Annotated in this window: 67 protein-coding genes and 1 pseudogene (1 of these 68 only partly in view); 57 read left to right on the top strand and 11 right to left on the bottom strand. The window is 70.2% G+C overall.

Annotation, left to right across the window (positions count from 1 at the left end; genetic code table 11):
• Together ABT127_RS33170 and ABT127_RS33165 are read right to left on the bottom strand one after the other, a co-directional pair.
• Positions 1-1,620, bottom strand: partial view of a PIG-L family deacetylase gene (locus tag ABT127_RS33170; protein WP_351458245.1) — the 5' portion only. It extends 351 nt beyond the left edge of the window; only the first 1,620 of its 1,971 coding nucleotides appear in the window; it begins with the start codon at positions 1,618-1,620; its stop codon lies off the left edge, out of view.
• Between the two features lie 265 nt (positions 1,621-1,885).
• Positions 1,886-3,385, bottom strand: a complete 1,500-nt coding sequence (locus ABT127_RS33165; protein WP_351458242.1) for an MFS transporter — start codon at positions 3,383-3,385, stop codon at positions 1,886-1,888.
• Between the two features lie 141 nt (positions 3,386-3,526).
• Between ABT127_RS33165 and ABT127_RS33160 the strand changes: the two genes are divergently transcribed.
• The 36 genes and pseudogenes from ABT127_RS33160 to ABT127_RS32985 all read left to right on the top strand — a co-directional run bounded on the left by ABT127_RS33160 (position 3,527) and on the right by ABT127_RS32985 (position 26,443).
• Positions 3,527-3,979, top strand: a complete 453-nt coding sequence (locus ABT127_RS33160; RefSeq protein WP_351458239.1) for a MarR family winged helix-turn-helix transcriptional regulator — start codon at positions 3,527-3,529, stop codon at positions 3,977-3,979.
• 440 nt (positions 3,980-4,419) lie between these two features.
• The gene (gene rpsJ / locus ABT127_RS33155; RefSeq protein ID WP_003948644.1) at positions 4,420-4,728 is read left to right on the top strand and encodes a 30S ribosomal protein S10; all 309 of its coding nucleotides are present in this window, start codon (positions 4,420-4,422) and stop codon (positions 4,726-4,728) included.
• 16 nt (positions 4,729-4,744) lie between these two features.
• The gene (gene rplC / locus ABT127_RS33150; protein WP_111663844.1) at positions 4,745-5,389 is read left to right on the top strand and encodes a 50S ribosomal protein L3; all 645 of its coding nucleotides are present in this window, start codon (positions 4,745-4,747) and stop codon (positions 5,387-5,389) included.
• Between the two features lie 8 nt (positions 5,390-5,397).
• Positions 5,398-6,051, top strand: a complete 654-nt coding sequence (gene rplD / locus ABT127_RS33145; RefSeq protein WP_351458236.1) for a 50S ribosomal protein L4 — start codon at positions 5,398-5,400, stop codon at positions 6,049-6,051.
• On the top strand, positions 6,051-6,470 hold the full coding sequence (gene rplW / locus ABT127_RS33140; protein WP_351458233.1) for a 50S ribosomal protein L23: 420 nt from the start codon (positions 6,051-6,053) through the stop codon (positions 6,468-6,470). Before rplD ends, rplW begins: the two co-directional genes overlap by 1 nt.
• Before the next feature lie 38 nt (positions 6,471-6,508).
• The gene (gene rplB / locus ABT127_RS33135) at positions 6,509-7,345 is read left to right on the top strand and encodes a 50S ribosomal protein L2 (RefSeq protein ID WP_111663847.1); all 837 of its coding nucleotides are present in this window, start codon (positions 6,509-6,511) and stop codon (positions 7,343-7,345) included.
• Between the two features lie 12 nt (positions 7,346-7,357).
• A complete protein-coding gene (gene rpsS / locus ABT127_RS33130; RefSeq protein ID WP_111663848.1) occupies positions 7,358-7,639 on the top strand; it encodes a 30S ribosomal protein S19 in 282 nt (93 codons plus the stop codon).
• 42 nt (positions 7,640-7,681) lie between these two features.
• Positions 7,682-8,029, top strand: coding sequence for a 50S ribosomal protein L22 (gene rplV, locus ABT127_RS33125; protein WP_111663849.1), 348 nt, complete (start codon positions 7,682-7,684; stop codon positions 8,027-8,029).
• Complete coding sequence (gene rpsC / locus ABT127_RS33120) at positions 8,029-8,871, top strand: 30S ribosomal protein S3 (RefSeq protein ID WP_351458228.1); 843 nt, start codon at positions 8,029-8,031, stop codon at positions 8,869-8,871. Before rplV ends, rpsC begins: the two co-directional genes overlap by 1 nt.
• 5 nt (positions 8,872-8,876) lie before the next feature.
• Complete coding sequence (gene rplP, locus ABT127_RS33115) at positions 8,877-9,296, top strand: 50S ribosomal protein L16 (protein ID WP_059424836.1); 420 nt, start codon at positions 8,877-8,879, stop codon at positions 9,294-9,296.
• Positions 9,296-9,520: a 50S ribosomal protein L29 gene (gene rpmC / locus ABT127_RS33110; RefSeq protein WP_010036720.1), complete on the top strand. Its 225-nt coding sequence runs from the start codon at positions 9,296-9,298 to the stop codon at positions 9,518-9,520. Before rplP ends, rpmC begins: the two co-directional genes overlap by 1 nt.
• Complete coding sequence (gene rpsQ / locus ABT127_RS33105; RefSeq protein WP_111663851.1) at positions 9,520-9,804, top strand: 30S ribosomal protein S17; 285 nt, start codon at positions 9,520-9,522, stop codon at positions 9,802-9,804. The genes rpmC and rpsQ overlap by 1 nt, the downstream gene beginning before the upstream one ends.
• Positions 9,805-9,901: 97 nt before the next feature.
• Complete coding sequence (gene rplN, locus ABT127_RS33100; RefSeq protein ID WP_003974257.1) at positions 9,902-10,270, top strand: 50S ribosomal protein L14; 369 nt, start codon at positions 9,902-9,904, stop codon at positions 10,268-10,270.
• 2 nt (positions 10,271-10,272) lie between these two features.
• The gene (gene rplX, locus ABT127_RS33095) at positions 10,273-10,596 is read left to right on the top strand and encodes a 50S ribosomal protein L24 (RefSeq protein WP_016645174.1); all 324 of its coding nucleotides are present in this window, start codon (positions 10,273-10,275) and stop codon (positions 10,594-10,596) included.
• Positions 10,596-11,153, top strand: a complete 558-nt coding sequence (gene rplE / locus ABT127_RS33090) for a 50S ribosomal protein L5 (protein WP_018528359.1) — start codon at positions 10,596-10,598, stop codon at positions 11,151-11,153. The genes rplX and rplE overlap by 1 nt, the downstream gene beginning before the upstream one ends.
• A 5-nt stretch (positions 11,154-11,158) precedes the next feature.
• Positions 11,159-11,344: a type Z 30S ribosomal protein S14 gene (locus tag ABT127_RS33085; RefSeq protein WP_003948630.1), complete on the top strand. Its 186-nt coding sequence runs from the start codon at positions 11,159-11,161 to the stop codon at positions 11,342-11,344.
• 213 nt (positions 11,345-11,557) lie between these two features.
• On the top strand, positions 11,558-11,956 hold the full coding sequence (gene rpsH, locus ABT127_RS33080) for a 30S ribosomal protein S8 (RefSeq protein WP_018528360.1): 399 nt from the start codon (positions 11,558-11,560) through the stop codon (positions 11,954-11,956).
• 25 nt (positions 11,957-11,981) lie between these two features.
• Positions 11,982-12,521, top strand: a complete 540-nt coding sequence (gene rplF, locus ABT127_RS33075; RefSeq protein ID WP_351458220.1) for a 50S ribosomal protein L6 — start codon at positions 11,982-11,984, stop codon at positions 12,519-12,521.
• A 3-nt stretch (positions 12,522-12,524) separates the two neighbouring features.
• Positions 12,525-12,908, top strand: a complete 384-nt coding sequence (gene rplR / locus ABT127_RS33070) for a 50S ribosomal protein L18 (protein WP_018528362.1) — start codon at positions 12,525-12,527, stop codon at positions 12,906-12,908.
• Between the two features lie 41 nt (positions 12,909-12,949).
• Complete coding sequence (rpsE, locus tag ABT127_RS33065) at positions 12,950-13,555, top strand: 30S ribosomal protein S5 (RefSeq protein ID WP_111663853.1); 606 nt, start codon at positions 12,950-12,952, stop codon at positions 13,553-13,555.
• The gene (gene rpmD / locus ABT127_RS33060; RefSeq protein ID WP_052580766.1) at positions 13,555-13,734 is read left to right on the top strand and encodes a 50S ribosomal protein L30; all 180 of its coding nucleotides are present in this window, start codon (positions 13,555-13,557) and stop codon (positions 13,732-13,734) included. Before rpsE ends, rpmD begins: the two co-directional genes overlap by 1 nt.
• A gap of 2 nt (positions 13,735-13,736) precedes the next feature.
• Complete coding sequence (gene rplO, locus ABT127_RS33055; protein WP_111663854.1) at positions 13,737-14,192, top strand: 50S ribosomal protein L15; 456 nt, start codon at positions 13,737-13,739, stop codon at positions 14,190-14,192.
• Between the two features lie 237 nt (positions 14,193-14,429).
• Positions 14,430-15,743 carry a preprotein translocase subunit SecY gene (gene secY / locus ABT127_RS33050; RefSeq protein ID WP_351458214.1) on the top strand — a complete coding sequence of 438 codons (1,314 nt, stop codon included), beginning with the start codon at positions 14,430-14,432 and terminating at the stop codon, positions 15,741-15,743.
• Positions 15,743-16,390, top strand: a complete 648-nt coding sequence (locus ABT127_RS33045) for an adenylate kinase (RefSeq protein WP_111663856.1) — start codon at positions 15,743-15,745, stop codon at positions 16,388-16,390. Before secY ends, ABT127_RS33045 begins: the two co-directional genes overlap by 1 nt.
• Positions 16,391-16,502: 112 nt before the next feature.
• Positions 16,503-17,339: a type I methionyl aminopeptidase gene (map, locus tag ABT127_RS33040; protein ID WP_111663857.1), complete on the top strand. Its 837-nt coding sequence runs from the start codon at positions 16,503-16,505 to the stop codon at positions 17,337-17,339.
• A gap of 100 nt (positions 17,340-17,439) precedes the next feature.
• Positions 17,440-17,604: pseudogene (locus tag ABT127_RS33035) on the top strand (type I methionyl aminopeptidase); the annotation flags it as partial.
• Positions 17,605-17,799: 195 nt separating this feature from the next.
• Entirely contained in the window at positions 17,800-18,021 is a 222-nt protein-coding gene (infA, locus tag ABT127_RS33030) for a translation initiation factor IF-1 (RefSeq protein WP_003948620.1), read from the top strand.
• A gap of 59 nt (positions 18,022-18,080) precedes the next feature.
• Entirely contained in the window at positions 18,081-18,194 is a 114-nt protein-coding gene (gene rpmJ, locus ABT127_RS33025; protein ID WP_003974245.1) for a 50S ribosomal protein L36, read from the top strand.
• Positions 18,195-18,407: 213 nt separating this feature from the next.
• Positions 18,408-18,788: a 30S ribosomal protein S13 gene (gene rpsM, locus ABT127_RS33020; protein WP_111663858.1), complete on the top strand. Its 381-nt coding sequence runs from the start codon at positions 18,408-18,410 to the stop codon at positions 18,786-18,788.
• Between the two features lie 64 nt (positions 18,789-18,852).
• A complete protein-coding gene (gene rpsK, locus ABT127_RS33015) occupies positions 18,853-19,257 on the top strand; it encodes a 30S ribosomal protein S11 (protein WP_003948617.1) in 405 nt (134 codons plus the stop codon).
• Positions 19,258-19,404: 147 nt separating this feature from the next.
• Positions 19,405-20,427, top strand: coding sequence for a DNA-directed RNA polymerase subunit alpha (locus ABT127_RS33010; protein ID WP_003966937.1), 1,023 nt, complete (start codon positions 19,405-19,407; stop codon positions 20,425-20,427).
• Positions 20,428-20,606: 179 nt separating this feature from the next.
• On the top strand, positions 20,607-21,113 hold the full coding sequence (gene rplQ / locus ABT127_RS33005; RefSeq protein ID WP_111663859.1) for a 50S ribosomal protein L17: 507 nt from the start codon (positions 20,607-20,609) through the stop codon (positions 21,111-21,113).
• 80 nt (positions 21,114-21,193) lie between these two features.
• Entirely contained in the window at positions 21,194-22,048 is an 855-nt protein-coding gene (gene truA / locus ABT127_RS33000) for a tRNA pseudouridine(38-40) synthase TruA (protein ID WP_351458208.1), read from the top strand.
• Between the two features lie 116 nt (positions 22,049-22,164).
• Positions 22,165-23,751 carry a glycosyltransferase family 2 protein gene (locus ABT127_RS32995; protein ID WP_502971821.1) on the top strand — a complete coding sequence of 529 codons (1,587 nt, stop codon included), beginning with the start codon at positions 22,165-22,167 and terminating at the stop codon, positions 23,749-23,751.
• Positions 23,751-24,779, top strand: coding sequence for a glycoside hydrolase family 26 protein (locus tag ABT127_RS32990; RefSeq protein WP_351458205.1), 1,029 nt, complete (start codon positions 23,751-23,753; stop codon positions 24,777-24,779). The genes ABT127_RS32995 and ABT127_RS32990 overlap by 1 nt, the downstream gene beginning before the upstream one ends.
• Positions 24,776-26,443 (top strand): glycosyltransferase family 39 protein, encoded by a 1,668-nt coding sequence (locus tag ABT127_RS32985; protein WP_351458202.1) that lies wholly within the window; start codon positions 24,776-24,778, stop codon positions 26,441-26,443. Before ABT127_RS32990 ends, ABT127_RS32985 begins: the two co-directional genes overlap by 4 nt.
• A gap of 13 nt (positions 26,444-26,456) precedes the next feature.
• Here the strand turns inward: ABT127_RS32985 and ABT127_RS32980 are convergent, their stop codons facing one another.
• Positions 26,457-27,302, bottom strand: coding sequence for a hypothetical protein (locus ABT127_RS32980; protein ID WP_351458199.1), 846 nt, complete (start codon positions 27,300-27,302; stop codon positions 26,457-26,459).
• Between the two features lie 260 nt (positions 27,303-27,562).
• Here ABT127_RS32980 and rplM point away from each other — a divergent pair, with 260 nt between their 5' ends.
• From rplM to glmM, 3 genes are all read left to right on the top strand, one after another.
• On the top strand, positions 27,563-28,006 hold the full coding sequence (rplM, locus tag ABT127_RS32975; protein WP_351458196.1) for a 50S ribosomal protein L13: 444 nt from the start codon (positions 27,563-27,565) through the stop codon (positions 28,004-28,006).
• A gap of 44 nt (positions 28,007-28,050) precedes the next feature.
• Entirely contained in the window at positions 28,051-28,566 is a 516-nt protein-coding gene (gene rpsI, locus ABT127_RS32970; protein ID WP_351458193.1) for a 30S ribosomal protein S9, read from the top strand.
• Between the two features lie 104 nt (positions 28,567-28,670).
• A complete protein-coding gene (gene glmM / locus ABT127_RS32965; RefSeq protein WP_351458190.1) occupies positions 28,671-30,029 on the top strand; it encodes a phosphoglucosamine mutase in 1,359 nt (452 codons plus the stop codon).
• A 57-nt stretch (positions 30,030-30,086) separates the two neighbouring features.
• Here the strand turns inward: glmM and ABT127_RS32960 are convergent, their stop codons facing one another.
• Together ABT127_RS32960 and coaA are read right to left on the bottom strand one after the other, a co-directional pair.
• Positions 30,087-31,019 (bottom strand): DUF389 domain-containing protein, encoded by a 933-nt coding sequence (locus tag ABT127_RS32960; protein ID WP_351458187.1) that lies wholly within the window; start codon positions 31,017-31,019, stop codon positions 30,087-30,089.
• A 34-nt stretch (positions 31,020-31,053) separates the two neighbouring features.
• Positions 31,054-32,052 (bottom strand): type I pantothenate kinase, encoded by a 999-nt coding sequence (gene coaA, locus ABT127_RS32955; protein ID WP_351458184.1) that lies wholly within the window; start codon positions 32,050-32,052, stop codon positions 31,054-31,056.
• Positions 32,053-32,229: 177 nt separating this feature from the next.
• On the opposite strand from coaA, the gene ABT127_RS32950 reads away from it, so the two are divergent.
• From ABT127_RS32950 to ABT127_RS32935, 4 genes are read left to right on the top strand one after another with little or no spacing between them, the layout of a single operon-like run.
• On the top strand, positions 32,230-32,478 hold the full coding sequence (locus ABT127_RS32950; protein WP_351458351.1) for a hypothetical protein: 249 nt from the start codon (positions 32,230-32,232) through the stop codon (positions 32,476-32,478).
• A gap of 31 nt (positions 32,479-32,509) precedes the next feature.
• A complete protein-coding gene (glmS, locus tag ABT127_RS32945; RefSeq protein WP_351458181.1) occupies positions 32,510-34,351 on the top strand; it encodes a glutamine--fructose-6-phosphate transaminase (isomerizing) in 1,842 nt (613 codons plus the stop codon).
• Positions 34,352-34,375: 24 nt separating this feature from the next.
• A complete protein-coding gene (locus tag ABT127_RS32940; protein WP_351458178.1) occupies positions 34,376-34,747 on the top strand; it encodes a holo-ACP synthase in 372 nt (123 codons plus the stop codon).
• A 59-nt stretch (positions 34,748-34,806) separates the two neighbouring features.
• Positions 34,807-35,379, top strand: a complete 573-nt coding sequence (locus ABT127_RS32935) for a DUF4240 domain-containing protein (protein ID WP_351458175.1) — start codon at positions 34,807-34,809, stop codon at positions 35,377-35,379.
• A gap of 91 nt (positions 35,380-35,470) precedes the next feature.
• Here ABT127_RS32935 and ABT127_RS32930 read toward each other — a convergent pair whose 3' ends face one another.
• Genes ABT127_RS32930 through ABT127_RS32920 form a run of 3 tightly spaced genes read right to left on the bottom strand, consistent with a single transcriptional unit; the run spans position 35,471 to position 38,323 of the window.
• The gene (locus ABT127_RS32930) at positions 35,471-36,907 is read right to left on the bottom strand and encodes an NAD(P)H-hydrate dehydratase (RefSeq protein WP_351458172.1); all 1,437 of its coding nucleotides are present in this window, start codon (positions 36,905-36,907) and stop codon (positions 35,471-35,473) included.
• A 1-nt stretch (position 36,908) separates the two neighbouring features.
• Positions 36,909-37,742 (bottom strand): alpha/beta fold hydrolase, encoded by an 834-nt coding sequence (locus ABT127_RS32925; RefSeq protein WP_351458169.1) that lies wholly within the window; start codon positions 37,740-37,742, stop codon positions 36,909-36,911.
• A gap of 2 nt (positions 37,743-37,744) precedes the next feature.
• Entirely contained in the window at positions 37,745-38,323 is a 579-nt protein-coding gene (locus ABT127_RS32920) for a TetR/AcrR family transcriptional regulator (RefSeq protein WP_351458348.1), read from the bottom strand.
• A 149-nt stretch (positions 38,324-38,472) separates the two neighbouring features.
• Here ABT127_RS32920 and ABT127_RS32915 point away from each other — a divergent pair, with 149 nt between their 5' ends.
• The 5 genes from ABT127_RS32915 (at position 38,473) to ABT127_RS32895 (ending at position 42,834) form a co-directional block, all read left to right on the top strand.
• The gene (locus tag ABT127_RS32915; RefSeq protein ID WP_351458166.1) at positions 38,473-39,429 is read left to right on the top strand and encodes a L,D-transpeptidase family protein; all 957 of its coding nucleotides are present in this window, start codon (positions 38,473-38,475) and stop codon (positions 39,427-39,429) included.
• Positions 39,430-39,485: 56 nt separating this feature from the next.
• Positions 39,486-40,679, top strand: a complete 1,194-nt coding sequence (alr, locus tag ABT127_RS32910) for an alanine racemase (RefSeq protein WP_351458163.1) — start codon at positions 39,486-39,488, stop codon at positions 40,677-40,679.
• Positions 40,680-40,752: 73 nt separating this feature from the next.
• On the top strand, positions 40,753-41,991 hold the full coding sequence (locus ABT127_RS32905) for an alpha/beta fold hydrolase (protein ID WP_351458160.1): 1,239 nt from the start codon (positions 40,753-40,755) through the stop codon (positions 41,989-41,991).
• Positions 41,954-42,517, top strand: coding sequence for a tRNA (adenosine(37)-N6)-threonylcarbamoyltransferase complex ATPase subunit type 1 TsaE (gene tsaE, locus ABT127_RS32900; protein ID WP_351458157.1), 564 nt, complete (start codon positions 41,954-41,956; stop codon positions 42,515-42,517). Before ABT127_RS32905 ends, tsaE begins: the two co-directional genes overlap by 38 nt.
• A 134-nt stretch (positions 42,518-42,651) precedes the next feature.
• A complete protein-coding gene (locus ABT127_RS32895; protein WP_351458154.1) occupies positions 42,652-42,834 on the top strand; it encodes a hypothetical protein in 183 nt (60 codons plus the stop codon).
• On the opposite strand, the gene ABT127_RS32890 is transcribed toward ABT127_RS32895, so the two are convergent.
• Complete coding sequence (locus ABT127_RS32890) at positions 42,831-43,382, bottom strand: hypothetical protein (RefSeq protein WP_351458151.1); 552 nt, start codon at positions 43,380-43,382, stop codon at positions 42,831-42,833. The two genes, ABT127_RS32895 and ABT127_RS32890, sit on opposite strands and share 4 nt — an antisense overlap.
• A gap of 119 nt (positions 43,383-43,501) precedes the next feature.
• Here ABT127_RS32890 and tsaB point away from each other — a divergent pair, with 119 nt between their 5' ends.
• The 5 genes from tsaB to ABT127_RS32865 all read left to right on the top strand — a co-directional run bounded on the left by tsaB (position 43,502) and on the right by ABT127_RS32865 (position 47,163).
• A complete protein-coding gene (gene tsaB, locus ABT127_RS32885; protein WP_351458148.1) occupies positions 43,502-44,155 on the top strand; it encodes a tRNA (adenosine(37)-N6)-threonylcarbamoyltransferase complex dimerization subunit type 1 TsaB in 654 nt (217 codons plus the stop codon).
• 26 nt (positions 44,156-44,181) lie between these two features.
• Positions 44,182-44,649, top strand: coding sequence for a ribosomal protein S18-alanine N-acetyltransferase (rimI, locus tag ABT127_RS32880; protein WP_351458345.1), 468 nt, complete (start codon positions 44,182-44,184; stop codon positions 44,647-44,649).
• Entirely contained in the window at positions 44,642-45,751 is a 1,110-nt protein-coding gene (gene tsaD / locus ABT127_RS32875) for a tRNA (adenosine(37)-N6)-threonylcarbamoyltransferase complex transferase subunit TsaD (protein ID WP_351458145.1), read from the top strand. The genes rimI and tsaD overlap by 8 nt, the downstream gene beginning before the upstream one ends.
• On the top strand, positions 45,748-45,996 hold the full coding sequence (locus ABT127_RS32870; RefSeq protein WP_351458138.1) for a hypothetical protein: 249 nt from the start codon (positions 45,748-45,750) through the stop codon (positions 45,994-45,996). The genes tsaD and ABT127_RS32870 overlap by 4 nt, the downstream gene beginning before the upstream one ends.
• 129 nt (positions 45,997-46,125) lie before the next feature.
• Positions 46,126-47,163 carry an LCP family protein gene (locus tag ABT127_RS32865; protein ID WP_351458135.1) on the top strand — a complete coding sequence of 346 codons (1,038 nt, stop codon included), beginning with the start codon at positions 46,126-46,128 and terminating at the stop codon, positions 47,161-47,163.
• 101 nt (positions 47,164-47,264) lie between these two features.
• Here the strand turns inward: ABT127_RS32865 and ABT127_RS32860 are convergent, their stop codons facing one another.
• The gene (locus tag ABT127_RS32860; protein ID WP_351458132.1) at positions 47,265-48,452 is read right to left on the bottom strand and encodes a class I SAM-dependent methyltransferase; all 1,188 of its coding nucleotides are present in this window, start codon (positions 48,450-48,452) and stop codon (positions 47,265-47,267) included.
• A gap of 83 nt (positions 48,453-48,535) precedes the next feature.
• Between ABT127_RS32860 and ABT127_RS32855 the strand changes: the two genes are divergently transcribed.
• Together ABT127_RS32855 and ABT127_RS32850 are read left to right on the top strand one after the other, a co-directional pair.
• Positions 48,536-49,468, top strand: coding sequence for a polysaccharide deacetylase family protein (locus ABT127_RS32855; RefSeq protein WP_351458129.1), 933 nt, complete (start codon positions 48,536-48,538; stop codon positions 49,466-49,468).
• Complete coding sequence (locus tag ABT127_RS32850) at positions 49,465-50,334, top strand: polysaccharide deacetylase family protein (protein WP_502971820.1); 870 nt, start codon at positions 49,465-49,467, stop codon at positions 50,332-50,334. The genes ABT127_RS32855 and ABT127_RS32850 overlap by 4 nt, the downstream gene beginning before the upstream one ends.
• On the opposite strand, the gene ABT127_RS32845 is transcribed toward ABT127_RS32850, so the two are convergent.
• Positions 50,325-50,633 (bottom strand): hypothetical protein, encoded by a 309-nt coding sequence (locus ABT127_RS32845; protein WP_351458126.1) that lies wholly within the window; start codon positions 50,631-50,633, stop codon positions 50,325-50,327. The two genes, ABT127_RS32850 and ABT127_RS32845, sit on opposite strands and share 10 nt — an antisense overlap.
• Before the next feature lie 367 nt (positions 50,634-51,000).
• On the opposite strand from ABT127_RS32845, the gene groES reads away from it, so the two are divergent.
• Both groES and groL read left to right on the top strand, forming a co-directional pair.
• Positions 51,001-51,309, top strand: coding sequence for a co-chaperone GroES (gene groES, locus ABT127_RS32840; protein WP_017239619.1), 309 nt, complete (start codon positions 51,001-51,003; stop codon positions 51,307-51,309).
• A gap of 155 nt (positions 51,310-51,464) precedes the next feature.
• A complete protein-coding gene (groL, locus tag ABT127_RS32835) occupies positions 51,465-53,093 on the top strand; it encodes a chaperonin GroEL (protein WP_351458123.1) in 1,629 nt (542 codons plus the stop codon).
• Positions 53,094-53,232: the final 139 nt, after the last annotated feature.

The raw sequence follows: 53,232 nt of genomic DNA, 5'->3' as shown, positions 1-53,232 counted from the left end.
CGGCGTCCAGTGGTGGACGGTGTCCCGGCCGGGCGCGTACACGTGCACCTGCCGGTCGGCGCCGACGACCGCCGTGAGGCCGTCCTGGACCTGGCCGCCGCCGAGGTCCCGCCACGGCGACCAGGCGCCGTCCGTGTCCCGTACGCGGGTGCTCACGCCCTGTGCGGCATTGCGGACGAAGAGATGGACGCGGCCGTCGGGCGCGGCGACCGCGACCGGGACGCCGATGCGGCGGCCGCGGTCGGCGTCGGCGCCCTCGGGGTTGCCGAGGCTCGTCCAGGAGCCGTACCGGCCGGACCCGCGCTGTTCCAGGGCCACGATCTCGCGGGCGTCGGTCGCGCCCAGGCCGCCGATCGCCGCGAGCCGCAGCCCCAGGACCAGATGGCGGCCGTCGGGCAGGGCGGCGCCGCCGAGGACCGGGGCGAGCGGGCCGCCGCCGAGGTCGACGGGAGCGCGGAACTCCCCGTCTCTCTCTTCGTACCGCACCGCCCGCAGCCCCAGGACGCCGTACGCCGTGAGGGTTCCGTCGCCCTTCGGGAAGAGGGCGAGGCGCGGCCCGGGATAGCGGTGGTGGGTGGCGCGGACCCAGCCCTTGCGGTTGGTCAGGGGGCGGTCGCCGCCCACGTTGTAGTCGCCGCAGCCCGACGGGTTGCCGCAGCTCCAGTCGGGGCCCGCGCCGTAGGGGACGAGATGGGCGGCCTTGGGGCCGAGCACCTGCGGCGGGAGGTTCTTGGGCCAGTGGTGGTTGTAGTAGCCGCGGAAGGCGGAGACGGCGACGGCCGGCGGCCCGGACCGGGCCTCCTGCGTCCAGCGGATCAGCGCGGCCCAGGTGAAGCAGGCCACGGCGGTGTGGTCGGCGTGGTCGGAGTAGCCGGGCTGCTCGCTGTCGCGGATCTGGGTGGCCCGGTCGCTCGCCTGCATGTCCGGATCCGGGTCGAGGGTGTGCACCAGGGTGGGCCGGTACCGCTCGAAGAGCGCCACGAGGACGCCGATCAGCGCGTCGTGGTCGTACGTCTGGACCGTGCGCAGCGGGGAGCCGTCCGGGACGAGCGTGTGCAGCAGAAGGCCGGGTTCGCGCCACAGCGCGGGCACGCCCATGTGGCCGGCCGGGGTGTGCATCGCGAGGTCGAGATGGACCAACTCGACGCGGCGGCCCCGGTGTTCGAGAGCGTTCACCTCCACCTGGAACCCGGTGCGCAGGCGCAGGGCGGTCACGTCCCAGGGGGTGAAGACGGGCAGTCCGAGCTGGGCCGCGTAGGACTGGCGCAGGCCCTGGTGACGGGCGGCGGAGTAGGCGGCCTTGTTCGGGGCGGGCCGGCGGTCGTCGGGCGTCTTGTTGCGTCCGTCGGCCTCGCCCGCGGTGACGTAGACGCAGACCAGCGGGGTGCCGGTGCCGAAGGCGTGCTGGGCGTCCGGGTTCATGAAGTACAGGTCGTCATCGGGGTGGGCGAGGACCTGGAGGAGGAGGGCGCGCTCGGCCTGGGCGGCGGGCAGGCCGGAGGCGGGGGAGGGGGCGGTGAGGTGCGGCGGGGGAGCGGAGGGCGTGCGCGAACAGGCGGTGAGCGAACCGGCGGCGGCGAGGGCGGCGGCGCCGCCGAGGACCACGGCCCGTCGGGACATTCCTCGCTGAAGCCGCTTTTCGGGCCTCGATATCGCAGGTCGATTCCGCATGAGGGCGTGCTCCGTCCGCTGTGGAGGCACAGCGGTCGGTGGTGCGCTCGCCTCTGTTCAGGTGTTCCGGTGGTTCACCTGGAGAGAGGGTCACCGAAGGGTGGAGGTTCCATGCATGTACATGTTCCGTTCACCCGGACGGGACGGGAAACGGGCGGTGCCCCTGTCCTCGGCGGGCGAGGACAGGGGCACCGTCGGCGGGCGTGACAGGTCGTCAGTGACGCGCCGCCTGGGGCTTGGCGTTGACCAGGACGGCCGCGCAGACGCCGGCCAGCAGCATCGCGCCGACGGCGTACCAGATCGCGTGGGTGTAGCCGTGGACGATGCCCGCGGCGACGACCTGGTCCTTCTTCGAGGGGTCGGTCATGTGGGTCGCGATGTACGAGCCGGTGGCCGAGGTCGCGATGGTGTTCAGCAGGGCCGTGCCGAGCGAACCGCCCACCTGCTGCGAGGTGTTGACCATCGCGGAGGTGACACCGGCGTCCTGCGGGCGGATGCCGCTCGTCGCCGTGGAGAAGACCGGCATGAACGTCAGGCCCATGCCGAGGCCGAGGATCAGCTCGGCGGGCAGCACGTGGCTGACGTACGAGGAGTCGACGCCGAGCTGGGTGAGGATCAGCAGGCCGCCGGCGGCCAGGACCATGCCCGGGACCATCAGGGCGCGGGCGGGGACCTTCGGCAGCAGGCGGGCCGAGATCTGCGTCGAGCCGATGATGATCGCGACCGACATCGGCAGGAAGGCCAGGCCGGTGCGGACCGGCGAGTAGCCGAGGATGCCCTGGAGGTAGTAGGTCATGAACAGGAACAGGCCGAACATGCCGATCGTGGCCAGGCCCATCGTCAGGAAGCAGCCGGCCCGGTTGCGGTCCTTGAGGATGCGCAGCGGCAGCAGCGGCGACTTCGCGCGGGTCTGCCAGAAGACGAACGCGAGGAGCAGCACCGCGCCGCCGGCCAGCAGCGAGACGACCATCGAGTCGCCCCAGCCGCGCGGCTCGGCCTCCGAGAAGCCGTAGACGATGGCGACGAGGCCGCCGCAGCCCAGGATCACGCCGGGCACGTCCAGCTTGATGTCCTTGTGGCCCGCGCGGTCGTGCAGCAGGATCACGGCGCCGATCACGGCGACGATCGCGATCGGGATGTTGACGTACAGGCACCAGCGCCAGTTCAGGTACGAGGTGAGGACGCCGCCGAGCAGCAGGCCGACGGCACCGCCCGCGCCCGCGAGCGCGCCGTAGATGCCGAACGCCTTGCCGCGCTCGCGCGGGTCGGTGAACGTCGTGGTCATCAGCGACAGCGCGGACGGGGCCAGCAGCGCGCCGAAGACGCCCTGCAGCGCACGCGCGCCGAACAGCATGCCGGAGCTCTGCGCGGCGCCGCCGAGCGCGGAGGCGAGCGCGAAGCCGATCAGGCCGATGATGAAGGTGCGCTTGCGGCCGACGAGGTCGGCGACGCGGCCGCCGAGCAGCAGCAGGCCGCCGAAGGCCAGCGTGTAGGACGTGATGACCCACTGCCGGTTCGCGTCGGACATGCCGAGGGCGGTCTGGGCGGACGGCAGCGCGATGTTCACGATGGTCGCGTCGAGGACCACCATCAGCTGGGCCAGGGCGATGACGACCAGGCCCCACCAGCGGCGGGGGTCGGGCGCATCGGCCGCCGGTGCGGCGGGGGAGGCCGGCGCCGTCCGGTTGGCGCCGACGGATATGGAGTCGCTCATGGGCGAGGTGTCGCTTCCTGTGGGTCGCGTGAGGGTGAGGTGGGACGCGCCGCGCGACGAGGGGCGGGGCGGTCGGAGGGCTCTGCAAGGAGCCTGATCATCAGTATCGCTGACTATCAGAATCAGGATACGCTACGTGGCATGACGGACGATCCCTTTTTCGCGGGACCTCTGACACACCGCCTCGGGTACCTCGTCAAGCACGCTTTTCACCAATTGTCCGGGATGCTCGCCGAGGCGCTGGAGCCGTACGGCGTGAATCCGCGTGAGGTGGGCGTGCTGTCGGTCATCGCGGCGGACGGCGAGGAGCGCTCGCAGCACGAACTGGCCCAGCTGGTCGGCGTGGACCGCACGACGATGGTCGCTCTCATCGACGCCCTGGAGGGCAAGGGCCTGGTGGAGCGCCGGCGCAGCGCGGTGGACCGTCGGCGCAATGTGGTGGCGCTCACACCCGCGGGCGCGGCCTGCCAGCGCGATGCCGACCGGGCGCGGATCGAGGCCGAGCGGGCCTACCTGGCGCCGCTGGACGAGGAGTCGGCGGCGGCGCTGACCGAGACGCTGCGCACCCTGTACCGGGCGCACGCGACCCGCTAGCGGCGCCTCGCCCGGGCGCCGTCGCCCCGGGTTTGACCTTCGTCACTCTCGGGGTACTCTCTACGGCCCGATTGGCCCCGGACATGCCCCGTATGGCAGACTAGCGGGGTTGCTCGGTTGAGTGCCGATGCTGCGCGCCTCCCGCCGGGAGGACCGGAAGCGAGTCCCACAGTACTCGTCGCCCCATCTGCCGCCTGCGGCAGCGCTGGGACGGACGTACGGGAATCTTCCGGGAAGTTCAGCGCGGAGCTCCACCAGGCGCCTGGTGGGTTTCTTCCCCCAGCCTTGCGGCCTCGGGCCGCGGTTCCTGTAGCAGGGAAATCCGTACGGATATTTCTGTCAGCGAGGCCGCGACACGCCCGACCGCGTGGGTCGGAGGAAGTGTGAAACAGGGCCCTCAGGAGCCAGAGCGTTATGAGAGACAGGACTACTAAGTAGCCATGGCGGGACAGAAGATCCGCATCCGGCTCAAGGCCTACGACCACGAGGTCATCGACTCCTCGGCGAAGAAGATCGTCGAGACGGTGACCCGCACTGGTGCGTCGGTCGCGGGCCCGGTGCCGCTGCCTACCGAGAAGAACGTGTACTGCGTCATCAAGTCGCCGCACAAGTACAAGGACTCGCGCGAGCACTTCGAGATGCGCACGCACAAGCGCCTGATCGACATTCTCGACCCCACGCCCAAGACCGTTGACTCTCTGATGCGACTCGACCTCCCGGCCGGTGTCGACATCGAGATCAAGCTCTAAGGGCTGGTGATCGATAATGGCTAAGCAGATCAAGGGCATCCTGGGCGAGAAGCTCGGCATGACGCAGGTGTGGGACGAGAACAACCGTGTTGTTCCGGTCACCGTCGTCAAGGCCGGCCCCAATGTCGTGACCCAGGTCCGCACGAACGACGTGGACGGCTACGAGTCCGTCCAGATCGCGTTCGGCGAGATCGACCCGCGCAAGGTGAACAAGCCCCTCAAGGGCCACTTCGCCAAGGCCGACGTCACCCCCCGTCGTCACCTCGTCGAGATCCGTACCTCGGACGCTTCCGAGTACACCCTCGGCCAGGAGATCACCGCTGAGACCTTCGAGTCCGGCATCAAGGTGGACGTGACCGGCAAGAGCAAGGGCAAGGGCTTCGCCGGTGTCATGAAGCGTCACAACTTCGCCGGTGGCAAGGCATCGCACGGTGCCCACCGCGTGCACCGCAAGCCGGGCTCGATCGGTGGCTGCGCCACCCCCGGCCGTGTGTTCAAGGGCCTCCGCATGGCGGGCCGTATGGGCAACGAGCGGGTCACCACCCAGAACCTGACCGTCCACGCCGTTGACGCGGAGAAGGGTCTGCTGCTCATCAAGGGCGCGGTTCCCGGTCCGAACGGCGGCCTCGTCCTGGTCCGCACTGCGGCCAAGGGGGCCTGAGGTAACCGATGAGCACTGTTGACATCCTTTCGCCGGCAGGCGACAAGACCGGGACGGTCGAGCTCCCCGCGGAGATCTTCGCCGTCGAGAAGATCAGCGTTCCGCTGCTTCACCAGGTCGTCGTCGCGCAGCTGGCCGCTGCCCGCCAGGGCACGCACAAGACCAAGACCCGTGGCGAAGTCCGTGGTGGTGGCAAGAAGCCTTACCGCCAGAAGGGCACCGGCCGCGCCCGTCAGGGCTCGACCCGCGCGCCGCAGTTCGCCGGTGGTGGCGTCGTGCACGGTCCCGTGCCGCGTGACTACTCGCAGCGGACCCCGAAGAAGATGAAGGCTGCCGCGCTGCGTCACGCCCTCACCGACCGGGCCCGCAACGCTCGCATCCACGTCGTCTCCGGCGTGGTCGAGGGCGAGGTCTCCACCAAGGCCGCCAAGACGCTGTTCGGCAAGATCTCGGAGCGCAAGAACCTGCTCCTGGTCGCCGACCGCGCCGACGAGGCCGCGTGGCTCTCCGCCCGCAACCTGCCCCAGGTCCACATCCTGGAGCCGGGCCAGCTGAACACGTACGACGTTCTCGTCTCGGACGACGTGGTCTTCACCCAGGCCGCTTTCGAGTCCTTCGTGTCTGGCCCCAAGGCCGCTGACACCGAAGGGAGCGAGGCCTGATGGCTACGCGTCACCCGAGCATCGCCTCGAAGGCCGCCAAGGCCGCCAAGGCCGCGCGCGTCGCCAAGGCGAAGCGCATCGCGACCGAGGGCAAGATCGCTGTCGAGCCCACGCCGCTGAGCAAGTCCTTCACGGACCCGCGCGACGTCCTCGTCAAGCCGGTCGTCTCCGAGAAGTCGTACGCGCTTCTCGACGAGGGCAAGTACACGTTCATCGTGGCCCCCGGCGCCAACAAGACCCAGATCAAGCAGGCCGTCGAGGCGGTCTTCTCGGTCAAGGTCACCGGCGTCAACACGATCAACCGTCAGGGCAAGCGCAAGCGCACGCGCACCGGTTTCGGCAAGCGTGCCGACACCAAGCGCGCGATCGTGACCCTTGCTGAGGGCGACCGTATCGACATCTTCGGCCAGGCCTCCTAACGGAGCGCCCGGTCCGAATATCGGACGAGGACTGAGAAATGGGAATCCGCAAGTACAAGCCGACGACGCCGGGCCGCCGTGGCTCCTCCGTCGCCGACTTCGTCGAGGTCACGCGGTCCACGCCGGAGAAGTCGCTGGTCCGCCCCCTGCACAGCAAGGGCGGTCGTAACAACTCCGGTCGCGTGACCGTTCGCCACCAGGGTGGCGGACACAAGCGCGCCTACCGCGTGATCGACTTCCGTCGGCACGACAAGGACGGCGTTCCGGCCAAGGTCGCTCACATCGAGTACGACCCCAACCGCACCGCCCGCATCGCCCTCCTGCACTACGCGGACGGCGAGAAGCGCTACATCCTGGCCCCGCGCGGTCTCGCGCAGGGTGCCGTGGTGGAGAACGGCCCGGCGGCCGACATCAAGCCCGGTAACAACCTGGCGCTCCGCAACATCCCGGTCGGTACCACGATCCACGCGATCGAGCTCCGTCCCGGTGGTGGCGCCAAGTTCGCCCGCTCCGCGGGTGCCTCCGTGCAGCTGCTGGCCAAGGAGGGCGCCATGGCGCACCTCCGTATGCCGTCCGGTGAGATCCGCCTGGTCGACGTGCGCTGCCGCGCCACCGTCGGCGAGGTCGGCAACGCCGAGCAGAGCAACATCAACTGGGGCAAGGCCGGCCGCATGCGCTGGAAGGGCGTCCGCCCGACCGTGCGTGGTGTCGTGATGAACCCGGTTGACCACCCGCACGGTGGTGGTGAAGGCAAGACCTCCGGTGGTCGTCACCCGGTCTCGCCGTGGGGCAAGAAGGAGGGTCGTACTCGTGATCGCAACAAGGCGAGCAACAAGTACATCGTCCGCCGCCGCAAGTCGAACAAGAAGCGCTAGGAGCGGGTTTAGATGCCGCGCAGTCTCAAGAAGGGACCCTTCGTCGACGGCCACCTCGTAAAGAAGGTGGACGTACAGAACGAAGCCGGTACCAAGAACGTCATCAAGACCTGGTCCCGTCGCTCGATGATCATCCCCAGCATGCTGGGCCACACGATCGCGGTGCACAACGGCAAGACCCACATCCCGGTGTTCGTCACCGAGTCGATGGTCGGCCACAAGCTCGGCGAGTTCTCGCCGACGCGCACCTTCCGGGGTCACGTCAAGGACGACCGGAAGTCGAAGCGCCGCTAAGGCGGGGTGGAATCGACTATGACTAACACCGAAGGGACAACCATGGAAGCCAGGGCCCAGGCGCGGTACATCCGCGTCACGCCCATGAAGGCCCGCCGCGTGGTGGACCTCATCCGTGGCATGGATGCCACGGAGGCTCAGGCGGTCCTGCGTTTCGCCCCGCAGGCCGCGAGCGTGCCGGTCGGCAAGGTGCTGGACAGCGCCATTGCCAACGCCGCGCACAACTACGACCACCCGGACGCTTCGTCGCTGTTCATCAGCGAGGCGTTCGTCGATGAGGGCCCGACCCTGAAGCGGTTCCGTCCGCGTGCCCAGGGCCGTGCCTACCGGATCCGCAAGCGGACCTCCCACATCACCGTGGTCGTCAGCAGCAAGGAAGGAACCCGGTAATGGGCCAGAAGGTAAACCCGCACGGGTTCCGGCTCGGTGTCACGACCGACTTCAAGTCGCGTTGGTACGCCGACAAGCTGTACAAGGACTACGTCAAGGAAGACGTCGCCATCCGTCGGATGATGACGTCCGGCATGGAGCGCGCCGGCATCTCGAAGGTTGAGATCGAGCGCACCCGTGACCGCGTGCGTGTGGACATCCACACCGCTCGTCCCGGCATCGTCATCGGCCGCCGTGGCGCCGAGGCCGACCGCATCCGCGGTGACCTCGAGAAGCTCACGGGCAAGCAGGTCCAGCTGAACATCCTCGAGGTCAAGAACCCCGAGACGGACGCTCAGCTCGTGGCCCAGGCCGTCGCGGAGCAGCTGTCCTCCCGCGTCTCCTTCCGTCGCGCCATGCGTAAGAGCATGCAGTCGGCGATGAAGGCGGGCGCCAAGGGCATCAAGATCCAGTGTGGCGGTCGTCTCGGCGGTGCCGAGATGTCCCGTTCGGAGTTCTACCGCGAGGGCCGTGTGCCCCTGCACACGCTCCGCGCCAACGTGGACTACGGCTTCTTCGAGGCCAAGACGACCTTCGGCCGCATCGGCGTGAAGGTCTGGATCTACAAGGGCGATGTCAAGAACATCGCCGAGGTCCGCGCCGAGAACGCCGCTGCCCGCGCCGGCAACCGCCCGGCCCGTGGCGGCAACGACCGCCCGGCCGGCCGTGGTGGCCGCGGTGGCGAGCGTGGCGGTCGCGGTCGCAAGCCGCAGCAGCAGTCCGCGCCGGCTGCCGAGGCCCCCAAGGCCGACGCTCCCGCCGCTGCCGCTCCGGCTGCTGAGAGCACCGGAACGGAGGCCTGACCGAAATGCTGATCCCCCGTAGGGTCAAGCACCGCAAGCAGCACCACCCGAAGCGCAGCGGTATGTCCAAGGGTGGCACGCAGGTTGCGTTCGGCGAGTACGGCATCCAGGCGCTGACCCCGGCGTACGTGACGAACCGTCAGATCGAGGCCGCTCGTATCGCCATGACGCGTCACATCAAGCGTGGCGGCAAGGTCTGGATCAACATCTACCCGGACCGCCCCCTCACCAAGAAGCCCGCCGAGACCCGCATGGGTTCCGGTAAGGGTTCTCCGGAGTGGTGGGTCGCCAACGTCAAGCCCGGACGCGTGATGTTCGAGCTGTCCTACCCGAACGAGAAGATCGCGCGTGAAGCTCTGACTCGTGCCGCTCACAAGCTGCCGATGAAGTGCAAGATCGTTAAGCGCGAAGCAGGTGAGGCGTGATGTCGGCCGGAACCAAGGCGTCCGAGCTGCGCGAGCTGGGCAACGAGGAGCTCCTCAACAAGCTCCGCGAGGCCAAGGAAGAGCTGTTCAACCTCCGCTTCCAGGCGGCGACCGGTCAGCTCGAGAACCACGGCCGGCTCAAGGCCGTCCGCAAGGACATCGCGCGGATCTACACCCTCATGCGTGAGCGCGAGCTGGGCATCGAGACGGTGGAGAGCGCCTGATGAGCGAGAAGACTGTGACTGAAGAGACTGCCGCCCGCGGCTTCCGCAAGACCCGTGAGGGTCTGGTCGTCAGCGACAAGATGGACAAGACCGTCGTCGTCGCTGTCGAGGACCGCGTCAAGCACGCGCTGTACGGCAAGGTCATCCGCCGTACGAACAAGCTCAAGGCGCACGACGAGCAGAACGCCGCCGGCGTCGGCGACCGCGTCCTCCTCATGGAGACCCGGCCGCTGTCGGCGACGAAGCGCTGGCGCGTCGTCGAGATCCTCGAGAAGGCCAAGTAATTCTCTGAGGGGTTTCCCTCAGGGTTCGTTCCGCCAGGCTCCCGGGGCAGTTCGCTGAACTGCCCCGGGGGAACCGGCAGACAAACAGGAGATAGACGTGATCCAGCAGGAGTCGCGACTTCGCGTCGCCGACAACACGGGTGCGAAGGAAATCCTCACCATCCGTGTTCTCGGTGGCTCGGGTCGCCGCTACGCGGGCATCGGTGACGTCATCGTCGCCACCGTCAAGGACGCGATCCCCGGTGGCAACGTGAAGAAGGGTGACGTCGTCAAGGCGGTCATCGTTCGCACCGTCAAGGAGCGCCGCCGTCCGGACGGCTCGTACATCCGCTTCGACGAGAACGCCGCCGTCATTCTGAAGAACGACGGCGACCCTCGCGGCACCCGTATCTTCGGCCCGGTGGGCCGTGAGCTGCGCGAGAAGAAGTTCATGAAGATCATCTCGCTCGCGCCGGAGGTGCTGTAAGCATGAAGATCAAGAAGGGCGACCTGGTCCAGGTCATCACCGGTAAGGACAAGGGCAAGCAGGGCAAGGTCATTGCCGCTTACCCGCGCGACGAGCGCGTCCTGGTCGAGGGTGTCAACCGGGTCAAGAAGCACACCAAGGCCGGCCCCACCGCCTCCGGCTCGCAGGCCGGCGGCATCGTCACCACCGAGGCCCCCGTCCACGTCTCCAACGTCCAGCTGGTCGTGGAGAAGGACGGCAACAAGGTCGTGACGCGCGTCGGTTACCGCTTCGACGACGAAGGCAACAAGATCCGCGTTGCCAAGCGGACGGGTGAGGACATCTGATGACGACCACCACTTCCCCGCGTCTGAAGCAGAAGTACCGCGACGAGATCAAGGGCAAGCTGCAGGACGAGTTCTCGTACGAGAACGTCATGCAGATCCCCGGCCTGGTCAAGATCGTGGTCAACATGGGTGTCGGTGACGCCGCGCGCGACTCGAAGCTCATGGACGGTGCTGTCCGCGACCTGACCACCATCACGGGTCAGAAGCCGGCCATCACCAAGGCCCGCAAGTCCATCGCGCAGTTCAAGCTGCGTGAGGGCCAGCCGATCGGTGCCCACGTCACGCTTCGTGGCGACCGCATGTGGGAGTTCCTGGACCGCACCCTGTCGCTCGCGCTGCCGCGCATCCGCGACTTCCGTGGTCTGTCCCCCAAGCAGTTCGACGGCCGTGGCAACTACACCTTCGGTCTCACCGAGCAGGTCATGTTCCACGAGATCGACCAGGACAAGATCGACCGCGTCCGGGGTATGGACATCACCGTGGTCACCACGGCGACCAACGACGCTGAGGGCCGCGCGCTCCTTCGTCACCTCGGCTTCCCGTTCAAGGAGGCGTAAGCGAGATGGCGAAGAAGGCTCTCATTGCCAAGGCTGCTCGTAAGCCCAAGTTCGGTGTCCGCGGCTACACGCGCTGCCAGCGCTGCGGCCGCCCGCACTCCGTCTACCGCAAGTTCGGCCTCTGCCGCGTGTGCCTTCGTGAGATGGCTCACCGTGGCGAGCTGCCGGGCGTGACCAAGAGCTCCTGGTAGTCCCCACTTTTAGGGACTGCCTGGATCTCTCGGTAAGTAAAGGGTCGGCAGTGGCCCCCGCTCTCATGGCTTAGGCTAGGAGGGTTGGGCGCTTCTGCCGCCCTGACCGACTTACTACGCCGTAGGTCCCCGCGCCGCACCCGTCCCGCCCCTGTGTGGGGAGAGGGATGGCGCATACAGGAAACCCCGGCGAGAGAGGCCGAAGGCCAATTCATGACCATGACTGATCCGATCGCAGACATGCTTACGCGTCTGCGGAACGCGAACTCGGCGTACCACGACACCGTGGCTATGCCGCACAGCAAGATCAAGTCGCACATCGCCGAGATCCTCCAGCAGGAGGGTTTCATCACCGGCTGGAAGGTCGAGGACGCCGAGGTCGGCAAGAACCTCGTCCTGGAGCTGAAGTTCGGCCCGAACCGTGAGCGTTCGATCGCCGGCATCAAGCGCATCTCCAAGCCGGGTCTGCGCGTTTACGCGAAGTCCACCAACCTGCCGAAGGTCCTCGGTGGCCTGGGCGTGGCGATCATCTCCACGTCGCACGGTCTCCTGACCGGCCAGCAGGCAGGCAAGAAGGGCGTGGGTGGGGAAGTCCTCGCCTACGTCTGGTAGCGGAAGGGAACAGGAGGAAACAGCTATGTCGCGTATTGGCAAGCTCCCCATCACGGTTCCCGCCGGCGTGGACGTCACCATCGACGGCCAGACGGTCACGGTCAAGGGCTCTAAGGGCACCCTGACCCACACCGTCGTGGCGCCGATCGAGATCGCCAAGGGCGAGGACGGCGTCCTGAACGTCACCCGCCCCAACGACGAGCGTCAGAACAAGGCCCTGCACGGCCTGTCCCGCACGCTGGTGGCGAACATGATCACCGGCGTGACCACGGGTTACGTGAAGAAGCTCGAGATCAGCGGTGTCGGTTACCGCGTCCTGGCGAAGGGCTCCAACCTGGAGTTCTCGCTCGGCTACAGCCACTCGATCACGGTCGAGGCGCCCGAGGGCATCTCGTTCAAGGTCGAGTCGCCGACCAAGTTCTCGGTCGAGGGCATCGACAAGCAGAAGGTCGGCGAGGTTGCGGCCAACATCCGCAAGCTGCGCAAGCCCGACCCGTACAAGGCCAAGGGCGTCAAGTACGAAGGCGAAGTCATCCGCCGCAAGGTCGGAAAGGCGGGTAAGTAAGCCATGGCATACGGTCAGAAGATCGCTAAGGGCGACGCTTACAAGCGTGCGGCTATCAAGCGCCGCCACATCCGTATCCGTAAGCACATCTCGGGTACGGCCGAGCGTCCGCGCCTGGTCGTGACGCGCTCGAACCGCAACATCGTGGCCCAGGTCATCGACGACGTTAAGGGTCACACCCTCGCGTCGGCGTCGACCCTGGACACCTCGATCCGCGGTGGCGAGGGCGACAAGTCCGCGCAGGCCAAGTCGGTCGGCGCCCTGGTCGCCGAGCGCGCCAAGGCCGCCGGTGTCGAGGCTGTCGTGTTCGACCGTGGTGGTAACCAGTACGCCGGGCGCATTGCTGCCCTGGCGGACGCCGCCCGCGAAGCCGGCCTGAAGTTCTGAGCCGGTTCCGTAGCTAGCGGAAACAGAGAGAGGTAATTCCAATGGCTGGACCCCAGCGCCGCGGTGGCGGTGCCGGTGGCGGCGAGCGGCGGGACCGGAAGGGTCGCGACGGTGGCGCTGCTGCCGCCGAGAAGACCGCGTACGTTGAGCGCGTTGTCGCGATCAACCGCGTCGCCAAGGTTGTGAAGGGTGGTCGTCGCTTCAGCTTCACCGCGCTGGTCGTGGTGGGCGATGGTGACGGCACCGTCGGTGTCGGTTACGGCAAGGCCAAGGAGGTGCCGGCCGCCATCGCCAAGGGTGTTGAGGAGGCCAAGAAGCACTTCTTCAAGGTCCCCCGTATCCAGGGCACCATCCCGCACCCGATCCAGGGTGAGAAGGCTGCCGGCGTCGTGCTGCTCAAGCCCGCGTCCCCGGGTACCGGCGTTATCGCCGGTGGTCCTGTGCGCGCCGTGCTCGAGTGCGCCGGCGTTCACGACATCCTGTCGAAGTCGCTCGGCTCCGACAACGCGATCAACATCGTGCACGCGACCGTGGAGGCCCTCCGTGGCCTGCAGCGCCCCGAGGAGATCGCGGCTCGCCGTGGTCTGCCCCTCGAGGACGTCGCCCCCGCGGCCCTTCTCCGTGCGCGTGCCGGGGCTGGTGCGTAATGGCGCAGCTCAAGATCACGCAGGTGAAGTCGTACATCGGCAGCAAGCAGAACCACCGTGACACCCTGCGCTCCCTTGGTCTCAAGGGCATCAACACGCAGGTCGTCAAGGAGGACCGCCCCGAGTTCCGCGGCATGGTGCACACCGTCCGCCACCTCGTGACGGTTGAGGAGGTCTGATCATGGCGGAGAACAACCCGCTGAAGATCCACAACCTCCGTCCGGCCCCCGGTGCCAAGACCGCGAAGACCCGTGTCGGTCGTGGTGAGGCGTCGAAGGGTAAGACGGCCGGTCGTGGTACCAAGGGCACGAAGGCCCGTTACCAGGTTCCGGAGCGCTTCGAGGGTGGCCAGATGCCCCTCCACATGCGTCTCCCGAAGCTGAAGGGCTTCAAGAACCCCTTCAAGGTCGAGTTCCAGGTCGTGAACCTGGACAAGCTCGCCTCGCTGTACCCCGAGGGTGGCGAAGTCACCGTCGAGGGTCTGGTGGAGAAGGGTGCTGTCCGCAAGAACAGCCTCGTCAAGGTCCTCGGCCAGGGCGAGATCACCGTGGCGCTGCAGGTGACGGTCGACGCCGTCTCCGGCTCCGCCAAGGAGAAGATCACCGCCGCCGGCGGTACGGTCACCGAGCTCGTCTGAGTCCTTCGGACGACGTCTCGATGACGTGAACGATCCCGACCGGGGATACCCCACAAAAGGGGTATCCCCGGTTGGTCGTTCCTAGGGGGGCAGGTACGCCGGTAAGGTGGCGTCCGCTGTTAATTTCTGGGATCTGTGTGCCCCCGGCACCAATCACGGAGCTTGACCGTTACGTATTCGTCGAATCCTCAAGACCGTCACCTCTGACGCACGCGCGCGGGGGTCGCAGGAGGCACCGTGCTCACCGCGTTCGCCCGGGCGTTCAAGACGCCCGACCTGCGCAAGAAGCTGCTCTTCACGTTGGGCATCATCGTGATCTACCGGCTCGGCGCGCATGTGCCGATCCCCGGAGTGGATTACTCGAGCGTCCAGACGTGCATGGATCAGTCCAGCTCCACGACCGGCCTGTTCGGCCTGGTCAACATGTTCAGTGGTGGCGCGCTGCTCCAGATCACGGTCTTCGCGCTCGGCATCATGCCGTACATCACCGCGAGCATCATTCTTCAGCTGCTCACCGTGGTGATCCCGCGTCTGGAGGCCCTCAAGAAGGAGGGCCAGGCCGGTACGGCGAAGATCACGCAGTACACGCGCTACCTGACCGTGGCTCTCGCCATCCTTCAGGGCACCGGCCTGGTGGCCACCGCCCGGACCGGCGCGCTCTTCCAGGGCTGCTCGGTCGCCAGCCAGATCGTCCCCGACCAGTCGATCTTCATCACCGTCACCATGGTCATCGTCATGACCGCCGGTACCTGCGTGATGATGTGGCTCGGTGAGCTGATCACCGACCGCGGCATCGGCAACGGCATGTCGATCCTGATGTTCATCTCGATCGCGGCCAGCTTCCCGGCCTCGCTGTGGGCCATCAAGCAGCAGGGCTCGCTGGCCGACGGCTGGATCGAGTTCAGCACCGTCATCCTCGTCGGCCTGGTCATGGTCGGCCTGGTGGTCTTCGTCGAGCAGGCCCAGCGCCGTATCCCGGTCCAGTACGCGAAGCGCATGATCGGGCGCCGGTCCTACGGCGGTACGTCTACGTACATCCCGCTCAAGGTGAACCAGGCGGGTGTGATCCCTGTCATCTTCGCCTCGTCGCTCCTCTACATCCCGGCCCTCGTCGCCCAGTTCGCGGGCGGCAACTCCAGCTGGAAGCTGTGGATCGACGACCACCTGACCAAGGGAAATCACCCGATTTACATCGTCACGTACTTCCTCCTGATCGTTTTCTTCGCGTTCTTCTACGTGGCGATCTCGTTCAACCCCGAGGAAGTCGCGGACAACATGAAGAAGTATGGTGGCTTCATCCCGGGCATCCGGGCTGGCCGACCGACCGCTGAGTACCTCTCCTACGTGCTCAACCGGATCACCTGGCCGGGTTCGCTGTACTTGGGTCTGATCGCTCTCGTACCGACGATGGCGTTGGTTGGTTTCGGGGCAAGCCAGAACTTCCCCTTCGGCGGCACCAGCATCCTCATCATCGTGGGTGTCGGTCTTGAGACGGTGAAGCAGATCGAGAGCCAGCTCCAGCAGCGCAATTACGAAGGGTTCCTCCGCTGATGCGAATCGTCCTCGTCGGGCCGCCCGGTGCTGGCAAGGGAACGCAGGCCGCGTTTCTCGCCCAGAACCTGTCGATCCCGCACATCTCCACGGGCGACCTCTTCCGTGCCAACATCAGCAAGGGCACGGATCTCGGCAAGCAGGCGAAGTCCTACATGGACGCGGGCCAGCTGGTACCGGACGAGGTCACCATCGGGATGGCCAAGGACCGCATGGAGCAGCCGGACGCCGTGAACGGCTTCCTGCTCGACGGCTTCCCTCGCAACGTCTCGCAGGCCGAGGCGCTCGACGTCGCCCTCAAGGCCGACGACGTGAAGCTGGACGCGGTCCTGGACCTGGAGGTCCCCGAGGACGAGGTGGTCAAGCGCATCGCCGGCCGCCGCATCTGCCGCAACGACTCTGCGCACGTCTTCCACGTCGTGTACAAGCAGCCCGAGGCCGAGGGCGTCTGTGACGTCTGCGGCGGCGAGCTGTACCAGCGCGACGACGACAAGGAAGAGACCGTGCGCAAGCGGCTCGAGGTCTACCACACGCAGACCGAGCCGATCATCGACTACTACCGGGAGCAGGGGCTCGTCGTGACGATCTCCGCCCTCGGCAAGGTCGAGGAGGTCACGGCGCGGGCCATGGAGGCCCTGGGACGCTAGTCCCGTCGCACGTCTGTACGTGGCTGAGGCCGCGGTTCCCCGTCCGGGGGGCCGCGGCCTTAGTGTTGGTGTACGTACACCTCGTACCGGATGACGGAGAGCGCAGGCCCCCATGGTGCAGATCAAGACCCCCGACCAGATTCGCAAGATGCGGGAGGCGGGGCTTGTCGTCGCGGCGATCCACGCCGCGACCCGTGAGGCGGCCGTGCCCGGCGCCACCACCCGGGACCTGGACGAGGTGGCGCGCAAGGTGCTGGACGAGCACGGCGCGAAGTCGAACTTCCTGGGCTACGGCGGGTTCCCCGCCACCATCTGCACCTCGAAGAACGAGGTCGTGGTCCACGGCATCCCGAGCGAGAAGGTCGTCCTGGAGGACGGCGACATCATCTCCATCGACTGCGGCGCGATCGTGGATGGCTGGCACGGCGACGCCGCGTACACCGCCTTCGTCGGCTCCGGTCACGCACCGGAGCTGATCGAGCTGTCCCGGGTGACCGAGGAGTCGATGTGGGCCGGTATCGCGGCCATGAAGGCCGGTAACCGGCTGGTGGACATCTCCCGCGCGATCGAGACGTACATCCGCCGCCAGCCCAAGCCCGGCGGCGGCAAGTACGGGATCGTCGAGGACTACGGCGGCCACGGCATCGGCACCGAGATGCACATGGACCCGCACCTCCTGAACTACGTCGAGCGCCGCCGCGGCAAGGGCCCCAAGCTGGTCCCCGGCTTCTGCCTCGCCATCGAGCCCATGGTCGCCCTGGGCACCCCCCGCACCGCGGTCCTGGAGGACGACTGGACGGTCGTCTCGACGGACGGCACGTGGTCGTCGCACTGGGAGCACTCGGTGGCGGTGACGGAGGAGGGTCCGCTGGTGCTGACGGCTCCGGACGGCGGCAAGGCGAAGCTGGCGGAGATGGGGATCACGGCGGCGCCGGATCCGCTGGGGTGATCTCGGGCTTGGGCTGCCCGGTCGCCGGTCGGAGGCCGGCGCAGCCGCTCGAAGCTTGTGAGGCGCCCCGGCGCCGATCCCGCGAGAGGGGCGTGGGGGATCGGTCGACTGGACGGTCGTCTCGACGGACGGCACGTGGTCGTCGCACTGGGAGCACTCGGTGGCGGTGACGGAGGAGGGGCCGCTGGTGCTGACGGCTCCGGACGGCGGCAAGGCGAAGCTGGCGGAGATGGGGATCACGGCGGCGCCGGATCCGCTGGGGTGACGGTGGTGCCCGATCTGCCGGGGTGAGCGGAAAGTACGCTCGAGTGGCGGGCTTAGTGATCTCTCTGGTAGGGGAGAATCCCGGAATTCGTCTTTCCGGGGGTACTGACGTAGACTGACGCGTCGGCTCTCGTGTATTGGCATGTCTGCATGCGAAGCGGGAGTCGATCAAGGTAGTCGATTCGAAGGGCGAAGCGTGGCCAAGAAGCAAGGTGCCATCGAGATCGAGGGCACTGTCGTCGAGTCTCTTCCGAACGCCATGTTCAAGGTCGAGCTCCAGAACGGCCACCAGGTCCTGGCACACATCAGCGGCAAGATGCGCATGCACTACATCCGTATCCTCCCTGACGACCGGGTCGTGGTGGAGCTGTCTCCGTACGACCTGACGCGTGGCCGGATCGTCTACCGGTACAAGTAGATCTTGCCCAAGTCCCGCTTCCTGCGGGCCGCCGGCAACTGACCCGGAGAACCTCACCCATGAAGGTCAAGCCGAGCGTCAAGAAGATCTGCGACAAGTGCAGGGTGATCCGCCGTCACGGCCGGGTCATGGTGATCTGCGACAACCCGCGCCACAAGCAGCGCCAGGGCTGACGCACGACTGACTGCAGTTCGTTCGCAGAGATTCGCGCGACGCACGCAACACATTGAGTACATACGCAGAGCCCGCCGACGGTGGATCACTCCACCGTGGCGACACCTTCAGTCGGAGGCTGAGGACCCAGTTCGTACCGACTCTCTGAGAAGAGGGGACGGCGGCTGGGAGTGGTTCTGCTGCAGACCTCCGAATATCAACAGGAGCCATGAATGGCACGCGTTGAAGGCGTTGACCTCCCGCGCGACAAGCGCATCGAGGTCGCCCTCACCTACGTGTTCGGCATCGGGCGTACGCGCGCCCAGCTGACGCTGGACACGGTCGGTATCGACCGCAACATCCGCGTTCGCGACCTGAGCGAGGAAGACCTCGTCAAGATCCGCGAGTACGTGGACCAGAACTTCCAGACCGAGGGTGACCTCCGTCGCGAGATCCAGGCCGACATCCGCCGCAAGGTCGAGATCGGCTGCTACCAGGGTCTGCGCCACCGTCGTGGTCTGCCGGTCCGCGGCCAGCGCACCAGCACGAACGCTCGTACCCGCAAGGGCCCGCGTCGCGCCATCGCCGGCAAGAAGAAGCCGGGCAAGAAGTAGTCCTCAGCGGACGCTTTTCAGCGGTCTTCGCTGTAGGACCGACCACCTCCCGTAGGAGAACGACATGCCCCCCAAGGGACGTCAGGGCGCTGCCAAGAAGGTGCGCCGCAAGGAAAAGAAGAACGTCGCTCACGGCCACGCGCACATCAAGAGCACGTTCAACAACACGATCGTGTCCATCACGGACCCGACCGGCAACGTGATCTCGTGGGCCTCCGCCGGCCACGTCGGCTTCAAGGGTTCGCGCAAGTCGACCCCGTTCGCCGCGCAGATGGCCGCCGAGTCGGCCGCCCGCCGCGCGCAGGAGCACGGCATGCGCAAGGTCGACGTGTTCGTCAAGGGCCCGGGCTCGGGTCGCGAGACCGCCATCCGTTCGCTTCAGGCGACCGGTCTTGAGGTCGGCTCCATCCAGGACGTCACGCCCACCCCGCACAACGGCTGCCGTCCGCCCAAGCGTCGCCGCGTCTGATCTGACGTACGACTGCTTGGTCTGAGGTTTTCGGGCGGTACGGCTCCTTCGGGTCGTGCCGCCCGTACCCTTGAAAGACACCATCGGGCTCTGCCCGGTGGCCTCAGGGCATCAAATAGTGGGTGCCCCTGACTGAAGGATCGCAACATGCTGATTGCTCAGCGTCCCTCGTTGACCGAAGAGGTCGTCGACGAGTTCCGCTCTCGGTTCGTCATCGAGCCGCTGGAGCCGGGCTTCGGCTACACCCTCGGCAACTCCCTCCGCCGCACCCTCCTCTCGTCGATCCCCGGCGCTGCTGTCACCAGCATCCGCATCGACGGTGTCCTGCACGAGTTCACCACCGTGCCGGGCGTCAAGGAGGACGTCACCGACCTGATCCTCAACATCAAGCAGCTGGTCGTCTCCTCGGAGCACGACGAGCCGGTCGTGATGTACCTGCGCAAGCAGGGCCCGGGTCTGGTCACCGCCGCCGACATCGCGCCCCCGGCCGGTGTCGAGGTGCACAACCCCGACCTCGTCCTCGCCACGCTCAACGGCAAGGGCAAGCTGGAGATGGAGCTGACCGTCGAGCGCGGTCGCGGCTACGTCTCCGCCGTGCAGAACAAGCAGGTCGGTCAGGAGATCGGGCGCATCCCGGTCGACTCGATCTACTCGCCGGTTCTCAAGGTCACGTACAAGGTCGAGGCCACGCGTGTCGAGCAGCGCACCGACTTCGACAAGCTGATCGTCGACGTCGAGACCAAGCAGGCCATGCGTCCCCGTGACGCCATGGCGTCCGCCGGTAAGACTCTGGTCGAGCTGTTCGGTCTCGCCCGCGAGCTGAACATCGACGCCGAGGGCATCGACATGGGTCCGTCCCCGACGGACGCCGCCCTGGCCGCCGATCTGGCGCTGCCGATCGAGGAGCTCGAGCTCACCGTTCGGTCGTACAACTGCCTCAAGCGCGAGGGCATCCACTCCGTGGGTGAGCTCGTCGCCCGCTCCGAGGCGGACCTGCTCGACATCCGCAACTTCGGTGCGAAGTCGATCGACGAGGTCAAGGCCAAGCTCGCCGGCATGGGCCTCGCCCTGAAGGACTCGCCTCCCGGGTTCGACCCGACCGCCGCCGCGGACGCCTTCGGCGCCGACGACGACGCCGACGCCGGGTTCGTCGAGACCGAGCAGTACTGAGCCGCTCCGCTCGGAGCCGGTTCTTCGGGTGCGGGAGCGCTGTGGCTGGTCGCGCAGTTCCCCGCGCCCCTTCCGGGGCGCCCCTTCGGGACGCACCCGGATCTCCGACAGACGGCCGTCTGCTCGGACACTGACCCCGGTACCTGATACGGCCGGGGCAGACACCAAGGAGAAACACCATGCCGAAGCCCGCCAAGGGTGCCCGTCTGGGCGGCAGCGCTGCGCACGAGAAGCTGCTTCTCGCGAACCTCGCGAAGTCGCTCTTCGAGCACGGCAAGATCACGACGACCGAGGCCAAGGCCCGTCGTCTGCGTCCGTACGCGGAGCGTCTGGTCACCAAGGCGAAGAAGGGCGACCTTCACAACCGCCGTCAGGTGCTCACGGTCATCACGGACAAGAGCGTCGTCCACACGCTCTTCACCGAGATCGCCCCGCGCTACGAGAACCGTCCGGGTGGTTACACCCGTATCACCAAGATCGGTAACCGTCGTGGCGACAACGCGCCCATGGCTGTCATCGAGCTGGTCGAGGCCCTGACGGTCGCGCAGCAGGCCACCGGTGAGGCCGAGGCCGCCACCAAGCGTGCCGCCAAGGACGCCGAGCCGAAGACCGAGGCTCCGGCCGAGGTCGTCGAGGACGCCAAGCCGGCCGACGAGGCCGCCGCTGAGGAGTCCAAGGACGCCTGAGGCCCCGTGCCTCGAGTGTTGAGCGGGTCCGCCCTCCGGGGCGGGCCCGCTTTTCCTGTCTCTAGCGAGGGATTGTTGTAGTGAGTGATGAAGCAGCGGACGGGTTCGTGCGCGTACGGCTCGATCTGAGTTACGACGGCAGCGACTTCTCCGGATGGGCCAAGCAGGCCGGCGGGCGGCGGACCGTGCAGGGGGAGATCGAGAGCGCGCTGCGGACCGTGACCCGGTCCGAGCAGACGTACGAGCTGACCGTGGCCGGACGCACCGACGCCGGGGTGCACGCGCGCGGGCAGGTGGCGCACGTCGACCTGCCGGAGGACGTGTGGGCCGAGCACCGGGAGAAGCTGCTGAAGCGGCTCGCCGGGCGGCTCCCCAAGGACGTCCGGGTGTGGTCCGTGGCACCCGCGCCGAGCGGGTTCAACGCGCGGTTCTCCGCCGTGTGGCGGCGGTACGCGTACCGGGTCACCGACCACCCGGGCGGCGTCGACCCGCTGCTGCGCGGGCACGTGCTGTGGCACGACTGGCCGCTGGACGTCGACGCCATGAACGCCGCCGCGCGGGACCTGCTCGGGGAGCACGACTTCGCCGCGTACTGCAAGCGGCGTGAGGGCGCCACCACCATCCGGACCCTGCAGCAGCTGAGCCTCGTGCGCGGGGAGGACGGGATCATCACCGCGACCGTGCGCGCCGACGCCTTCTGTCACAACATGGTGCGCTCGCTGATCGGCGCGCTGCTGTTCGTCGGCGACGGACACCGGCCGGCGGAGTGGCCCGGCAAGGTGCTCGCCGCCGGGGTGCGGGACTCTGCGGTGCACGTCGTGCGGCCGCACGGGCTCACGCTGGAGGAGGTCGGCTACCCGGCCGACGAGCTGCTGGCCGCCCGCAATCGCGAGGCGCGCAACAAGCGGACCCTGCCGGGGGCGGGCTGTTGCTGAAGTAACTCGTGTACATCCCAGGCAACTTGGATATGCTTCCGCGATCCGGCCACGGGGAAACGAATGGGGTGGTCGGGTGACAATGCGGTTGTGCGGGACCTGGGGGGTTTCCGTCGATGGCTTCATTCACTTCGGTGCGGCCCAGGGGGCGCCGCGCCGCACCTCGGCATGAAGCCGAGCAGTTCGGGTTGCTGCCGCTGCCGCCGTCGGACAGGGAGAAGTACTCCTACACCCGCCGGCGGCTGTGGATCCTGACGCTCGGCTCGCTCGTCAGCTTCGGCTGCCTGGTGGTCAGTCAGTTCCAACTGGCCCGCTCCGCACCGCTGTTGTGGCTGTACGCGCCGCTGCTGCTCTTCAGCGTCGGCTACTACCTGGTGTCGCTGCGGGTGAACGGCTTCAGCCGGGACTTCGACCTCAGGCGCCACCGCCGGCTGGTGCGGAACTGGCGGCCCGAGGCGTATCCGTCGGTCGACGTCTTCCTGCCGGTGTGCGGGGAGCCGATCGCGGTGCTCCACAACACCTGGCGGCACGTGCGGGCGCTGGCCGACCGCTATCCGGGCGTGTGCGTGCCGTTCGTCCTGGACGACGGCGCCTCTCCTGAACTGGAGGCCATGGCAAGGGACTTCGGGTTCCGGTACGGGGCGCGGGAGAACCGCGGCTGGTTCAAGAAGGCCGGCAATCTGCGCTTCGGGTTCGGCCGGTCCGACGGCACGTACATCCTGATCCTGGACGCCGACTTCACCCCGCGCGCCGATCTGCTCGACGAACTGCTGCCCTACCTGGAGCGTGACGACCGCGTCGGCATCGTGCAGTCGCCGCAGTACTTCCGGGTGCTCGACTCGCAGAACTGGATAGAGCGCGGCGCCGGTGCCGTGCAGGAGCTGTTCTACCGGTCCGTGCAGGTGTCCCGGCAGGGCAGTGACGGCGCCATCTGCGTGGGCAGTTGTGCCGTGTACCGGCGCACCGCCCTGGAGGCCAACGGCGGGAGCACCCTCATCGAGCACTCCGAGGACGTGCACACCGGGTTCGATCTGCGGGGCCTCGGCTGGGACCTGCGGTACGTGCCGGTCGCCCTGTCCACGGGGGTGTGCCCGGACAGCGTGGGCGCCTTCTTCAACCAGCAGTACCGGTGGTGCTCGGGCTCCATGAGCCTGCTCGGCAGCGCCAAGTTCTGGCAGCGCAGGACCAGGCTTTCGACCCGGCTCTGCTACCTGTCCGGGTTCCTCTACTACCTCCACACGGCGCTGTTCACCTTCGCCGCGCCCGTCGTTCCGCTGGTGCTGCTGCTCGCGCTGCCGGGCAAGCTGCTGGCCGAGAACCTGGTCCTGGTGCTGCCCAGCATCGTCTACGCCACGATCGTCTTCCCGATGTGGCACCGGACGCCCTACCGTCTGGAGGCCTGGGCCGCCCGCATGATGTACGGCTGGGCGCACGTCTTCGCCATCTGGGACATCCTGCGCAGGAACAGCGTGGGCTGGCGGCCCACCGGCTCGTCCGGCGCGAAGAAGGACAGGACCCGCAGATTCTGGATCGGCATGTGGGCGTGGAGCGGCGGCACCGCGGTGCTCTGGGTGGGGGCCGCGGTCTGGCGGATGCTCACCATGAACGCCCCCGACTTCGCCCTGATCCTGTCCTCCGGCCTCTTCTACGCGCTGGTCGTGGGCCGGATCCTCGTGCAGCCCCGAGCGGAGAGAACCACGTGATGCCGACGCGTACGACCCACCAGGCCCTGCGCGGCGCGGGCCTGCTCCTGGCCGCGGTCCTCGCCCTCGGCGGCTGTTCGCTCGGTGGCGACCCCGGGACGGGGCCCGGCGGCTCGGGTCCGCACGGGGACGCCGGTCCCCGGGCGGAGGCGTCCGACGGGGCGCCGGCGCCCTACGACGTCACCCCGCTGCTCAAGCCCGCCAGGAAGTACTTCGGCGCGGCCGTCGACGGCGCCCCCGCCTCGATGAAGCCCGTCGAGGCGTACGCGAGGCTGACGGGCAAGCGGCCCAACCTCGTCGAGTACTACGCGGCCTGGGGCGACGGCTTCGACGCCGCCGGGGTGCGCAGGGCCTGGGACGAGGGCGCGCTGACGCTGATGTCCTGGGAGCCCTTCGACATCACGCTCGCGGACATCGCCGCGGGCAAGGGGGACAGGTATCTGACGTCGTACGCGGCCGCCGTGAAGAAGCTGAACCTGCCCGTGGTCATCGACTTCGCCGACGAGATGAACGGCACCTGGGAGAAGTGGGGCACCGAGCACGTCACCCCGCGGGAGTACGTCGCCGCCTGGCGGCACATCCACGACACGTTCGCCGGGGCCGGTGCCTCGAACGTGATCTGGGCCTGGTCGCCGAACGTCGTCGACCCGATGCCCGACGTGCGCCTCGAGCCCTACTACCCGGGGGACGCGTACGTGGACTGGGTGGGCCTGGTCGGCTACTTCTCGGGCGCCCGGGCCACCTCGTTCGACGCCGTCTTCGGCCGGACGGTCAGGGAGGTCCGGGCCTTCACCGGGAAGCCGCTGCTGCTCCTGGAGACGGCCGCGGACCCGGGGGAGCGGCGCCGAGCCGACGTGCGCCACCTGTTCGCGGGGGTCGCGGGCGACGACGACCTCATCGGGTTCGTCTGGTTCAACTTCAAGAAGCGCGCCGACTGGCGGCTGGAGGCGACCCCGTCGGCGCTGGAGGAGTTCAGGAAGCTCGCCGCCGACGACCGCTTCGGCTTCGACGTCCGGGATCCGCGATGAGCGCGGGCGGATCCTTTCTGCCCGAGCCGTACTCGGTGCCGTCGCTGCGCAGACCCGACGACGAGACGTACGCGCTGCGGACCGTGGCGCCGCCGGAGCCCGTCGGCGTCGAGCCGCCCGGCTACGAGATACCCGAGACGCCCGAGGCCGGCTGGGACATGACGGCCAGCGGCCGCCGCGCCTGGGTCAGCAGGGGCGTGCTGCTCTGCATCCTCACGATCCAGGCGGTCCTGTCGCTGCGGCTGTCCAACACCGCGTTCCAGGACGAGGCGCTGTATCTGACCGCCGGGCACGCCGAGCTCGCGCACCTGCTCCACGGCACCCCGCTGCCGAAGGACTACGCGGCCTACTTCTCCGGTTCGCCGCAGCTGTACCCGGTGCTCGCGGCCCTGGTCGACGGGCGGTTCGGGCTGTCCGGGGCGCGCCTGCTGAGCCTCGTCCTGATGCTGGGCACCACCGGTCTGCTGTACACGATCACCCGGCGGCTGTTCAGCGAGCGGGCGGCGCTCGCCGCGGCCGGGATGTTCGCCGTCACCCAGTCGACGATCGTCATGGGGCACTTCGCGACGTACGACGCGATGGCGCTGTTCCTGCTCGCGCTGGCCACCTGGATCGTGGTGCGCACCGACCGGCTGCCCGCTGTCGCGGTGCTGCTCGCCACGCCTGTCGCCGTGCTCGCCGTCGGCGTGAAGTACGCGTCCGCCCTGTATCTGCCGACGATCGCCGGGCTCGCGCTGCTCACGGCGTGGCCGCGGCGGGGCCCCGGGTCCGCGATCCTGCGCGTGGTGCTGCTCGCGCTCAGCACCGGCGCGCTGCTCGCAGCGGGCGCGCACGTCACCGACCTCCTCGCCGGGGTGCGGCAGACCACCACCGACCGCGTGCACGGCAGCGACAGCGGCCCCTACCTGCTGGAACAGTCCGCCAAGTGGGGTGGCCTGATGTTCCTCACCGCGGTCGGCGGCGCGCTCTCGTACGTGTGGCGCAGCCGGCTGAACGAGTCGCCGCTCGCCCGCAGGCTCGGCAACCCGGGCCGGACCCGGCGACTGCTGCTCGGGCTGCTGCTGTGCGGCACCGCGCTGCTCGCGCCCGCCTACCAGATCCATCTGGCCACCGTGGTCTCGCTGTTCAAGCACATCGGTTTCGGCCTGTTCTTCGCGGCGCCGATGGCGGGCGTCGGCGTGACCCGGCTGATCGGCGCGCACTTCCGCCATCCGCAGCTCGGCATCATGCTGTGGACGACCGCGCTCTGTCTGGGCATCCAGCAGGCGGACCTGCGGTTCGGCCTGTGGCCCGACTCCACGCGGATGATCCGGACGATCTCCCCGCGGGTGGACTCCCAGGGGCGCTATCTGAGCTCGACGCCCGAGGTTCCCGCCTACTACCTGCGCGGGAGGACCAGCCACCGGCAGTGGCAGAGCGTCTTCGGCATGGAGTACAAGGACGGCAAGGGCGGGTACCACGCCGGGGACGACGCCTACCGCACGGCGGTGCGCGACGGAGCGTTCGACCTGATCGTCCTCGACGGGCTCACCAATCCCCGGGTCGACGACATCGTCGCGGCCGCGGTCGAGGGCAATGCCCACTACCGGCTCCTTGCCGAGCTGCCGTTCCGCAACTCCGCCGGCACCGGCCGCTACCGGATCTGGGTCAGGGTCCCCGGCTGAGCCCCGGCGCGGCTCAGCGCTGCGCGGCCTCCGAGGCCTGGATCTCGCCGCGCTGCTTGATCTTCTGGAACGTGTACTCCTGGAGGTCGTCGCCGAGCGCGAACAGGACGCTGTCCTTCTTGGTGGCGTCCGTGCCGTTGGTGCGGCCGCCGTTGGTGAAGTACGCGTAGCGGCCCACCGAGTTCGCGGTCTGGCGGCACACCGTCGTGCGGCAGAAGGTGGGGACGCCGGAGCCCGGCAGCGACAGGACGCCGCCGTCGAAGTCGTACTGCTCCTTGGCGCTCGTGGCCTGCTTCTTGCTGTCGAAGACCGCGACGCCGATGGTGACCGCCGATCCGCTCTTGTAGTAGGTCGCCCGGATGACCTGGGTGCAGCCGTTCTTCTTCAGGACGCCGGCCAGGCCCTTCTGCACCGCGGCGGTGCAGTCGGCGATGCGGCTCGTGGCGCCCTTCGTGTACGTGCGGCCACCGAACGTGAGCGTCTTGCCGGGGAAGAGCGTGTCCGCGCTGAGCGGGGCCGTGTCCTTGGCCGCGCTGTCGATGAAGTCGTTGGGGTCCAGCGGCGGCGGCGCGGACGTCGGCGCGAAGGACGGCTGTGCGGACTTCTCCTCGCTCGGGATGTCCGCGGTGCTCGGCAGCTGGTCGGCCGGCTTGTTGCCGGCGTTGCTGCTTCTGTTCGCGGAGACGATCCCCCAGGCCACCGCCGACCCCACGGCGAGCGTGGCCACCACCGCGCCGCCGATCAGCAGCCACCGGCGCTTGCGAGCGCGTGCTTCCGAGGCCTCGGCGAGTGCCGCCCAGTCCGGAGCGTTTCCGTTGTCATTGGCCCCCCATGGGGGTCCCCCCTGCCCGAAGCTCATGGGGCGCATCTTAAACGTGGTGCATGAGCGCCGGGAGGCCGAGAGCGTTTTGACCCGTGCGGGGCCCCGCGGGTAGTCTGCCTAGTTGTTATGTGTAATGGCTTGCTCATTTTCATGTGAGAAGGCCTTGCACGGGTTCCCTGGAGCAGTTACCAGTGGGCGGCATACGGGCGCTGAACCCGGCACTGTCGTCCCCAGCTGCACGATCGCTTCAGTGATGCCATTTTCAGCACCCATCCACTGAAGAAGAAGGCTGCTAAGTGCGTACGTACAGCCCTAAGCCCGGCGATGTGACTCGCCAGTGGCACGTCATCGACGCGCAGGACGTCGTCCTGGGACGTCTGGCCACCACTGCCGCGAACCTCCTCCGCGGCAAGCACAAGCCGACCTATGCTCCGCACATGGACATGGGCGACTTCGTCATCATCATCAACGCCGACAAGGTTCACCTGTCCGGCAACAAGAAGACCCAGAAGCTGGCGTACCGCCACTCCGGCTTCCCGGGTGGTCTGCGCTCCGTCCGTTACGACGAGCTGCTGGCGAAGAACCCCGAGAAGGCCGTCGAGAAGGCCATCAAGGGCATGATCCCCAAGAACACCCTGGGCCGTCAGATGATCTCGAAGCTCAAGGTCTACTCGGGCGACCAGCACCCGCACGCTGCCCAGCAGCCGGTGCCGTTCGAGATCACCCAGGTCGCGCAGTAGTTCCGGCCACAGCCCCAAAGACAGAAAAGAATCTGAGGAGAACCGTGGCCGAGACCACTGCCGAGACGCCGGTCGAAGAGATCGTCGACGTCGAGAGCTACACCACCGAGTCGGACGCGCCTGTCGAGGGCGAGTACACCTCGGAGTCCAACCCCGCCCGCTTCGGCGACCCGCAGCCGGCCGCCGGCCTGGGCCGTCGCAAGAACGCCATCGCGCGCGTCCGCATCGTGCCGGGCACGGGCAAGTGGAAGGTCAACGGGCGCACGCTCGAGGACTACTTCCCGAACAAGGTCCACCAGCAGGAAGTCAACGAGCCCTTCAAGGTGCTCGAGCTCGACGGCCGCTACGACGTCATCGCCCGCATCGCGGGTGGCGGTGTCTCCGGTCAGGCCGGTGCCCTGCGCCTCGGCGTGGCCCGCGCGCTGAACGAGGCGGACGTGGACAACAACCGTCCGGCGCTCAAGAAGGCCGGTTACCTCAAGCGTGACGACCGTGCGGTCGAGCGCAAGAAGGCCGGTCTCAAGAAGGCCCGCAAGGCCCCGCAGTACAGCAAGCGCTAAAGCTCGCTGCCTGCTTGTTTTTCCCGTTCGCCCCGGCGGCACTTCGCGTGCTGCCGGGGCGTTCGGCTTTATGGTCGACTTGTTTTCAGTTCGGAGGACACCAAGTGGGACGACTCTTCGGCACGGACGGTGTGCGCGGCGTGGCCAACGCCGACCTGACCGCCGAGATGGCGCTCGGTCTGTCGGTCGCCGCGGCGCACGTACTCGGTGAGGCCGGTTCGTTCGAGGGGCACCGGCCCGTCGCGGTCGTCGGCCGGGATCCGCGGGCCTCGGGCGAGTTCCTGGAGGCCGCGGTCGTCGCGGGCCTGGCGAGCGCGGGCGTCGACGTCCTGCGCGTCGGCGTGCTGCCCACCCCCGCGGTGGCGTATCTCACCGGCGCGCTGGGCGCCGACCTCGGCGTGATGCTCTCCGCGAGCCACAACGCCATGCCCGACAACGGCATCAAGTTCCTCGCGCGCGGCGGCCACAAGCTGGACGACGCCCTGGAGGACCGCATCGAGACGATCTACCAGGAGCACCGCACCGGTGCCCCGTGGGACCGCCCGACGGGCGCCGGCGTCGGCCGCGTGAAGTCGTACGACGAGGGGCTCGACCAGTACATCGCGCACCTGGTGGGCGTGCTGCCGAACCGGCTCGAAGGACTGAAGATCGTCCTCGACGAGGCGCACGGCGCGGCCTCCCGGGTCTCGCCCGAGGCCTTCACCCGGGCCGGGGCCGAGATCGTCACCATCGGCGCCGACCCCGACGGGCTCAACATCAACGACGGGTGCGGCTCGACCCACCTGGACCTGCTGAAGGCCGCCGTCGTCGAGCAGGGCGCCGACTTCGGCATCGCGCACGACGGGGACGCCGACCGCTGCCTCGCCGTGGACCACACCGGATCCGAGGTCGACGGCGACCAGATCATCGCCGTGCTGTCGCTGGCGATGAAGGAGCGCGGGGCGCTGCGCCACGACACCGTTGTCGCGACCGTCATGTCGAACCTCGGGCTGAAGCTCGCCATGGAGCGCGCGGGCATCACGCTCGTCCAGACCGCGGTCGGCGACCGGTACGTGCTGGAGAACATGAAGGAGCACGGGTACGCGCTGGGCGGTGAGCAGTCCGGGCACGTGATCGTGCTGGACCACGCCACCACCGGTGACGGCACCCTCACCGGGATGCTGCTCGCCGCGCGGGTCGCGCAGACCGGGCGTTCGCTCCAGGACCTCGCGTCCGTCATGGAGCGGCTGCCGCAGGTGCTCATCAACGTGCCGGACGTGGACAAGTCGCGGGTCGGGTCGGCGCCGGAGATCGCCGCCGCCGTGGCGGACGCCGAGGGTGAGCTCGGGGCCACCGGGCGGGTGCTGCTCCGGTCCTCGGGGACCGAGCCGCTGGTGCGGGTGATGGTGGAGGCCGCGGACATCGAGCAGGCCCGCGCGGTCGCCGGGCGGCTCGCCGATGTGGTGAAGTCGGCGCTGGGCTGATCCGGTTGCGGGTCGGCTGACGGTCGGTGGGGCTTCTCGCGCAGTTCCCCGCGCCCCTTACGGGGCGCTTTGCCTGGTCCTCGCCCAGAACCACTTCTGGGCGAGGAGGGTGAGGGTGCCGGCCAGGACGATGCCCGCCAGGTTCAGCAGCAGCTGCTGCGTCGAGCCCCAGGCCTGGCGGTACTCGTGGTAGCTGAAGGCCACCGCCGCGTTGGCCGCCGCCGGGACCGTCGTCACCGAGATGGCCACGCCGACCAGGGCGCCCGACTTCGCCGAGGTGAGCGAGAGGGTGCCCGCGGCGCCCGCGAGGACCGCCACCACGAACGAGAACCAGTCCGGGTTGAAGATGAAGCTGGTGTTCGGGCGGTCCGCCTCCAGCTGGGCGCGGCTGAACAGGCCGACCGCGTCCATGAAGTAGCTGAACCCCACCGTCACCACCATCGACACCGCGAAGCCGACGAGCAGCGCGGTCAGCGCCCGCAGGGCCAGGCGCGGGGCGCGCCGCACCAGGGCCGTGCACACGCCGACGACCGGGCCGAAGTCGGGGCCGACGGCCATGGCGCCGACGATCAGGATCGCGTTGTCGAGCACCACACCGCAGGCCGCGATCATGGTGGCGATCACCATGAAGGCCAGATACGTCGCGGAGAGCGTGGACTCCTCGTGCGTGGCCTCGGTGAGCTGGTCCCACAGGACCGCGTCCGCGCCCTCGCCCGGTGCGTCGTCCTCCGCCTCGTCGGCGCGCCGCGAGAGCGAGAGGTCGATGTTCTCGACGGCGATCGACCCGGTCTCGTCGATGCCCAGCTCCCGCAGCCGTGCGAGGAGTCCGTCGCCGGCCTCGCGGGCGACGTCGCACATGACGACATCGCCCGCCGGGCTGCGGGCCGCGCCCGGCAGCACCGCGAGGTGCGCGGTGCCGACCGTCTTCTCGATCAGACGCACCACGTCGTCCGTGGCGTCGGCCGGGGTGATCAGGCGCAGGTGCAGCATGACGTCTTTCTAACAGCCCCGGCCGCCCTGCCGCCTACAGCTTGCGCAGGCGCAGCCGCTGCACCTTGTGGTCGGGCCCCTTGGTGATGACCAGGCTCGCGCGGCCGCGCGTGGGCGCCACGTTCTCCAGCAGGTTGACCCGGTTCACGGTGCGCCAGGTGGAGCGCGCGTAGTCGAGCGCCTCCTCCTCCGAGACCTGCGTGTACTTCTGGAAGTACGAGGACGGGTTCTGGAAGGCCGTCGCGCGCAGCTTCTTGAAGCGGTTGAGGTACCAGCGCTGGATGTCCTCCTCGCGCGCGTCCACGTACACACTGAAGTCGAAGAAGTCGGCGAGGCCGACCCGGGTGCGGCCGTCCTTGCCGGGCAGGGCGGGCTGGAGGACGTTGATGCCCTCGACGATGAGGATGTCCGGGCGGCGCACGACGAGCCGCTCGTCCGGCACGATGTCGTAGATCAGGTGGGAGTAGACGGGCGCCGTCACCTCGTCCTTGCCCGCCTTGATGTCGGCGACGAACCGGGTCAGGGCCCGCCGGTCGTACGACTCGGGGAAGCCCTTGCGCGACATCAGGCCGCGGGCCTGAAGCTCCTTCGTGGGCAGCAGGAAGCCGTCGGTCGTGACGCGCTCGACGCGCGGGTGCTCGGGCCAGCGCGACAGCAGCGCCTGGAGGAGGCGGGCGACGGTCGACTTGCCGACCGCCACCGAACCCGCGACCCCTATGACGAACGGCGTACCCGACTGGGAGCCCTTCGTACCGGCGTCGCCGAGGAAGGTGTTGAGCGCGCTGCGCAGCCCGTCGGTCGCGCCGACGTACAGATTGAGCAGACGGGAGAGCGGCAGATAGATGTCGCGGACCTCGTCGAGGTCGATCACGTCACCGAGGCCGCGCAGCCGCTCCAGCTCCTCGGCGGTGAGGGGCAGGGGAGTCTTGTCGCGCAGCGCGCTCCACTCGCCGCGGGTGAGGTCGACGTAGGGAGTCGCCTCCGGCCGGTGCCGGTGGGCGCTCCGCAGGTTTTCGGAGACCGGAGAGATCACAGTCCATTGTTACGGCTGTGTGGCGCGACGTGGAGGTGGGGTGCGTCACGCCGGGTGGCCCCGCACCACCCCGCCGTCACAGCTCGTGCACACATATGGACCTCACGTGGGGGCGGCGATACGTTCCGAGGACCGTGCGGGACAGAGCCGGTCCCGCGGGGCGGGAGGTAAGACGTGATGTCCGTACTCCGGGTGCCCGCGTTCGTCCGTACGTGGGTGGGGGCTGGTCGGGAAGAAACAGGAGAAGAGGAGTGGGCGGGGCGGGTCCGCAGCGAGCTGGCGGCCGAGCTGCCCGACGAGGACATAGGCGAGGACCTCGACGACTGCCTCGACCTGTACGAGATGGGGAGCAAGCCGCGCTGCGAGGAGGCCGAGTACCTGGGCCTGGTGCAGGACGCGCGGGACCGGATCGCGTGGGGCCGCTGATCGGGGCGGACGCGGGCCTACCCTGCGCAGTATGTGCGGAATCGTGGGATACGTAGGTTCACAGTCGGCTCATGACGTGGTGCTGGCCGGGCTCAAGCGCCTCGAGTACCGGGGCTACGACTCGGCGGGGATCGCGGTCCTCGCCGACGGCGCGCTGGCCTCGGTGAAGAAGGCCGGCAAGCTCGCCAACCTGGAGAAGGCCCTGGTCGACCGGCCGCTGCCGGCCGGGTCCACGGGCATCGGACACACCCGCTGGGCCACCCACGGCGGCCCCACGGACGCCAACGCGCACCCGCACCCGGACAACGCCTCCCGGGTCGCCGTCGTCCACAACGGGATCATCGAGAACTTCGCCGACCTGCGCGACGAGCTGTCCGCGCGGGGCCACACGTTCGCCTCCGAGACGGACACCGAGGTGGTCGCGCACCTGCTGGCGGAGGAGTTCGCGGGGGACCTGGCGGAGGCGATGCGCCGGGTCTGCCGCCGCCTGGAGGGCGCGTTCACGCTGGTCGCGGTGCACGCGGACGCGCCGGACGTGGTGGTGGGGGCGCGCCGGAACTCGCCGCTTGTGGTGGGCGTCGGGGAGGGCGAGGCGTTCCTGGCGTCGGACGTGGCGGCGTTCATCGCGCACACCCGCTCGGCGATCGAGCTGGGGCAGGACCAGGTCGTCGAACTGCGGCCGGACGCGGTCGTCGTGACGGACTTCGACGGGCGGCCCGCCGACGTCCGCAGCTACCACATCGACTGGGACGCGTCCGCCGCCGAGAAGGGCGGCTACGACTACTTCATGCTCAAGGAGATCGCCGAGCAGCCGAAGGCCGTCGCCGACACGCTGCTGGGCCGGATCGGCGCGGAGGGCCAGCTCACCCTGGACGAGCTGCGGATCCCGGCGCAGGTGCTGCGGATGGTCGACAAGGTCGTCATCGTGGCGTGCGGGACCGCGTTCCACGCCGGTCTGATCGCCAAGTACGCCATCGAGCACTGGACCCGGATCCCGTGCGAGGTCGAGCTGGCGAGCGAGTTCCGCTACCGGGACCCGATCCTCGACGCGCGGTCCCTGGTCATCGCGATCTCGCAGTCCGGCGAGACCATGGACACCCTGATGGCGCTGCGGCACGCGCGCGAGCAGGGGGCGACGGTGCTCGCCATCTGCAACACCAACGGTTCGACGATCCCGCGCGAGTCGGATGCGGTGCTGTACACGCACGCGGGCCCGGAGGTCGCGGTCGCGTCCACGAAGGCGTTCCTGACGCAGCTGGTGGCCTGCTATCTGGTCGCGCTGTACCTGGGCCAGGTGCGGGGCACCAAGTGGGGCGACGAGATCGCCGCCGTCGTACGGGAGCTGGGGCGGATCGGCGAAGAGGTCGAGCGGGTCCTGGAGACCATGGAGCCGGTGCGCGAGCTGGCCCGGTCGCTGGCCGGGCAGGACACCGTGCTGTTCCTCGGGCGGCACGTCGGGTACCCCGTGGCCCTGGAGGGCGCGCTGAAGCTCAAGGAGCTGGCGTACATGCACGCCGAGGGGTTCGCGGCGGGAGAGCTCAAGCACGGGCCGATCGCGCTCATCGAGGACGGGGTGCCGGTGGTCGTGGTGGTGCCGTCGCCGCGCGGCCGCTCGGTGCTGCACGACAAGATCGTCTCCAACATCCAGGAGATCCGGGCGCGCGGGGCGCGGACCATCGTCATCGCGGAGGAGGGCGACGAGGCCGTGGTGCCGTACGCCGATCACCTGGTGCGGGTGCCGGTCACGCCGACGCTGCTCCAGCCGCTGGTGGCGACGGTGCCGCTCCAGGTGTTCGCGTGCGAACTGGCCACGGCGCGGGGCAACGAGGTGGATCAGCCGCGCAACCTCGCGAAGTCGGTGACGGTGGAGTGACGGCGCGACCGTAGGGTGCTCGGCATGAGCATCATCGGGGTCGGGATCGACGTGGCCGAGATCGAGCGGTTCGCGGTGGCGATGGAGCGTACGCCCGCGATGGCCGCACGGCTGTTCACGGACGCGGAGCTGCTGCTGCCCAGCGGGGAGCGGCGCGGGGTCGCGTCGCTCGCTGCCCGGTTCGCCGCCAAGGAGGCCGCCGCGAAGGCGTTGGGGGCGCCCGAGGGGCTGCGGTGGGAGGACGCCGAGGTGTACGTCGAGGAGAGCGGGCAGCCCCGGCTGCGGGTGAGCGGGACGGTGGCCGCCCGCGCCGCCGAGCTGGGCGTGCGGTCCTTCCACGTCTCGCTCAGCCATGACGCCGGGGTGGCGTCCGCCGTGGTGGTGGCGGAGGGGTAGCGGGCCCCGGGGCGTTGACGGCGGGGCGTTGTCAGTGGGGCGTGGCAGAGTCTGCGGCCATGGACATCGACGCGTTCTGGTCCGTCATCGAGGAAGCGCGGACCGCGGCGGCCGCCACGGGCGAACCGTTCGACGAGGTGCTCGTCGGGCGGCTCGCCGCCGGGCCGCGGCCGGAGATCCTGGAGTACGCGCGGCACTTCGACGACGTGCACGGCGCCCTGTACCGGTGGGACGTGTGGGCGGCGGCCTACCTCATAGGGGGCGGCTGCTCCGACGACAGCTTCACCGACTTCCGCGCGGGGGTCGTCGCGCTGGGCCGCGAGTGGTACGACCGGGTGGCCGGCGATCCCGACAGCATCGCCGCCCACCCCGACGTGGCCCCGGCGGCCGACGAGCCGGACCGTCCCGAGACCTTGTTCCGCGAGACGGTGAACTACGCCCCGGCCGACGCGTTCGAGCGGCTCACCGGCGACCCGGATGCCTTCTGGGCGGCCTCGCGGACGGTCCGCGGGACCGGGGACGGGACCGGCGGGGCGGCAGTCGACATGGGTGAGGACTTCGACTTCGACGACGACGAGATGCGCCGTCGGCTGCCCCGGCTGGCCGCGCTGTTCCTCGGCCCCGCGCGCTGACCGCGGGTCTCACCCGGCGGTCGCCGGCCAGGCGCGGACGCCCCGTTCGGTCGACGGGTCCTGCGACGGCGCGTACCGCGGCGAATGGTGCCTAGGCCCCCCGGACGTCCCGCCACACCGCCGGGACGGCGTTCGCCACGTCCTGGGCCGTCACCGGCGCGCCGTTCGCCGCGTGGCGGGCGGCGAGGCCGTGGAGGTAGGCCGCCACCGAGGCGGCGTCCAGGGGATGGAGGCCCGCTGCCAGGAGGGAGCCGGTCAGGCCCGACAGGACGTCGCCGCTGCCCGCCGTGGCGAGCCAGGGGGTGCCGGTGGGGTTCACCCGGAGCGGGGCCGAGGTGTCCGGGGACGCGATCAGGGTCGTCGAGCCCTTCAGGAGCACCGTCGCGGCGTAGCGGTCCGCCAACGCCCGTACGGAGGACAGGCGTTGGCCCTCCACCTCGTCGCGGGCCACGCCCAGGAGCGCCGCGGCCTCTCCGGCGTGCGGGGTGAGCACGGTGGGGGCCGTGCGGGAGCGGACGGCGCTCACCTCCGCGAGGCGCAGCCCGTCCGCGTCGATCAGGACCGGCACGTCCGAGGTCAGCACGTCGAGGAGCCCGGAGGCGTCGTCGCCCAGACCTGGGCCGATCACCCAGGACTGGACCCGCCCCGCCTTCGCGGGCGGGCCCGCCGACACCAGCGTCTCGGGGAACCGGGCGAGGACGGCGTCCGCCGCCGGACCCACGTAGCGCACCGCGCCCGCGCCGCCGTGCAGGGCCCCCGCCACCGCGAGGACGGCCGCGCCCGGATAGCGCTCCGAGCCGGCGACCACGCCCACCACACCGCGGCGGTACTTGTCGCTCTCGCCCGTCGGTTCGGGCAGCAGCGCCGCCACGTCCGCGTGGTGCAGCGCCTCCAGCGCGGCCTGCTCGTACGGCGGTTCCAGGCCGATCTCGACCAGCCGCAGCACGCCCGCGTACTCGCGCGCCGGGTCGACCAGCAGCCCCGGCTTGTAGGCGCCGAAGGTGACGGTCGCCGTCGCCCGGACCGCGTCGCCGTGCACCTCGCCGGTGTCCGCGTCCACGCCGCTCGGCAGGTCCACCGCCACCACGAGGCCCCGGGCGGCCTCCGCGAGCCGGGCCGCGCGGGGGCGCAGCCCGCCCCTGCCGCCGATGCCGACGATGCCGTCCAGCACCAGGTCCGCCCGGGACACCGTCTCCTCGGCGGCGTCCGACTCGGCGTCCGCCACCGTGCCGCCCGCGGCGCGCAGGGCCGCGAGGCCGCCCGCGTGCGCGCGGTCGGGGGACAGCAGCAGGGCCGTGACGCCCGCGCCGCGGCGGGCCAGGCGGGCGCCCGCGTACAGTGCGTCTCCGCCGTTGTCCCCGGAGCCGACCAGCAGGGCCACCCGGGACCCGTACACCTTGCCGAGCAGGTCCGCGCAGGCCGCGGCGAGGCCCGCGGCGGCGCGCTGCATCAGGGCGCCGTCCGGCAGGCGCGCCATCAGTGCGCGTTCGGCGGACCGGACCGTTTCCACGTCATAGGCAGTGCGCATGTCACCGAGTGTCCCCCAGGAGGTGGGTGCGCAGCAGGTCTGCCGTCTCCGCGGGGTGCGTGGACCAGCCATTGTGGGCGCCGGGGAACACCGCCGGCTCCAGGCCCAGACGGGCGGCCATCAGGGCCGCGGGGCGGTGCGGGAGATGCGGGCGGGTCCCTGCGCCGTACGCGAGTGTCAGCCGGTCCCGCACCCCCGCGAGGGCGTCGAGGTCGGGGACGTACGCGGCGAAGCTGCGGTACTCGTACTCCACGGCCAGCGGTGCGTTCGCCGCCAGGCGGAGCAGCATCTCCCGTGTGCGGGGCGGCAGTTCGGGCCCCCGCATCCACGTGGCCGCCCCCATCGCGCCGCCGATCCCGCGCAGGAAACGCTCGCCCGCCGCCTCCAGGCCCTCCCGCGCGAACAGCTCGTGCACCTCGTCGAAGAACGCCAGCTGTTCCGCCGCGTCGGGGAGCACCGACCACGACGGCGGCTCGTGCGCGACCGCCCGGCGGACCCGGCCGGGATGACGGGCGAGCAGGTCGAGGGCGACGATCGCGCCGCTCGACGCCCCGGCCACGTACGCCGGTTCGCCGGGTGACACGGCTTCCAGGAGGCGGCGCGCGTCGTCGGCGTGGACCGAAACCCGCTGCTCGGTGTGCGGGCCGTCCAGGGCGCTGCGCGAGTAGCCACGCGGGTCGTGGGTGAGCACCGTGAAGGTGTCGGCCAGGGCGTCGGCCACCGGGTCGAGGACCGCCGCGTCGCCGCCCGCGCCGGGCAGCAGGAGCAGGGTCGGGCCGGTGCCGCGGAGCTCGTGGTGGAGGGTCGCGCCCGGCACCCGCAAGGTGCCTTCCATGGTCAACTCGCTCCTTCCCCGGGCCAGTTGGACAGTGCCACGTGCAGCGCCTCCAGGGCGGTCGCCCAGGACCGCTCCACGTCCCTGCTGTGCCGGAAGCCGCCCGCCAGCTCCAGGGCGACGAAGCCGTGGAACGTGCTGCGCAGCAGGCGCACCGCGTCGGTCAGCGCCGGTTCCGTCAGGCCGTAGCCCTGGAGCAGGGCGTAGGGGCCGGTGAGATTGCGGCGCAGGCCGGGGTGGTCGTCGAGCGCCGACGGGTCGAGCTCCAGCTGGGTCGCCGCGTACCGGCCGGGGTGCTCCCGGGCGAAGGTGCGGTAGGCGTGCGCGAAGGCGAGCAGCGCGTCGCGCCCGGCGCGGCCCGCCAGCGCGTCCGAGATCCGGTCCGCGAGGTCGAGGCCCGAGAGGACCGCGACCCGGGTGCTCAGGTCGGAGAGATTGCGGACGTGCGCGTACAGGCTGGCGTCCTTCACGCCGAAGCCGCGGGCGAGCGCCGCGATGGTGATGTTCTCGAAGCCGACCGTGTCCGCGAGATCGGCGGCCGCGGCCACCACTCGCTCGCTGGTCAGGCCCGCTCTGGCCATCATGTTCCTACGACCCCTTTCCTTGTGCCTAGGACCCCTAGGTTTCTGCTTACGGTACGCAGGGGCGAGTAGGCCGATCAACCGCTTTTCGGGTCACGTGCCGCGCGGCTGACCGGGAACGGGCGCGGCGCCGGGTTTCCCTCCTGCCCATGACCAGCACTTCCGTGCGCGGCGGACTCGCCGCGCTGCTCGCCCTCGCCGTGGCCCTGCCCGCGGGCCAGGCCCTCGCGGACCCCGGACCGCCGGCGCCGTCCGCGACCTCGGCGCCCGCCCCGGCCCCCGAAGCGGTCCCCGAGGCCGGTCTCGTCCCCGGCGTCCGGCTCGCCCCGCACCGCGACTGGCCCCAGGACACCCCCGACCAGACGCTGCCCCCGCACGTCTACACGCCCAGCGCCGAGGAGGACGCGATCGAGCCGCCGCCCGCCCCGCCCGGGGCCGACGCGCTCATCGAGTACATGCCGCCGGGCGACGCGCCGGCCCCGGCGGGATCCGGCGGTGCGCCCGGACCGCTCGCGGCGGCCGCCTGCACCGCGAGGACCGGCCCCTACCAGCGCCAGGTCGAACGCTGGCTGAAGCGCAGGGCCGACGGAAAACAGTCGCCCGCCGACTGCCGGGCCATCCGCGCCTTCCAGACCCGGCAGGGCATCCGGCCGAACGCCGGTTTCGCCGGACCCGTCACCTGGGGCCGGATGCGCGCCATCAGCGCCCGCAAGAACCCCAACGCGGCGAAGAAGTGCCCCACGCGCGCGTACCGGCTCGCCTGCGTCGACCTGCCGCGCCAGCTGATGTGGGTCAGCAAGGGCGAGAAGATCGTCTACGGGCCGGTCCCGATCCGCAGCGGACGGGCCGGCAACCGCACCCGCACCGGCTGGCACAAGGTCTACTGGCGGCACAAGAACCACTGGTCGTCGCTGTACAACAGCCCGATGCCGTACAGCCAGTTCTTCAGCGGCGGCCAGGCGTTCCACGGCATCTACGGCAACGTCTACAGCCCGCCCGGCTCGCGCGGGTGCGTCAATCTGCGGCTCTCCGACGCCAAGCGGCTCTGGGGCGTCCTCAAGGGCGGTGACCGGGTCTACGTGTGGGGCCGCAAGCCCGGCACCTGACCCGAAGCCCGGCTCTCCGGGGAGTTGTCGCACCCCTCTGAGACACTGGGCGCACCATGAACGAGAACGTGACTGCTCCGCTTCGCGCCCGCGCCGAGATCGACCTGGCCGCGCTCAAGGCCAATGTGCGGTCCCTGCGCGCGCACGCGCCGGGGGCCGCGTTCATGGCCGTCGTGAAGGCCGACGCGTACGGGCACGGGATGCTGCCGGTGGCCCGCGCCGCCAAGGAGGCGGGCGCCGAGTGGATCGGCACCGCCACCCCGGAAGAGGCCCTCGCGCTGCGCGCGGCCGGTGTCCAGGGCCGGATCATGTGCTGGCTGTGGGTGCCCGGCGGGCCCTGGCGCGAGGGCATCGAGGCGGACCTCGACATGTCGGTGGGCGGCCTGTGGGCGCTGCGCGAAGTGAGTGCCGCCGCACGGGAGCTGGGCCGCACCGCGCGCGTCCAGCTCAAGGCCGACACCGGCCTCGGGCGGGGCGGCTGTCTGCGCGCCGACTGGCCGGAGCTGGTGCGCGAGGCGCTCGCCGCGCAGGAGGCGGGCCTGATCACCGTCACCGGCCTGTGGTCGCACTTCGCGTGCGCCGACGAGCCCGGACACCCCTCCATCGCCGCCCAGTTGAGCGAGTTCCGCGAGATGGTCGGGTACGCGGAGGGCGAGGGCGTCACCCCCGAGGTGCGGCACATCGCGAACTCGCCGGGCACGCTCACCCTCCCCGAGACCCACTTCGACCTGGTCCGCCCGGGCATCGCCATGTACGGCATCTCGCCCAGCCCCGAGCTGGGCACGCCGGAGGACTTCGGGCTGCGCCCGGTGATGACCCTGAAGGCGTCGCTCGCGCTCGTGAAGCACGCGCCGGGCGGCCTCGGCGTCAGTTACGGGCACCACTACGTCACTCCGGGCCCCACGACCCTCGCCCTGGTGCCGCTGGGGTACGCGGACGGCATCCCGCGGCACGCCTCGGGCACCGGCCCCGTCCTGATCGGCGGCAAGCGGCGCACGGTCGCGGGCCGGGTCGCGATGGACCAGTTCGTCGTCGACCTCGGCGGCGACGAGCCGGCCGCGGGCGACGAGGCGGTGCTGTTCGGCCCCGGCGACGCCGGAGAGCCGACCGCCGAGGACTGGGCGGCGGCAGCGGGCACGATCGCGTACGAGATCGTCACGCGGATCGGTTCCCGCGTCCCGCGCGTCTACGTCGCAGGAGCGCCCGGGACACCGGACGCGGTGCGGACCGAGCGGACCCGCACTGTGTGAATCACGGACCGTCCGGGAAACTCGGGAAGCACGGCACAGCGGAGCACCGGCGCGCACAGCGAGGGAGCGGCACGTGAGCGAGACCAGCGCACAGGCCACGGCGGCCGTCACCGAGGCAGCGGCGGCGGCCTCGGGGAGCTGGCGGCGGGCCGGCCTGGCGGGCGCCGCGGTGGGGGTGGTCGCCGCGGGCGCCGCCGCCGGAGTCGCCGTGGAGCGGCTCACCGTGGGGCGCGGGATGCGCAGGAAGGCGCGGCTCGCGCTGGACGCGTCCGGGCCCTACGGCTCACTGCGCGGCGTGCCCGGCAAGGCGTACGCCGCGGACGGCACCGAGCTGTACTACGAGGTCGACGACGTGGAGCCGGAGGACGCCACCGGCACCCGCAGACGGCGCCTGTTCGGCCGCAAGGCGCCCGCGCCCGTCACCGTCGTGTTCAGCCACGGCTACTGCCTGAACCAGGACTCCTGGCACTTCCAGCGCGCGGCCCTGCGCGGTGTCGTGCGGTGCGTGTACTGGGACCAGCGCAGCCACGGCCGCTCCGGGCGCGGGGTGGAGCAGACGGAGAGCGGCCGGCCGGTCTCCATCGACACCCTCGGCGGCGACCTGAAGGCCGTCGTCGACGCGGCGGCGCCCGAGGGCCCGCTCGTCCTCGTCGGCCACTCCATGGGCGGCATGACCGTGATGGCCTTCGCCGACCAGCACCCCGAGCTGGTCCGCGACCGGGTCGTGGGCGCCGCGCTCGTGGGCACGTCGTCGGGCCGGCTCGGCGAGGTGAACTACGGGCTCCCGGTGGCCGGGGTGAACGTCGTGCGGCGGGTCCTGCCCGGCGTCCTCAAGGCCCTCGGGCAGCGTGCCGAGCTGGTCGAGCGGGGGCGCAGGGCCACCGCCGACCTGTTCGCCGGGATCATCAAGCGGTACTCGTTCGCGACCCGGGACGTGGACCCGGCGATCGCCCGGTTCGCCGAGCGGATGATCGAGGGCACGCCGATCGACGTGGTCGCCGAGTTCTACCCGGCGTTCCAGGAGCACGACAAGACGGCCGCGCTGAGCCGCTTCGCGGGGCTGCCCGTCCTCGTCCTCGCGGGGGAGCAGGACCTGGTGACGCCGAGCGGGCACAGCGAGGCGATCGCGGAGCTGCTGCCCGAGGCCGAGTTCGTGCTGGTGCCGGACGCCGGGCACCTGGTGATGCTGGAGCACCCGGAGGTCGTGACGGACCGGCTGGCCGATCTGCTGGCCCGTACGGGAGCGGTACCGGCAGCCGCTACCGTGGGGATCTATGGAGACACCGGCAGCACCGCACAACCCGGCGGCTGAACCCGCCACCCCCGCGACCCCCGCCTCTCCCGGCACGCCTGTTTCTACCGTCACGGTCACGGTCGGCTCGCCCGCCGAGATGGGGGAGCTGGGCCTCGCCCTGGCGAAACGGCTGCGCCCCGGCGACCTCGTGATGCTCACCGGTGAGCTGGGCGCCGGCAAGACGACGCTGACCCGCGGCCTCGGCGCGGGCCTGGACGTGCGCGGTGCGGTGACCTCGCCGACGTTCGTGATCGCCCGCGTCCACCCGCCGCTCGGTGCGGGCCCGGCGCTGGTGCACGTCGACGCCTACCGGCTCGGCGGCGGTCTCGACGAGATGGAGGACCTGGACCTCGACGTCTCGCTCCCGGACTCCGTGGTCGTCGTCGAGTGGGGCGACGGCAAGGTCGAGGAGCTCTCCGACGACCGGCTGCACGTGCTCATCGACCGGGCCACCGGCGACACCGACGACGAGGTGCGCGTGGTGACGCTGCACGGCATCGGGGCGCGCTGGACCGAGGCGGACCTGCCGTCGCTGGCGGGCTGACCGCCTCTTCTCCCCACATCCCGACAGGGCGTCGGCAACATGTTGCGCGACGCCCCTTCGGCGTGTTCACATGGAAGCCGGTCTTGGTTAGGTCTACCTAACCACGATTGCTCTGGCGGCCCCGGGAGGCGTCCATGTCGGCATCGGAACGTGACGTAGAGACCCGCGCGGCGCCGCTGCTGCCGCGCGCGGGGCGGGACGTGGCGCGCGGGGTGTCGATGGGGGAGCTGCTGGCCTCGTGCGCGGCGGCACGCCTGGTCTCGACGCCGCCCGCCCGGGCGGGCACGCCGTCGAACGCTGCTGAGAAGTCCGGCTAGGGCACCACGACGACGAGCCGCCCGAAGGTGGCGAACTCCCACATCGCGTTGCCGTCGGCCCGCGACTCGCGGATGCCGCCGGTCTGCTTCGTCGGGTCGGGCTCGGGCGTGGAGCCGTCGACGGCGGCGCTGAACCCGATCACCACCCCGTTCGCACTGGCGAACCGCACCACGTGCTCGACCGGCGTGCCGTCCGTGCCCGGGATCGCCCCCGAGCGCGAGTTCACCGTGTACTTGCCGGGCGCCGGGTCGACCGTGCCGGGCGTCACCTCGTACGTGCGCTGCACCTTGCCGCCCGCGCCCACCAGCCAGACGCGGTCCGCGTCCAGCGCGTAGACCACCCGCTCGCCCTTGCCGGACTGCGCGGGGAGCGCCTTCGGGTCCGCCTTCTTCTTCGGGGAGGCGGACGAGGAGGAGGACGACGACGAGGACTTCGGCGAGCCGAGGTCGGCCGGCGCGCTGGCCGATGCCTGGTAGGCGAGGAAGCCGACCACGGCGAGCGCGCCCGCGGTCAGCGCGGTCACGAATCCGGTGCTGCTCCGTGCCACCAGGTGCCTGCCTCTCGGTGTTCGACTGCTCCCGGTGACGGTAGCAGCCGGGAGCAGTCGCTCCCCTGGTTGTGGGCGGTCCGGACGTGTCCGCTCTTGTGTGGTCGTAGGCTGTTCGCGTGCTGTTGCTCGCTGTGGATACCGCCACCCCCGCCGTCACCGTCGCCCTGCACGACGGCTCCTCCGTCGTCGCGGAGTCGAGCCAGGTGGACGCCCGCAGACACGGGGAGCTGCTGCTGCCCGCCGTCGACCGGGTGCTCCAGGAGGCCGGGCTGAAGCTCGACGCCGTCACCGGGATCGTCGTGGGCGTCGGCCCGGGACCGTACACCGGACTGCGCGTCGGGCTGATGACCGCCGACACCTTCGGGCTCGCCCTCGACGTGCCCGTGCACGGCGTGTGCACGCTGGACGGGCTCGCCTTCGAGGCCCAGGTGGAGGGCCCGTTCGTCGTCGCCACCGACGCCCGGCGCAAGGAGGTGTACTGGGCGCGCTACGAGAACCCGCGCACCCGTGTCACCGAGGCCGCCGTCGACCGGCCCGCCGACATCGCCGAGCAGGTCGCGGGGGTGCCCGCCGTCGGCGCGGGCGCGCTGCTCTACCCCGAGGTCTTCCCGGACGCGCACGCCCCCGAGCACGTCAGCGCCGCCGCCCTCGCCGCGCTGGCCGCCGAGAAGCTGGCCGCGGGCGAGGAACTGCTGGAGCCCCGGCCGCTGTACCTGCGCAGGCCCGACGCGCAGGTCCCCAAGAACTACAAGGTGGTCACCCCCCAGTGACCACTGTGGACGTCGACATCCGCGAGATGCGCTGGTGGGACATCGACCCGGTGCTCGCCCTGGAGAAGGACCTCTTCCCGGACGACGCCTGGTCGCGCGGCATGTTCTGGTCCGAGCTCGCGCACGCGCGCGGGGTCGGGTCGACGCGGCGGTACGTCGTCGCGTACGACGGCGACCGGCTGCTCGGCTACGGCGGGGTCGCCGCCTCCGCGGACCTGGCGGACATCCAGACCATCGCCGTCGCCCGCGACCAGTGGGGCAGCGGGCTCGGCGCCCGGCTGCTCACCGAACTGCTGCGGCACGCCACCGCCTTCGAGGTCGCCGAGGTGATGCTCGAGGTGCGCGTCGACAACACCCGGGCGCAGAAGCTCTACGAGCGTTTCGGCTTCGAGCCGATCGGCTTCCGCCGCGGCTACTACCAGCCGGGCAACGTGGACGCCCTCGTGATGCGCCTGACCACCACGCCCGAGACAGAAGAGAAGAACCATGGCTGACGAACCCCTCGTCCTCGGCATCGAGACCTCCTGCGACGAGACCGGCGTCGGCATCGTCCGCGGCACCACCCTGCTCGCCGACGCCGTCGCCTCCAGCGTCGACGAGCACGCCCGCTTCGGCGGCGTCGTCCCCGAGGTCGCCTCCCGCGCGCACCTGGAGGCGATGGTCCCGACGATCCAGCGCGCCCTGAAGGACGCCGGGGTGACCGCCAAGGACCTCGACGGCATCTCCGTCACCGCGGGCCCCGGGCTCGCGGGCGCGCTGCTCGTCGGCGTCTCAGCCGCGAAGGCGTACGCGTACGCGCTCGACAAGCCGCTCTACGGCGTCAACCACCTCGCCTCGCACATCTGCGTCGACCAGCTGGAGCACGGCAAGCTGCCCGAGCCGACGATGGCGCTGCTGGTCTCCGGCGGTCACTCGTCGCTGCTGCTGTCCGCCGACATCACCTCCGACGTGCGCCCGCTCGGCGCGACCATCGACGACGCGGCGGGGGAGGCGTTCGACAAGATCGCGCGCGTGCTCAACCTCGGCTTCCCCGGCGGCCCGGTCATCGACCGGTACGCCAAGGAGGGCGACCCGAACGCGATCTCCTTCCCTCGCGGTCTGACGGGCCCGCGCGATCCCGCGTACGACTTCTCCTTCTCCGGGCTCAAGACCGCCGTGGCCCGCTGGATCGAGGCCAGGCGGGCCGCCGGTGAGGACGTGCCGGTGCGGGACGTCTCGGCGTCCTTCCAGGAGGCCGTCGTCGACGTGCTGACCCGCAAGGCCGTCCGCGCCTGCAAGGACGAGGGCGTCGACCACCTGATGATCGGCGGCGGCGTCGCGGCCAACTCGCGGCTGCGCGCCCTCGCCCAGGAGCGCTGCGAGCGGGCCGGGATCCGGCTGCGGGTGCCGCGCCCCAAGCTGTGCACGGACAACGGCGCGATGGTCGCCGCGCTGGGCGCCGAGATGGTGGCCAGGAACCGGGAGGCCTCCTCGTGGGACCTGTCGGCCGACTCGTCGCTGCCGGTGACCGAGACGCACGTGCCCGGCCACGGCCACGGGCACCACCACGGCCACGACCACGTGCACGAGGTGAGCAAGGAGAACCTCTACTCGTGAGCGTCGCCCTGATGTGGGAGGCCCGGGCGGTCGCCGGACGCGGTGACGCACTGCTCGCCTGGGCCAAGGCGCAGCCCCTGGCGCGCGAGCCGGTGCGCCGCGAGACGCTGCGGGCGCCCCAGGACCGGGTCCTCGTCATCACCTGGTGGGAGGCCGCGTACGACGCCGAACTCCCCGAACTGCCCGAGCCGGACGGCGCCCTGGTGACGCGGGCGGTGCACCGCTGGCGGTTCGAGACCGCCTGAGCCGCGGTCCGGCGAGGTGGCCCGATAAGGGCTGTTTCGCGGTGGTGTGTATCCGAGATTTTCTGAGATTTTCCGAAGAGTCGGGGCGAGAGGTTTACCGCTGTAATAATTCGGACTTACGTTCCCTGAGTGACTGAGAAGAAACGGTTCCGTGGGCGTGCGGTGAAGGTCGCCGGTGTCGTGCTCGGCTGCGCCCTCGTGGTCGGCGGTGCCGGCGCCGGCTGGGTGTACTGGCACCTGGACCACAACATCCGCAGCGTCGACATCGACAGCGCGCTCGGCGACAACCGCCCGGCCCGCGCCGACGGGACGGGTCCCTCGCCCTCGCCGTCGGCCTCCGCGTCGCAGGAACCGGTCGAGAAGGGCGTCCTGAACGTCCTCGTCCTCGGCTCGGACTCGCGCTCGGGCAAGGAGAACAAGAAGCTCGGCGGCGGCGACAGCGGCGGCGCGCGGTCCGACACGGCGATGGTGCTGCACCTGAACGCCGACCGGTCCGAGGCGACCGTCGTCAGCATCCCGCGCGACACCCTCGTACAGCGCCCCTCGTGCCCGACGGAGTCCGGCGGGACGACGGCGGTCGCGTACGACGTCATGTTCAACAGCGCCTACTCGCTGGGCGGTCCGGTCTGCGCGGTGAAGACCGTCGAGACCATGACCGGCGTGCGCATGGACCACTACCTGGAGGTCGACTTCGCGGGCTTCGCGAAGCTCGTCGACGCGCTCGGCGGTGTCGACATCACCACCGACGAGGACATCGACGACGACCTCAGCCAGCTCCATCTGGAGGCCGGCCCGCACCATCTCGACGGTACGACCGCCCTGGCCTTCGCCCGGACCCGGCACGGCGTCGGCGACGGCAGCGACCTGGGCCGCATCAAGCTCCAGCAGCAGCTGGTGAAGGCGCTGGCGGACGAGGTGTCGGCCTCCGGCCTGCTCACCAGCCCGGCCCGCCTCTACAAGGTCGCCGACGCGGCGACGGGCGCCCTCACCACGGACACCGGCCTCGACTCGCTGAGCAAGCTGTCGGGCCTGGCGCGCAGCCTCCAGGACCTGTCCGGCGACTCCGTGAAGACGGTGATGATGCCCGTGGTGCCGGCGCCGTCCGACCGCAACCGGGTGGTGGCCGACGAACCGGAGGCCAAGGACCTCTGGGAGTCACTGCGCTAGCGCGCCGAGCGCGACCGTCCTGCTCCCCGGGGTGAACTCCCCGAACGACTGCCGCCACGGCTCGGCGCGCGGCCAGTGGTACGTGACCCGGCCCCGTGACCTCAGCGGGCGCTCCGGCCCACCAGCATGGTCGGCGCCCCCGCCACCCGTGTCAGGAACACCGTCGCCGACGCCTTCCCGTAGGGCTTCGGCATGACCTTGCGCCGCAGTTCCTCCGGCTCCACGGCCGACCCGCGCTTCTTCACGGTGAGCACCCCGACCCCGCGCTCGCGCAGCAGCACCTTCAACTTCTTCACGTTGAAGGGGAGTTGGTCGGTGATCTCGTACGCGGCCGCGTACGGCGTCGGCCGCAGTTCGTCCGCCGTGACGTACGCGATGGTCTCGTCGAGCAGCCCGCCGCCGACCTGCTCGGCCACCTCGGCGACCAGATGGGCCCGGATGACGGCGCCGTCGGGCTCGTACAAGTACCGCCCCACCGGGCGTACATGAGGGTCCGGCAGGCCGCGCCCGGCCAGCTCCCGCGGGCCCGGCAGCAGGGTGGCCCGCATCCTCCCGGGGTCGGTCCCGAACCACAGCACGGCCTCCTTCACGTCACCCCCGTCCGAGATCCACTCGGCGTCGGCCGCGTCCGGGATCGCCTCGTGCGGGATGCCGGGCGCGATCTTCAGGGCCGCCCGGGGCGCCTTCAGCGCGGCGGCGACGGCCCAGGACAGGGGAGGGGAGTAGGCCTCGGGGTCGAAGATGCGCCCGCGGCCGCCCCGGCGCGCGGGGTCCACGAACACGGCGTCGTACGCGGACGTGTCCACCTCCGTGACATCCGCCTCCCGCACCTCGATCAGCTCGCCCAGCCCCAGCGCCCCGGCGTTGGCCCGGGCCACGGCGCAGGTCAGCGGGTCGCGGTCCACGGCGAGGACGGAGATCCCCGCGCGGGCCAGCGCGATCGCGTCGCCGCCGATGCCGCAGCACAGATCGGCGACGGACCGTACGCCCAGCTGCTCGAAGCGCGCCGCGCGGTACGCGGCCACGCTGGTCCGGGTCGCCTGCTCGACGCCGTTCGCCGTGAAGTACATCCGGGCCGCGTCCTGCGCGCCGAACTTCGCCACCGCCCGCTGCCGCAGCCGGGCCTGGGCGAGCGCGGCCGAGACGAGGTCGGCCGGGTGCTCGCGGCGCAGCCGGGTGGCGAGCGCGAGTTCCTGGGCCGGGTCGTGGTCGCGCAGGGCGTCGAGCAGGGCGCGGCCCTCGTCGGTGAGCAGGGCGGCGAAGGAGGCGGGGTCGTTCACCCGGCCCATTGTCCGCCAGTCGGTGGACGATCCCGTGCACGGCGGTGGTGTCGGCCCCCGGCCAGGGCGTTGAGCTGCAAAGATCCGGCGCCATGCAACTAGTACGACAAAACGAAAAAAGCGGCAGAAGGTGGACGGTGAGACGGCTCTCCGTCGCCGTCCTCGCGGCCTGCGCCCTCGCCTCCGGCTGCGCCGCGGGCGGCGGCGACAGCACGGCCGTGCGCCCGGCCCCCGGTCAGCAGCCGCTGAAGGCCCCGCCGGCCCAGGCCCTCGACTCGTACGCCACCCGCCTCAAGGCCGAACGCACCCGCGTCGTCGCGGCGGCCAGGCGCTGGGGCCTGGCCGCGCCGCCGCTGACCGCGCCGGCCCCGCCCGCGCACAAGCCGCACATCGAGCCGCGCAAGGGCTTCGAGGTCGACGGGCAGAAGGAACTCGGCCTGCCGCCCGTCTTCACGACGATCCCCACCAAGCAGAAGATCGTCTTCCTCACGATCGACGACGGCGCCGAGAAGGACCCGGCGTTCGTGCGGATGATGAGCGAGCTGAAGATCCCGTACACCGCCTTCCTCAGCGACTACCTCGCCAAGGAGGACTACGGCTACTTCAGGACGATGCAGAAGGCCGGGGTGAGCCTGAACAACCACACGCTGACCCACCCCTACCTGCCGGGCCTGTCCTACGCGGGACAGAAGCGCGAGATCTGCGGCATGCAGGACGTCATCGAGAAGCGCTACGGCAAGCGCCCCACCCTCTTCCGCCCGCCCTACGGCAACTACAACCAGGCCACCTTGAAGGCCGCCAAGTCCTGCGGGGTGAAGTACGCGCCCATCTGGAACGCCGAGGTCTTCGTGGACCGAATGGACTACCGCGAGTGGGACCGCGACATCCATCCGGGCGACATCATCCTCACGCATTTCCGGGGTCGCGAGGACTGGAAGGGCACGATGCCCGACATGATCCGTACGTTCATGAAGTACGTCACCGGCAAGGGGTACGCGGTGGCACGCCTGGAGGACTACCTGTGACAGCTCCATGGGCGGGGGGCGGTCTCCGGCGGCCGGGGGCGCGGGCGGCGATCGCCTGCGCGCTGGCCGCCACGCTGCTCACCGGGTGCGCGCAGTCCGTCGACCCGATCGAGCGGATGGGCCGCAAGGCGGCGCAGAAGGTCCGCAGGTCCGACCCGCCCGCGGCGGCCGGTGCCCCCGCCCCGGACGTGGACGCCCACCGCCGCTGGGGCCTGACCGCCCCGCTGGCCCCGGCTCCCCGGCCGCACCGGGCGCTCGCGGCCCGCGCCCCCGGCAGGGTGCCGCCGGTCATCGACCACGTACCCACCCGCGACAAGGTCGTCTTCCTGACCTTCGACGACGGCGCCGAGAAGGATCCCCGGTTCGTCGACATGGTCCGCGAGCTGCGGCTGCCGATCTCCATGTTCCTCGCCGACTCCGCCGCGGCCACCGGCTACGACCACTTCGGCCGGCTGCGGCGGCTGGGCGCCCAGGTGGAGAACCACACCCTGACCCATCCCTTCCTGCCCGGCCGGGGCTACGTCGACCAGCACGCCGAGATCTGCGGCCAGCAGACCCGGCTCAAGTCCCGCTTCGGGTCGGCCCCGCGGCTGTTCCGCCCGCCCTACGGGGACTACGACGCCGACACCCTGCGCGCGGCCGCCGACTGCGGCATCGACGCGATCGTCCTGTGGCGCGCCTCGATGCAGATCAACGACCTCCGCTACGCCGACGGGGACCGGCTGCGCCCCGGCGACATCATCCTGGCCCACTTCCGCGGCCCCGCCGACCTGAAGGGCACGACCCTGACGGAGATGACCTCGCGGATGCTGCGGCGGGTCCAGGAGCAGGGGTTCACGGTGGCCCGGCTGGAGGACTACGTCTGAACCCGCTGCCAGGCGGCGGCCGCCAGGGTCGCCGCCCACGCGGCGGCGAACAGCTGGACCGACGCGGCCCACGGGCGCCGCAGCCACAGGAACACGGCCCCGAAGAACAGCGCCGCCGCCGCACCGCCGCACCAGAGCCACACCTCGGTCCGGTCCGGCGCCACCCGCTCCGGGTCCGCGCCGCCGAGGCCCTGAAGGGCCAGGCTGAACACCACGAGAGCCAGGTAGGCGGCCTCCAGGAGCAGGACGAGGGCCACCAGGCAGCCGCCCGCGAACCAGTCGTCGTCCGGCCGCTCCATGTCAGCGGCCCCCGGGGAACGGCGGAGTGCGCTGGTGACCGGTCATGCCAGGACTCTCGTACGGAACCGTGGGCTCCACCCGTACGTTCCCCGACCGAGACCGATCCGTGCCCGGCCGGAGGCCTTCGGGGGCCTACGGGAGGCCTCCGGGGAGGGTGTGCGAGAGGGACGGAAGAGCGCCGCGCGGAGAGCTCGATTAGCAGTCCGCTTGACCGAGTGCTAATCGCGGTCATAGTCTCGGCTCTGGCACTCGCCGTAGGAGAGTGCCAACAGCGACGGGCAGGTCCGGCACCCGCGACGACGGATCCACCTGGTCGCCACCTCAGACAGTTAACCCCGTGAGATCTCCGAAGGGGGAGGTCGGATCGTGACGACCACCAGCTCCAAGGTTGCCATCAAGCCGCTCGAGGACCGCATTGTGGTCCAGCCGCTCGACGCCGAGCAGACCACCGCCTCTGGCCTGGTCATCCCGGACACCGCGAAGGAGAAGCCCCAGGAGGGCGTCGTCCTCGCCGTGGGCCCGGGCCGCTTCGAGAACGGCGAGCGTCTTCCGCTCGACGTGAAGACCGGCGACATCGTGCTGTACAGCAAGTACGGCGGCACCGAAGTCAAGTACAACGGCGAGGAGTACCTCGTCCTCTCGGCCCGCGACGTGCTCGCGATCGTCGAGAAGTAGTCCGCTTCCGGATTACCGGCTTCACCGAAGCGACATAGCTTCAGCTTTCGATCTGCGCCCCTGGCACCCGCGATTCACATCAGCCGGGGTCGGGGGCGCGGTTCGTTTTCACACCAAGCTTCACCCTAGTTTTCCGAGAGGGCTGAAACGCTCCCATGGCGAAGATCCTGAAGTTCGACGAGGACGCCCGTCGCGCCCTTGAGCGCGGCGTCAACAAGCTTGCCGACACGGTGAAGGTGACGATCGGCCCCCGCGGCCGCAACGTCGTCATCGACAAGAAGTTCGGCGCCCCCACCATCACCAACGACGGTGTCACGATCGCCCGTGAGGTCGAGATCGAGGACCCGTACGAGAACCTCGGCGCCCAGCTGGTGAAGGAGGTGGCGACCAAGACCAACGACATCGCGGGTGACGGCACCACCACCGCCACCGTGCTCGCCCAGGCCCTGGTCCGCGAGGGTCTGCGCAACGTCGCCGCCGGTGCCTCCCCGGCCGCCCTGAAGAAGGGCATCGACGCCGCCGTCAAGGCCATCTCCGAGGACCTGCTGGCCACGGCCCGCCCGATCGACGAGAAGTCCGACATCGCGGCCGTCGCCGGTCTGTCCGCCCAGGACTCGCAGGTCGGCGAGCTCATCGCCGAGGCGATGGACAAGGTCGGCAAGGACGGTGTCATCACCGTCGAGGAGTCCAACACCTTCGGTCTGGAGCTGGACTTCACCGAGGGCATGGCCTTCGACAAGGGCTACCTGTCCCCGTACTTCGTCACCGACCAGGAGCGTATGGAGGCCGTCCTCGACGACCCGTACATCCTGATCCACCAGGGCAAGATCGGGTCCATCCAGGACCTGCTCCCGCTCCTGGAGAAGGTCATCCAGGCCGGCGGCTCCAAGCCCCTCCTCATCATCGCCGAGGACGTCGAGGGCGAGGCCCTGTCGACCCTGGTCGTGAACAAGATCCGCGGCACGTTCAACGCCGTCGCGGTCAAGGCCCCGGGCTTCGGCGACCGCCGCAAGGCGATGCTGCAGGACATGGCCACCCTCACCGGTGCCACCGTCATCGCCGAAGAGGTCGGCCTCAAGCTCGACCAGGCCGGTCTGGACGTCCTCGGCTCCGCGCGCCGCGTGACCATCACCAAGGACGACACCACGATCGTCGACGGTGGCGGCAACAAGGCCGACGTCGAGGGCCGCGTCAACCAGATCAAGGCCGAGATCGAGAACACGGACTCCGACTGGGACCGCGAGAAGCTCCAGGAGCGCCTCGCGAAGCTGGCCGGCGGCGTCTGCGTGATCAAGGTCGGTGCCGCGACCGAGGTCGAGCTCAAGGAGAAGAAGCACCGTCTGGAGGACGCCATCTCCGCGACCCGCGCCGCGGTCGAGGAGGGCATCGTCTCCGGTGGTGGCTCCGCTCTGGTGCACGCCTCCAAGGTCCTCGAGGGCTCCCTCGGCAAGGAGGGCGACGAGGCCACCGGCGTCGCCGTCGTCCGCAACGCCGTCGTCGAGCCGCTCCGCTGGATCGGTGAGAACGCCGGCCAGGAGGGCTACGTCATCGTCTCCAAGGTCAAGGAGATGGAGAAGGGCCAGGGCTACAACGCCGCCACCGGCGAGTACGGCGACCTGGTCAAGGCCGGCGTCATCGACCCGGTCAAGGTGACGCGCTCCGCGCTGGAGAACGCCGCGTCGATCGCTTCGCTGCTCCTGACGACCGAGACCCTCGTCGTCGAGAAGCCGGCCGAGGACGAGGCCGACGCCGGTCACGGCCACGGCCACGGTCACTCGCACTGACCCGAGCTTCTCCTGAGGCCCGTCTCCCGGTTCGGGGGGCGGGCCTCAGGGCTTTTCGGGTGCGTGGTCGGGCGCAGGTCGCGTCGTGGCTGGTCGCGCAGTTCCCCGCGCCCCTGAAGGCCGCAGGCCTTTCAGGGGC

The organism is Streptomyces sp. NPDC001904, from assembly GCF_040297005.1.
Lineage (GTDB): Bacteria > Actinomycetota > Actinomycetes > Streptomycetales > Streptomycetaceae > Streptomyces.
The sequence above is the reverse complement of the archived record's forward strand: the minus strand, read 5'-3'. Positions and strand labels throughout refer to the sequence as shown.

Excerpts from the sequence above, each read along its gene's own strand:
- ABT127_RS33165 (WP_351458242.1), bottom strand. The coding sequence starts at position 3,385 with ATGAGCGACTCCATATCCGTCGGCGCCAACCGGACGGCGCCGGCCTCC.
- ABT127_RS33160 (WP_351458239.1), top strand. The coding sequence starts at position 3,527 with ATGACGGACGATCCCTTTTTCGCGGGACCTCTGACACACCGCCTCGGG.
- rpsJ (WP_003948644.1), top strand. The coding sequence starts at position 4,420 with ATGGCGGGACAGAAGATCCGCATCCGGCTCAAGGCCTACGACCACGAG.
- rplC (WP_111663844.1), top strand. The coding sequence starts at position 4,745 with ATGGCTAAGCAGATCAAGGGCATCCTGGGCGAGAAGCTCGGCATGACG.
- rplD (WP_351458236.1), top strand. The coding sequence starts at position 5,398 with ATGAGCACTGTTGACATCCTTTCGCCGGCAGGCGACAAGACCGGGACG.
- rplW (WP_351458233.1), top strand. The coding sequence starts at position 6,051 with ATGGCTACGCGTCACCCGAGCATCGCCTCGAAGGCCGCCAAGGCCGCC.
- rplB (WP_111663847.1), top strand. The coding sequence starts at position 6,509 with ATGGGAATCCGCAAGTACAAGCCGACGACGCCGGGCCGCCGTGGCTCC.
- rpsS (WP_111663848.1), top strand. The coding sequence starts at position 7,358 with ATGCCGCGCAGTCTCAAGAAGGGACCCTTCGTCGACGGCCACCTCGTA.
- rplV (WP_111663849.1), top strand. The coding sequence starts at position 7,682 with ATGGAAGCCAGGGCCCAGGCGCGGTACATCCGCGTCACGCCCATGAAG.
- rpsC (WP_351458228.1), top strand. The coding sequence starts at position 8,029 with ATGGGCCAGAAGGTAAACCCGCACGGGTTCCGGCTCGGTGTCACGACC.
- rplP (WP_059424836.1), top strand. The coding sequence starts at position 8,877 with ATGCTGATCCCCCGTAGGGTCAAGCACCGCAAGCAGCACCACCCGAAG.
- rpmC (WP_010036720.1), top strand. The coding sequence starts at position 9,296 with ATGTCGGCCGGAACCAAGGCGTCCGAGCTGCGCGAGCTGGGCAACGAG.
- rpsQ (WP_111663851.1), top strand. The coding sequence starts at position 9,520 with ATGAGCGAGAAGACTGTGACTGAAGAGACTGCCGCCCGCGGCTTCCGC.
- rplX (WP_016645174.1), top strand. The coding sequence starts at position 10,273 with ATGAAGATCAAGAAGGGCGACCTGGTCCAGGTCATCACCGGTAAGGAC.
- rplE (WP_018528359.1), top strand. The coding sequence starts at position 10,596 with ATGACGACCACCACTTCCCCGCGTCTGAAGCAGAAGTACCGCGACGAG.
- ABT127_RS33085 (WP_003948630.1), top strand. The coding sequence starts at position 11,159 with ATGGCGAAGAAGGCTCTCATTGCCAAGGCTGCTCGTAAGCCCAAGTTC.
- rpsH (WP_018528360.1), top strand. The coding sequence starts at position 11,558 with ATGACCATGACTGATCCGATCGCAGACATGCTTACGCGTCTGCGGAAC.
- rplF (WP_351458220.1), top strand. The coding sequence starts at position 11,982 with ATGTCGCGTATTGGCAAGCTCCCCATCACGGTTCCCGCCGGCGTGGAC.
- rplR (WP_018528362.1), top strand. The coding sequence starts at position 12,525 with ATGGCATACGGTCAGAAGATCGCTAAGGGCGACGCTTACAAGCGTGCG.
- rpsE (WP_111663853.1), top strand. The coding sequence starts at position 12,950 with ATGGCTGGACCCCAGCGCCGCGGTGGCGGTGCCGGTGGCGGCGAGCGG.
- rpmD (WP_052580766.1), top strand. The coding sequence starts at position 13,555 with ATGGCGCAGCTCAAGATCACGCAGGTGAAGTCGTACATCGGCAGCAAG.
- rplO (WP_111663854.1), top strand. The coding sequence starts at position 13,737 with ATGGCGGAGAACAACCCGCTGAAGATCCACAACCTCCGTCCGGCCCCC.
- ABT127_RS33045 (WP_111663856.1), top strand. The coding sequence starts at position 15,743 with ATGCGAATCGTCCTCGTCGGGCCGCCCGGTGCTGGCAAGGGAACGCAG.
- map (WP_111663857.1), top strand. The coding sequence starts at position 16,503 with ATGGTGCAGATCAAGACCCCCGACCAGATTCGCAAGATGCGGGAGGCG.
- rpmJ (WP_003974245.1), top strand. The coding sequence starts at position 18,081 with ATGAAGGTCAAGCCGAGCGTCAAGAAGATCTGCGACAAGTGCAGGGTG.
- rpsM (WP_111663858.1), top strand. The coding sequence starts at position 18,408 with ATGGCACGCGTTGAAGGCGTTGACCTCCCGCGCGACAAGCGCATCGAG.
- rpsK (WP_003948617.1), top strand. The coding sequence starts at position 18,853 with ATGCCCCCCAAGGGACGTCAGGGCGCTGCCAAGAAGGTGCGCCGCAAG.
- ABT127_RS33010 (WP_003966937.1), top strand. The coding sequence starts at position 19,405 with ATGCTGATTGCTCAGCGTCCCTCGTTGACCGAAGAGGTCGTCGACGAG.
- rplQ (WP_111663859.1), top strand. The coding sequence starts at position 20,607 with ATGCCGAAGCCCGCCAAGGGTGCCCGTCTGGGCGGCAGCGCTGCGCAC.
- ABT127_RS32995 (WP_502971821.1), top strand. The coding sequence starts at position 22,165 with ATGGCTTCATTCACTTCGGTGCGGCCCAGGGGGCGCCGCGCCGCACCT.
- ABT127_RS32990 (WP_351458205.1), top strand. The coding sequence starts at position 23,751 with ATGCCGACGCGTACGACCCACCAGGCCCTGCGCGGCGCGGGCCTGCTC.
- ABT127_RS32985 (WP_351458202.1), top strand. The coding sequence starts at position 24,776 with ATGAGCGCGGGCGGATCCTTTCTGCCCGAGCCGTACTCGGTGCCGTCG.
- ABT127_RS32980 (WP_351458199.1), bottom strand. The coding sequence starts at position 27,302 with ATGAGCTTCGGGCAGGGGGGACCCCCATGGGGGGCCAATGACAACGGA.
- ABT127_RS32960 (WP_351458187.1), bottom strand. The coding sequence starts at position 31,019 with ATGCTGCACCTGCGCCTGATCACCCCGGCCGACGCCACGGACGACGTG.
- ABT127_RS32950 (WP_351458351.1), top strand. The coding sequence starts at position 32,230 with ATGTCCGTACTCCGGGTGCCCGCGTTCGTCCGTACGTGGGTGGGGGCT.
- glmS (WP_351458181.1), top strand. The coding sequence starts at position 32,510 with ATGTGCGGAATCGTGGGATACGTAGGTTCACAGTCGGCTCATGACGTG.
- ABT127_RS32940 (WP_351458178.1), top strand. The coding sequence starts at position 34,376 with ATGAGCATCATCGGGGTCGGGATCGACGTGGCCGAGATCGAGCGGTTC.
- ABT127_RS32935 (WP_351458175.1), top strand. The coding sequence starts at position 34,807 with ATGGACATCGACGCGTTCTGGTCCGTCATCGAGGAAGCGCGGACCGCG.
- ABT127_RS32930 (WP_351458172.1), bottom strand. The coding sequence starts at position 36,907 with ATGCGCACTGCCTATGACGTGGAAACGGTCCGGTCCGCCGAACGCGCA.
- ABT127_RS32925 (WP_351458169.1), bottom strand. The coding sequence starts at position 37,742 with ATGGAAGGCACCTTGCGGGTGCCGGGCGCGACCCTCCACCACGAGCTC.
- ABT127_RS32920 (WP_351458348.1), bottom strand. The coding sequence starts at position 38,323 with ATGGCCAGAGCGGGCCTGACCAGCGAGCGAGTGGTGGCCGCGGCCGCC.
- ABT127_RS32915 (WP_351458166.1), top strand. The coding sequence starts at position 38,473 with ATGACCAGCACTTCCGTGCGCGGCGGACTCGCCGCGCTGCTCGCCCTC.
- alr (WP_351458163.1), top strand. The coding sequence starts at position 39,486 with ATGAACGAGAACGTGACTGCTCCGCTTCGCGCCCGCGCCGAGATCGAC.
- tsaE (WP_351458157.1), top strand. The coding sequence starts at position 41,954 with ATGGAGACACCGGCAGCACCGCACAACCCGGCGGCTGAACCCGCCACC.
- ABT127_RS32895 (WP_351458154.1), top strand. The coding sequence starts at position 42,652 with ATGTCGGCATCGGAACGTGACGTAGAGACCCGCGCGGCGCCGCTGCTG.
- rimI (WP_351458345.1), top strand. The coding sequence starts at position 44,182 with ATGCGCTGGTGGGACATCGACCCGGTGCTCGCCCTGGAGAAGGACCTC.
- tsaD (WP_351458145.1), top strand. The coding sequence starts at position 44,642 with ATGGCTGACGAACCCCTCGTCCTCGGCATCGAGACCTCCTGCGACGAG.
- ABT127_RS32860 (WP_351458132.1), bottom strand. The coding sequence starts at position 48,452 with ATGGGCCGGGTGAACGACCCCGCCTCCTTCGCCGCCCTGCTCACCGAC.
- ABT127_RS32855 (WP_351458129.1), top strand. The coding sequence starts at position 48,536 with ATGCAACTAGTACGACAAAACGAAAAAAGCGGCAGAAGGTGGACGGTG.
- ABT127_RS32845 (WP_351458126.1), bottom strand. The coding sequence starts at position 50,633 with ATGGAGCGGCCGGACGACGACTGGTTCGCGGGCGGCTGCCTGGTGGCC.
- groL (WP_351458123.1), top strand. The coding sequence starts at position 51,465 with ATGGCGAAGATCCTGAAGTTCGACGAGGACGCCCGTCGCGCCCTTGAG.